The sequence below is a fragment of the Rhodopseudomonas pentothenatexigens genome (genome assembly GCF_900218015.1).
Lineage (GTDB): Bacteria > Pseudomonadota > Alphaproteobacteria > Rhizobiales > Xanthobacteraceae > Rhodopseudomonas > Rhodopseudomonas pentothenatexigens.
Genome location: NZ_UFQQ01000019.1, coordinates 1 through 54,326 on the forward strand (window position 1 = coordinate 1; position 54,326 = coordinate 54,326).

At 66.2% G+C, this 54,326-nt stretch carries 56 protein-coding genes (1 of these 56 running past the window's edge); 30 read left to right on the forward strand and 26 right to left on the reverse strand.

Features of this window, described 5'->3' with window-relative positions; translation table 11 throughout:
• Positions 1-229 precede the first annotated feature (229 nt).
• Complete coding sequence (gene mutL, locus DWA33_RS17365; RefSeq protein ID WP_114359608.1) at positions 230-2,017, forward strand: DNA mismatch repair endonuclease MutL; 1,788 nt, start codon at positions 230-232, stop codon at positions 2,015-2,017.
• 221 nt (positions 2,018-2,238) lie between these two features.
• Here mutL and DWA33_RS17370 read toward each other — a convergent pair whose 3' ends face one another.
• Entirely contained in the window at positions 2,239-3,351 is a 1,113-nt protein-coding gene (locus tag DWA33_RS17370; RefSeq protein WP_114359611.1) for a branched-chain amino acid aminotransferase, read from the reverse strand.
• 284 nt (positions 3,352-3,635) lie between these two features.
• Between DWA33_RS17370 and DWA33_RS17375 the strand changes: the two genes are divergently transcribed.
• The 3 genes from DWA33_RS17375 to DWA33_RS17385 all read left to right on the forward strand — a co-directional run bounded on the left by DWA33_RS17375 (position 3,636) and on the right by DWA33_RS17385 (position 6,579).
• Positions 3,636-4,190: a MarR family winged helix-turn-helix transcriptional regulator gene (locus tag DWA33_RS17375; RefSeq protein WP_114359613.1), complete on the forward strand. Its 555-nt coding sequence runs from the start codon at positions 3,636-3,638 to the stop codon at positions 4,188-4,190.
• Entirely contained in the window at positions 4,187-4,909 is a 723-nt protein-coding gene (locus DWA33_RS17380) for a response regulator (protein WP_114359614.1), read from the forward strand. The genes DWA33_RS17375 and DWA33_RS17380 overlap by 4 nt, the downstream gene beginning before the upstream one ends.
• A 281-nt stretch (positions 4,910-5,190) precedes the next feature.
• The gene (locus DWA33_RS17385) at positions 5,191-6,579 is read left to right on the forward strand and encodes an ATP-binding protein (RefSeq protein ID WP_114359616.1); all 1,389 of its coding nucleotides are present in this window, start codon (positions 5,191-5,193) and stop codon (positions 6,577-6,579) included.
• 260 nt (positions 6,580-6,839) lie between these two features.
• Here the strand turns inward: DWA33_RS17385 and proC are convergent, their stop codons facing one another.
• Positions 6,840-7,682, reverse strand: coding sequence for a pyrroline-5-carboxylate reductase (proC, locus tag DWA33_RS17390; RefSeq protein ID WP_114359618.1), 843 nt, complete (start codon positions 7,680-7,682; stop codon positions 6,840-6,842).
• Positions 7,683-7,886: 204 nt separating this feature from the next.
• On the reverse strand, positions 7,887-8,387 hold the full coding sequence (locus tag DWA33_RS17395) for a type III secretion system chaperone family protein (RefSeq protein WP_114359620.1): 501 nt from the start codon (positions 8,385-8,387) through the stop codon (positions 7,887-7,889).
• A 355-nt stretch (positions 8,388-8,742) separates the two neighbouring features.
• On the opposite strand from DWA33_RS17395, the gene DWA33_RS17400 reads away from it, so the two are divergent.
• A complete protein-coding gene (locus DWA33_RS17400; protein WP_114359622.1) occupies positions 8,743-9,276 on the forward strand; it encodes a 6,7-dimethyl-8-ribityllumazine synthase in 534 nt (177 codons plus the stop codon).
• A 134-nt stretch (positions 9,277-9,410) separates the two neighbouring features.
• On the opposite strand, the gene DWA33_RS17405 is transcribed toward DWA33_RS17400, so the two are convergent.
• The 5 genes from DWA33_RS17405 to lgt all read right to left on the reverse strand — a co-directional run bounded on the left by DWA33_RS17405 (position 9,411) and on the right by lgt (position 14,146).
• Positions 9,411-10,364 carry a ribose-phosphate pyrophosphokinase gene (locus DWA33_RS17405; RefSeq protein WP_114359624.1) on the reverse strand — a complete coding sequence of 318 codons (954 nt, stop codon included), beginning with the start codon at positions 10,362-10,364 and terminating at the stop codon, positions 9,411-9,413.
• A 168-nt stretch (positions 10,365-10,532) separates the two neighbouring features.
• The gene (locus DWA33_RS17410; protein WP_114359626.1) at positions 10,533-11,141 is read right to left on the reverse strand and encodes a hypothetical protein; all 609 of its coding nucleotides are present in this window, start codon (positions 11,139-11,141) and stop codon (positions 10,533-10,535) included.
• A gap of 235 nt (positions 11,142-11,376) precedes the next feature.
• Positions 11,377-12,150, reverse strand: coding sequence for a peptidoglycan editing factor PgeF (pgeF, locus tag DWA33_RS17415; RefSeq protein WP_114359627.1), 774 nt, complete (start codon positions 12,148-12,150; stop codon positions 11,377-11,379).
• A complete protein-coding gene (locus DWA33_RS17420) occupies positions 12,147-13,286 on the reverse strand; it encodes a class I SAM-dependent methyltransferase (protein ID WP_114359629.1) in 1,140 nt (379 codons plus the stop codon). Before DWA33_RS17420 ends, pgeF begins: the two co-directional genes overlap by 4 nt.
• Complete coding sequence (lgt, locus tag DWA33_RS17425) at positions 13,283-14,146, reverse strand: prolipoprotein diacylglyceryl transferase (protein ID WP_114359631.1); 864 nt, start codon at positions 14,144-14,146, stop codon at positions 13,283-13,285. The genes DWA33_RS17420 and lgt overlap by 4 nt, the downstream gene beginning before the upstream one ends.
• A 253-nt stretch (positions 14,147-14,399) precedes the next feature.
• Here lgt and DWA33_RS17430 point away from each other — a divergent pair, with 253 nt between their 5' ends.
• The 4 genes from DWA33_RS17430 (at position 14,400) to ychF (ending at position 17,554) form a co-directional block, all read left to right on the forward strand.
• Positions 14,400-14,678 (forward strand): accessory factor UbiK family protein, encoded by a 279-nt coding sequence (locus tag DWA33_RS17430; protein WP_011159891.1) that lies wholly within the window; start codon positions 14,400-14,402, stop codon positions 14,676-14,678.
• Between the two features lie 323 nt (positions 14,679-15,001).
• Positions 15,002-15,694: a 50S ribosomal protein L25/general stress protein Ctc gene (locus tag DWA33_RS17435; RefSeq protein WP_114359634.1), complete on the forward strand. Its 693-nt coding sequence runs from the start codon at positions 15,002-15,004 to the stop codon at positions 15,692-15,694.
• A 21-nt stretch (positions 15,695-15,715) separates the two neighbouring features.
• Positions 15,716-16,333: an aminoacyl-tRNA hydrolase gene (pth, locus tag DWA33_RS17440; protein ID WP_114359636.1), complete on the forward strand. Its 618-nt coding sequence runs from the start codon at positions 15,716-15,718 to the stop codon at positions 16,331-16,333.
• A gap of 123 nt (positions 16,334-16,456) precedes the next feature.
• Positions 16,457-17,554 carry a redox-regulated ATPase YchF gene (gene ychF, locus DWA33_RS17445; protein ID WP_114359639.1) on the forward strand — a complete coding sequence of 366 codons (1,098 nt, stop codon included), beginning with the start codon at positions 16,457-16,459 and terminating at the stop codon, positions 17,552-17,554.
• 210 nt (positions 17,555-17,764) lie between these two features.
• Here the strand turns inward: ychF and DWA33_RS17450 are convergent, their stop codons facing one another.
• Entirely contained in the window at positions 17,765-18,058 is a 294-nt protein-coding gene (locus DWA33_RS17450) for a DUF4282 domain-containing protein (RefSeq protein ID WP_114359641.1), read from the reverse strand.
• 85 nt (positions 18,059-18,143) lie between these two features.
• On the opposite strand from DWA33_RS17450, the gene DWA33_RS17455 reads away from it, so the two are divergent.
• From DWA33_RS17455 to DWA33_RS25260, 3 genes are all read left to right on the forward strand, one after another.
• A complete protein-coding gene (locus DWA33_RS17455) occupies positions 18,144-18,623 on the forward strand; it encodes a MaoC family dehydratase (protein ID WP_114359643.1) in 480 nt (159 codons plus the stop codon).
• An 8-nt stretch (positions 18,624-18,631) separates the two neighbouring features.
• Positions 18,632-19,114, forward strand: a complete 483-nt coding sequence (locus DWA33_RS17460; RefSeq protein WP_114359645.1) for a MaoC family dehydratase — start codon at positions 18,632-18,634, stop codon at positions 19,112-19,114.
• 148 nt (positions 19,115-19,262) lie between these two features.
• Positions 19,263-19,412: a hypothetical protein gene (locus tag DWA33_RS25260; RefSeq protein WP_167443231.1), complete on the forward strand. Its 150-nt coding sequence runs from the start codon at positions 19,263-19,265 to the stop codon at positions 19,410-19,412.
• Positions 19,413-19,601: 189 nt separating this feature from the next.
• On the opposite strand, the gene DWA33_RS17465 is transcribed toward DWA33_RS25260, so the two are convergent.
• A complete protein-coding gene (locus DWA33_RS17465; RefSeq protein WP_114359647.1) occupies positions 19,602-20,042 on the reverse strand; it encodes a hypothetical protein in 441 nt (146 codons plus the stop codon).
• Positions 20,043-20,248: 206 nt separating this feature from the next.
• Positions 20,249-20,680 carry a nuclear transport factor 2 family protein gene (locus DWA33_RS17470; RefSeq protein ID WP_114359649.1) on the reverse strand — a complete coding sequence of 144 codons (432 nt, stop codon included), beginning with the start codon at positions 20,678-20,680 and terminating at the stop codon, positions 20,249-20,251.
• Positions 20,681-21,073: 393 nt separating this feature from the next.
• On the opposite strand from DWA33_RS17470, the gene DWA33_RS17475 reads away from it, so the two are divergent.
• Positions 21,074-21,520 (forward strand): DUF1236 domain-containing protein, encoded by a 447-nt coding sequence (locus tag DWA33_RS17475; RefSeq protein WP_114359651.1) that lies wholly within the window; start codon positions 21,074-21,076, stop codon positions 21,518-21,520.
• Positions 21,521-21,706: 186 nt separating this feature from the next.
• Here the strand turns inward: DWA33_RS17475 and DWA33_RS17480 are convergent, their stop codons facing one another.
• Positions 21,707-22,153 carry a hypothetical protein gene (locus DWA33_RS17480; protein ID WP_114359652.1) on the reverse strand — a complete coding sequence of 149 codons (447 nt, stop codon included), beginning with the start codon at positions 22,151-22,153 and terminating at the stop codon, positions 21,707-21,709.
• 212 nt (positions 22,154-22,365) lie between these two features.
• Here DWA33_RS17480 and DWA33_RS17485 point away from each other — a divergent pair, with 212 nt between their 5' ends.
• Entirely contained in the window at positions 22,366-23,619 is a 1,254-nt protein-coding gene (locus DWA33_RS17485; protein WP_114359654.1) for an acetyl-CoA C-acetyltransferase, read from the forward strand.
• A gap of 350 nt (positions 23,620-23,969) precedes the next feature.
• Complete coding sequence (locus DWA33_RS17490) at positions 23,970-24,287, forward strand: (2Fe-2S) ferredoxin domain-containing protein (RefSeq protein WP_114359656.1); 318 nt, start codon at positions 23,970-23,972, stop codon at positions 24,285-24,287.
• 114 nt (positions 24,288-24,401) lie between these two features.
• Here DWA33_RS17490 and DWA33_RS17495 read toward each other — a convergent pair whose 3' ends face one another.
• Complete coding sequence (locus DWA33_RS17495) at positions 24,402-24,707, reverse strand: HigA family addiction module antitoxin (RefSeq protein ID WP_114359658.1); 306 nt, start codon at positions 24,705-24,707, stop codon at positions 24,402-24,404.
• A gap of 257 nt (positions 24,708-24,964) precedes the next feature.
• Here DWA33_RS17495 and DWA33_RS17505 point away from each other — a divergent pair, with 257 nt between their 5' ends.
• On the forward strand, positions 24,965-25,558 hold the full coding sequence (locus tag DWA33_RS17505) for a BglII/BstYI family type II restriction endonuclease (protein ID WP_114359755.1): 594 nt from the start codon (positions 24,965-24,967) through the stop codon (positions 25,556-25,558).
• Positions 25,542-26,192 carry an MT-A70 family methyltransferase gene (locus DWA33_RS17510; RefSeq protein WP_114359660.1) on the forward strand — a complete coding sequence of 217 codons (651 nt, stop codon included), beginning with the start codon at positions 25,542-25,544 and terminating at the stop codon, positions 26,190-26,192. The genes DWA33_RS17505 and DWA33_RS17510 overlap by 17 nt, the downstream gene beginning before the upstream one ends.
• Positions 26,193-26,196: 4 nt before the next feature.
• On the opposite strand, the gene DWA33_RS24935 is transcribed toward DWA33_RS17510, so the two are convergent.
• On the reverse strand, positions 26,197-27,408 hold the full coding sequence (locus tag DWA33_RS24935; protein ID WP_147270251.1) for a hypothetical protein: 1,212 nt from the start codon (positions 27,406-27,408) through the stop codon (positions 26,197-26,199).
• A 214-nt stretch (positions 27,409-27,622) separates the two neighbouring features.
• Positions 27,623-30,763, reverse strand: coding sequence for an excinuclease ABC subunit UvrB (gene uvrB / locus DWA33_RS17515; RefSeq protein ID WP_114359662.1), 3,141 nt, complete (start codon positions 30,761-30,763; stop codon positions 27,623-27,625).
• A 198-nt stretch (positions 30,764-30,961) separates the two neighbouring features.
• Here uvrB and DWA33_RS17520 point away from each other — a divergent pair, with 198 nt between their 5' ends.
• The 3 genes from DWA33_RS17520 (at position 30,962) to DWA33_RS17530 (ending at position 34,699) form a co-directional block, all read left to right on the forward strand.
• Positions 30,962-32,938, forward strand: coding sequence for an alkyl/aryl-sulfatase (locus tag DWA33_RS17520; protein ID WP_114359664.1), 1,977 nt, complete (start codon positions 30,962-30,964; stop codon positions 32,936-32,938).
• Between the two features lie 93 nt (positions 32,939-33,031).
• On the forward strand, positions 33,032-33,739 hold the full coding sequence (locus DWA33_RS17525; protein ID WP_114359666.1) for a glutathione binding-like protein: 708 nt from the start codon (positions 33,032-33,034) through the stop codon (positions 33,737-33,739).
• 264 nt (positions 33,740-34,003) lie between these two features.
• The gene (locus DWA33_RS17530) at positions 34,004-34,699 is read left to right on the forward strand and encodes a glutathione S-transferase family protein (RefSeq protein WP_114359757.1); all 696 of its coding nucleotides are present in this window, start codon (positions 34,004-34,006) and stop codon (positions 34,697-34,699) included.
• Here the strand turns inward: DWA33_RS17530 and DWA33_RS17535 are convergent.
• Entirely contained in the window at positions 34,687-35,478 is a 792-nt protein-coding gene (locus DWA33_RS17535; protein ID WP_114359668.1) for a crotonase/enoyl-CoA hydratase family protein, read from the reverse strand. The two genes, DWA33_RS17530 and DWA33_RS17535, sit on opposite strands and share 13 nt — an antisense overlap.
• Before the next feature lie 81 nt (positions 35,479-35,559).
• Here DWA33_RS17535 and DWA33_RS17540 point away from each other — a divergent pair, with 81 nt between their 5' ends.
• A complete protein-coding gene (locus tag DWA33_RS17540; protein WP_114359670.1) occupies positions 35,560-36,243 on the forward strand; it encodes a TetR/AcrR family transcriptional regulator in 684 nt (227 codons plus the stop codon).
• Here DWA33_RS17540 and DWA33_RS17545 read toward each other — a convergent pair.
• The 7 genes from DWA33_RS17545 to DWA33_RS17575 form a co-directional block, all read right to left on the reverse strand.
• Entirely contained in the window at positions 36,170-36,877 is a 708-nt protein-coding gene (locus DWA33_RS17545) for an HAD family hydrolase (protein ID WP_167443232.1), read from the reverse strand. The two genes, DWA33_RS17540 and DWA33_RS17545, sit on opposite strands and share 74 nt — an antisense overlap.
• Positions 36,874-37,083, reverse strand: a complete 210-nt coding sequence (locus DWA33_RS17550; protein WP_114359674.1) for a hypothetical protein — start codon at positions 37,081-37,083, stop codon at positions 36,874-36,876. The genes DWA33_RS17545 and DWA33_RS17550 overlap by 4 nt, the downstream gene beginning before the upstream one ends.
• A 288-nt stretch (positions 37,084-37,371) precedes the next feature.
• A complete protein-coding gene (locus DWA33_RS17555; RefSeq protein WP_114359675.1) occupies positions 37,372-38,313 on the reverse strand; it encodes an aldo/keto reductase in 942 nt (313 codons plus the stop codon).
• Positions 38,314-38,630: 317 nt separating this feature from the next.
• Positions 38,631-39,479: a lyso-ornithine lipid O-acyltransferase gene (olsA, locus tag DWA33_RS17560; protein ID WP_114359677.1), complete on the reverse strand. Its 849-nt coding sequence runs from the start codon at positions 39,477-39,479 to the stop codon at positions 38,631-38,633.
• A 211-nt stretch (positions 39,480-39,690) separates the two neighbouring features.
• On the reverse strand, positions 39,691-40,854 hold the full coding sequence (locus DWA33_RS17565; RefSeq protein ID WP_114359679.1) for a PQQ-dependent sugar dehydrogenase: 1,164 nt from the start codon (positions 40,852-40,854) through the stop codon (positions 39,691-39,693).
• A gap of 87 nt (positions 40,855-40,941) precedes the next feature.
• Positions 40,942-41,130, reverse strand: a complete 189-nt coding sequence (locus tag DWA33_RS17570) for an HtrA2 peptidase (protein ID WP_114359681.1) — start codon at positions 41,128-41,130, stop codon at positions 40,942-40,944.
• Positions 41,131-41,265: 135 nt separating this feature from the next.
• Positions 41,266-41,919, reverse strand: a complete 654-nt coding sequence (locus DWA33_RS17575) for a glutathione S-transferase family protein (protein ID WP_114359683.1) — start codon at positions 41,917-41,919, stop codon at positions 41,266-41,268.
• Between the two features lie 402 nt (positions 41,920-42,321).
• Here DWA33_RS17575 and DWA33_RS17580 point away from each other — a divergent pair, with 402 nt between their 5' ends.
• From DWA33_RS17580 to DWA33_RS17610, 7 genes are all read left to right on the forward strand, one after another.
• Positions 42,322-43,524, forward strand: coding sequence for a pyridoxal phosphate-dependent aminotransferase (locus DWA33_RS17580; protein ID WP_114359758.1), 1,203 nt, complete (start codon positions 42,322-42,324; stop codon positions 43,522-43,524).
• A 125-nt stretch (positions 43,525-43,649) separates the two neighbouring features.
• Complete coding sequence (locus tag DWA33_RS17585) at positions 43,650-44,168, forward strand: DUF992 domain-containing protein (RefSeq protein ID WP_114359686.1); 519 nt, start codon at positions 43,650-43,652, stop codon at positions 44,166-44,168.
• 213 nt (positions 44,169-44,381) lie between these two features.
• On the forward strand, positions 44,382-44,855 hold the full coding sequence (locus DWA33_RS17590; protein WP_114359760.1) for a DUF992 domain-containing protein: 474 nt from the start codon (positions 44,382-44,384) through the stop codon (positions 44,853-44,855).
• A gap of 211 nt (positions 44,856-45,066) precedes the next feature.
• A complete protein-coding gene (locus DWA33_RS17595) occupies positions 45,067-47,118 on the forward strand; it encodes an elongation factor G (protein WP_114359688.1) in 2,052 nt (683 codons plus the stop codon).
• 167 nt (positions 47,119-47,285) lie between these two features.
• Entirely contained in the window at positions 47,286-47,555 is a 270-nt protein-coding gene (locus DWA33_RS17600) for a helix-turn-helix domain-containing protein (RefSeq protein ID WP_011159861.1), read from the forward strand.
• Positions 47,556-47,597: 42 nt separating this feature from the next.
• Positions 47,598-49,346, forward strand: a complete 1,749-nt coding sequence (locus DWA33_RS17605; protein WP_114359690.1) for a SulP family inorganic anion transporter — start codon at positions 47,598-47,600, stop codon at positions 49,344-49,346.
• Between the two features lie 99 nt (positions 49,347-49,445).
• Positions 49,446-50,285, forward strand: coding sequence for a shikimate dehydrogenase (locus DWA33_RS17610; RefSeq protein ID WP_114359692.1), 840 nt, complete (start codon positions 49,446-49,448; stop codon positions 50,283-50,285).
• A 31-nt stretch (positions 50,286-50,316) separates the two neighbouring features.
• Here DWA33_RS17610 and DWA33_RS17615 read toward each other — a convergent pair whose 3' ends face one another.
• From DWA33_RS17615 to DWA33_RS17625, 3 genes are all read right to left on the reverse strand, one after another.
• A complete protein-coding gene (locus tag DWA33_RS17615; protein ID WP_114359694.1) occupies positions 50,317-50,946 on the reverse strand; it encodes a trimeric intracellular cation channel family protein in 630 nt (209 codons plus the stop codon).
• A gap of 27 nt (positions 50,947-50,973) precedes the next feature.
• Positions 50,974-51,789 (reverse strand): enoyl-CoA hydratase/isomerase family protein, encoded by an 816-nt coding sequence (locus tag DWA33_RS17620; RefSeq protein WP_114359696.1) that lies wholly within the window; start codon positions 51,787-51,789, stop codon positions 50,974-50,976.
• Between the two features lie 156 nt (positions 51,790-51,945).
• The gene (locus tag DWA33_RS17625) at positions 51,946-53,085 is read right to left on the reverse strand and encodes an alpha-hydroxy acid oxidase (protein ID WP_114359698.1); all 1,140 of its coding nucleotides are present in this window, start codon (positions 53,083-53,085) and stop codon (positions 51,946-51,948) included.
• 162 nt (positions 53,086-53,247) lie between these two features.
• Between DWA33_RS17625 and DWA33_RS25265 the strand changes: the two genes are divergently transcribed.
• Positions 53,248-53,409 carry a hypothetical protein gene (locus tag DWA33_RS25265; protein WP_167443233.1) on the forward strand — a complete coding sequence of 54 codons (162 nt, stop codon included), beginning with the start codon at positions 53,248-53,250 and terminating at the stop codon, positions 53,407-53,409.
• Between the two features lie 199 nt (positions 53,410-53,608).
• A protein-coding gene (gene glmM / locus DWA33_RS17635) for a phosphoglucosamine mutase (RefSeq protein ID WP_114359713.1) crosses the window boundary here: on the forward strand, positions 53,609-54,326 show its 5' portion. 635 nt of this gene lie beyond the right edge of the window; 718 of the gene's 1,353 nt are visible here — the first part of the coding sequence; the start codon lies at positions 53,609-53,611; the stop codon falls past the right edge of the window.

Consider the following 54,326-nt stretch of genomic DNA (forward strand, 5'->3'; position numbering starts at 1 on the left):
CCACAAAAGGCATCGGCGGTCCTCCCTCCGATGCAGTGTGAACTGTCGACAATCATCCCGGTCCAAACTGTCAGGAATCTAGCCGGTCTGTACCCGCCCGGGGCCCCCCACCCCGGCCTCCGCTTCGCTCGGCCGACCCTCCCCGCAAGGGGGAGGGGATCGGCAGCGCTAGCGTCGCAATTCCTCCTTCGCTCCCCTAAAGTCCGCGCTCTGCCAACCGAGTCGCCGCATGCCCGTTCGCCAACTCCCCGAAACCATCGTCAACCGTATCGCTGCCGGCGAGGTGGTGGAACGGCCGGCGAGCGTGGTGAAGGAGCTGGTCGAGAACGCGATCGATGCCGGGGCCAGCCGGATCGATATCTTCTCGGACGGCGGCGGGCGGCGGAAGATCGTGATCGCCGACGACGGCTCCGGGATGACCGCGGCCGATCTCGCGCTCGCGGTCGATCGCCACGCCACCTCGAAGCTCGACGACGAGGACCTGCTGGCGATCCGCACCCTCGGCTTTCGCGGCGAGGCGCTGCCGTCGATCGGCGCGGTGGCGAAGCTGTCGATCACCACGCGCCATGCCAGCGAGCCGCACGCCTGGGCGATGCGGGTCGAAGGCGGCGACAAGACTCCGATCGCGCCGGCGGCCTTGAGCCAAGGCACCCGCGTCGAAGTCGCCGATCTGTTCTTTGCCACGCCGGCGCGGCTGAAATTTCTCAAGACCGATCGCACCGAGGCCGAGGCGATCCGCGAAGTGGTGCGGCGCCTTGCGATGGCGCGGCCGGACGTCGCCTTCACGCTGGCCGGCGAAGAGCGCGCGCCGGTGACCTGGGCGGCGGCGCTGCCCGGTGCGCCGGGGCAATTGATCCGGCTCGGCGACATTCTCGGCGCAGACTTCCGCGCCAATGCCATCGAGGTCCGCGCCGAGCGCGAGGGCGTCGTGGTCGAAGGCTTCGCGGCGTCGCCGGCGCTGACCAAGGCCAATGCGCTCGGCCAGTATCTGTTCGTCAACGGCCGCCCGGTGCGCGACAAGCTGATCTTGGGAGCGGTGCGCGCCGCCTATTCGGATTACTTGCCGCGCGACCGCCACCCGGTGGTGGCGCTGTTCGTCACGCTGGATAGCCGCGAGGTCGACGCCAACGTGCATCCGGCCAAGACCGAGGTGCGCTTTCGTAATGCCGGCCTGGTCCGCGCGCTGATCGTGCACGCGCTGAAGGAAGGTTTGGCGCGCGAGGGCCGCCGCACCGCCGCCAACAGCGCCGGCAGTGTGATCTCGACATTCCGGCCCGCCGCGATGCCACCGGCGAATTGGGACTGGCGCTCTTCGCCGTCCTATCCGGTAGGCGGCAGTGCGGCGCCGTCGTTCGCCGAGCGCGCGCAGGCGGCGTTCGATGTCGGCGCGCCGAGCGCCGACATCCGTCCGGCCGAGATCACGCCGGATCTGCTCGACCGGCCGCTCGGCGCGGCGCGCACCCAGATCCACGAGACCTACATCGTGTCGCAGACCCGCGACGGGCTCATCGTGATCGATCAGCACGCCGCGCACGAGCGCATCGTCTATGAGCGGCTGAAGGCGTCGCTCGAAGCCAACGGCGTGCAGCGCCAGATCCTGCTGATCCCCGACATCGTCGAGATGGACGAGGCGACGGTCGAGCGCCTGGTCGCACGCGCCGATGAGTTGGCGAAGTTCGGCCTCGTCATCGAGAGCTTCGGCCCCGGCGCGGTGGCGGTGCGCGAGACGCCGTCGCTGCTCGGCAAGACCGATGCCGGCGGGCTGCTCCGCGACCTCGCCGAACACATGGCCGAATGGGACGAAGCGCTGCCGCTCGAGCGCCGCCTGATGCACGTCGCCGCCACCATGGCCTGCCACGGTTCGGTGCGGGCCGGCCGCGTGCTCAAGCCCGAAGAGATGAACGCGCTGCTGCGCGAAATGGAAGCCACCCCGAACTCCGGCCAATGCAACCACGGCCGCCCGACCTATGTCGAACTGACGCTGACCGACATCGAGAAGCTGTTCGGGCGGAGGTAGTTGGGCGTCGACACGTAGTGCGTAGCCGCGCCCCAAGCACGGCACGCTCCCTCTCCCCGCAAGAGCGGGGCGAGGGAGCGTGCCGTGCTCGTGTCGATGGTGTAGCCAACGTCATTCCGGGGCGCGCGTAGCGCGAACCCGGAATCTCGAGGTTGTTACCAAGAGGGATTCCGGGTTCGCTGACTTCGTCAGCGCCCCGGAATGACTCGTGGCGAGGTGCCTCAGAACACCTTCTTGATCCAGCCGTGCTTGTCCTCGGCGCGGCCGTATTGGATGTCGACGAGCTGCTTGCGCAGGCCCATCGCCACCTCGCCGGCCTGGCCGCCATTGATGGTGAAGTCGCCGTGGTTCGAGCACACCTTGCCGATCGGCGAGATCACCGCGGCGGTGCCGCAGGCGAACGCTTCCTTCAGCTTGCCGCTCGCCGCGTCGGCGCGCCACTGATCGATCGTGTACGGCTCCTCGCGGACCACGCGGCCGGCGTCGCGCGCCAGCGTGATGATCGAGTCGCGGGTGATGCCGGGCAGGATGGTGCCGAGCGGCGGCGTCGATAGCGAGCCGTCGTCGAACACGAAGAACACGTTCATGCCGCCGAGCTCTTCGACGTAGCGGCGCTCCAGCGCATCGAGGAACACCACCTGGTCGCAGCCGCGCTCGATCGCCTCGGCCTGGGCGCGCAAAGACGCCGCGTAGTTGCCGCCGCATTTGACGCCGCCGGTGCCGCCGACCGCCGCGCGGGTGTAGTTCTCCGACACCCAGATCGACACCGGGGCGGGGCCGCCCTTGAAGTACGAGCCGACCGGCGAGGCGATCACCGAGAAGATGTACTCCGACGACGGCTTGACGCCCAGGAACACTTCGCTGGCGATCATGAACGGCCGCAGATACAGGCTGCCTTCGCCGCCTGGGATCCAGTTTCGGTCGATCTTAACCAGCTGCTCGATCGCCTCGATGAACACCTGCTCGGGAAGCTGTGCCATCGCCATGCGGTCGGCGCTGTCGCGGAAACGGCGCGCATTGGCGTCGGGGCGGAACAGGTTCACGCCGCCGTCGTCGCGCTTGTAGGCCTTGAGGCCTTCGAAAATCTCCTGCGCGTAGTGCAGCACGGCGTGCGCCGGATCGAGCGGGAAGTTCGAACGCGCCTCGATCCGGGCGCCGTGCCAGCCGTGCGCCTGATCATAGCGGACGATCGCCATATGGTCGGTGAAGACCCGGCCGAAGCCGAGATTTTCCAGCTTCGCGTCGCGTTCCTTGTCGGGCGTCGGGTTCGCCGAGGGCTGGATGTCGAAGTTCAGCCAGAGCGAGCCGTCGATCTTGTCGAACGAAACTCCCATCGATCTTCTCCTGGACCGGCGCGCCTGCGGGTGGCCGTGGTTGTCGCGGATCCGGCTGCGAAAGCCGGCCGCAGAAGGTGGTTATCGGTCCCGGCAGTCGCCGGGAGATGTTTTTGGCGGAATTGCCGAACTCCGGTAATGTTTCGGCCGAGCCGTCCGACCTTCGCATGCACGCCGCCGGGCAGCTTCCTTTATCGGACTGCACGGGCAGGGGTCGCAAGCGGAATAGTCGAATATTTCGTCTTGGTCGGCGGTTTTGTAACATAAAGACCTGATATGTCAACATGGCTGACATAAATTTCAACGAGCTGATCCGGCAGAGCGGTGGGAGCCCGGGGGAAGCAGCGGCCGATGCCGACCCGCAGCCGCCGCGCTGGGACATCATCGAGCTGCTGTTCTTCGCCTATCGCGATTTCGTCGGCGACGCCGACCACGTGCTGGAGGCGTTCGGCTTCGGCCGCGCCCATCACCGCGTGGTGCATTTCGTCTGCCGCTATCCCGGGCTGACGGTGGCCGATCTGCTCGACGTGCTGCGGATCACCAAGCAGTCGCTCAGCCGGGTGCTGAAGCAGCTGCTCGACGAGGGCTATATCGTGCAGAGGGCCGGCGACAGCGACCGCCGCCAGCGCCTTCTTTTCGCCACCGCAAAGGGCGAGGCGCTGGTGGAGAAACTGGCCCGGCTGCAGACCGAACGGATCGACCGCGCGCTGCGCGATCTTCCGCCCGCCGGCGCCGAGGCGGTCGGCAAATTCCTCCGCGCGATGATCGATCGGGACGATCCGGACAAGGTGCTCCAGACCATCCTGCACGGCGGCGCCAGCGCAAAGGACGTGACGTGATCCAGCTCGCAGCACTGGCGAAGAAACCGGTCCGCCCCGCCGACGATGCGCCGCATCTGCTGCTGGTCGACGACGACCGCCGCATCCGCGATCTGCTGTCGCGGTTTCTCGCCTCCGAGGGCTACCGCGTCACCACCGCGCAAAGCGGCCGCGACGCCCGCGCCAAGCTGGCGGGGCTGGATTTCGACCTGCTGATCCTCGACGTGATGATGCCGGGCGAGACCGGCTTCGATCTCGCCCGCTCGATCCGCCAGACCTCCGACGTGCCGATCGTGATGCTGACCGCGCGGCACGAGGCCGAGAGCCGGATCGAGGGGCTGCAGATCGGCGCCGACGACTACCTCGCCAAGCCGTTCGAGCCGCGCGAATTGCTGCTGCGGATCGGCAATATCCTCAAGCGCACCGCGCCGGCCCCGGCTGCGAAGGCCGAGACGGTGGCGTTCGGGCCGTACGTATTTCACATCGACCGCGGCGAACTGCGCCAGGGCGACGAGATCGTCCACCTCACCGACCGCGAGCGCGACATGCTGCGGATGCTGGCGGCGGCACCGGGCGAGACGGTGCCGCGTGGCGATCTCAGCGGCGCCGGCAATGCCAATGAGCGCGCCGTCGACGTCCAGATCAACCGCCTGCGCCGCAAGATCGAGCGCGATCCCGCCAACCCGCTGTTCCTGCAAGCCGTCCGCGGCATCGGCTACCGCCTGGTGGCGGCGCCGTAGCTCCTGATTAGTTTCGTGATGAGCAGAGCTTTGCCCCAGGCACCGTGCAACCTCTCCCCGCCCTGCGCGGGGAGAGGTCGGCGCGCGTTCGCGCGCCGGGTGAGGGGCATGGCACGGCGTCTATTAGCAGCCTCGGCGCGCGCGGATGCGCCGCTGCCCCTCACCCCAACCCTCTCCCCGCAAGGGCGGGGCGAGGGGGCTCGCCGTGCTTTTGGCCAGGGCATTGCCTTCAGCATTGACGCTGAAGCCGGCGCTGCGCGTTCTATCCGGCGGGCCGTGTCATGAGCACGCTCGACACCGGGCTGACGCTGATCCGGTCCGCCTATGGGCGGGTGTCGGCGGCCAATGGTTATCTGGGGCAGCGCTTCAACGACTTCATGCCGAAGGGGCTGTACGCCCGCGCGCTCTTGATCATCATCGCGCCGATGGTGCTGCTGCAGTCGGTGATCGCCTTCGTGTTCATGGAGCGGCACTGGAACACGGTGACGCAGCGGCTGTCGGCGGCGGTGGTGCAGGACATCGCGACGCTGATCGACGTCTACAAGAGCTATCCGCAGGACAAGGACCGCGCCGTGCTGCGGCGGATCGCGCAGACCCGGCTAGGCCTGGTGGTGGATTTCCTCGGTCCCGGCGAGATGCCGCCGCCGGGGCCGAAACCGTTCTTCTCACTGCTCGACCAGTCGATCAGCAAGCAGATCAGCCGGCAGATCGCGCGGCCGTTCTGGATCGACACCGTCGGCCGCTCCAGCCTGGTCGAGATCCGCATCCAGCTCGATGACGCGGTGATGCGGGTGTTCGCGCTGCGCAGCGCCGCCTATGCGTCGAACTCCGAGATCTTCCTGTTATGGATGGTCGGAACCTCGACCGTGCTGCTGATCGTCGCGGTGCTGTTCCTGCGCAATCAGATCCGGCCGATCCTGCGGCTTGCCGATGCCGCGGAGAGCTTCGGCAAGGGCCGCGACGTGCCGAACTTCCGGCCGCGCGGCGCCCGCGAGGTGCGGCGCGCCGCCTATGCGTTCATCGAGATGAAAGCCCGCGTCGAGCGCTCGATCGAACAGCGCACCGCGATGCTGGCCGGCGTCAGCCACGATCTGCGCACCATCCTGACCCGGTTCAAGCTCGAGCTCGAACTGATCGGCGATGCGCCCGAAACCGAGGGCATGCGCAAGGACGTCGACGAGATGTCGGCGATGCTCGAGGCGTATCTGGCGTTCGCGCGCGGCGACAGCGGCGAGCAGGCGCAGCCGACCGACATGGTGGCGGCGCTGGAGGAACTGCGTTCCGACGCCGAGCGCCACGGCCACGTCGTCAGCGTCGCGTTTTCCGGGCAGCCGGTGGTGACCGTGAAGCCGGCCTCGTTCAAGCGCTGCCTCGCCAATCTGGTGTCGAACGCCGCCCGCCACGCCCACACCATCGCGATCACCGGGCAGCGCGATCACCGCTATCTGACGGTGACGATCGACGATGACGGGCCCGGCATCCCGATGGCGATGCGCGAAGAAGTGTTCAAGCCGTTCCTGCGGCTCGACGACGCCCGCAACCAGGACGAAGGCGGCACCGGCCTCGGCCTTGCGATTGCTCGCGACATCGCCCGCTCGCACGGCGGCGACATCACCCTCGGCGACAGCCCGATGGGCGGCCTGCGCGCGACGGTGCGGGTGCCAGTGTAGGCCGAAGCACTTCTACAAATTTCTGCGTCATCACCCGCGCATGCGGGTGATCCAGTATCGCAGAGCGTTACTACTTCACGCGCTCTGGGATACTGGGTCGCCCGGACAAGCCGGGCGATGACGTGTCTTATTCAATGAAGCGTCATCGCCGGGCTAGACCCGGCGATCCATCTTCTCGTGAATGGTCAGCATCTGTCTGGTGGCGCGTTTGCGCGCGATGGATGCGCGGGTCGAGCCCGCGCATGACGTCGGTATCCCGTCTACTTCGCCAATTCCTTCGACCGCTTCGTCGCCGCCGCCACCGCGCGGGTGAGCAGCGGGCGGAAACCGTCCTGCGCCATCAGCACCTCGAGCGCGGCGGCGGTGGTGCCGCCGGGGGAGGTGACGTTCTGGCGCAGCGTCGCGGCGTCGAGGTCGGAGCGGTGCAGCAACTCGCCCGAGCCGGCGACGGTGGCGCGGGCGAGCGTCATGGCAAGGCCCTCTGGGAGACCGGCCTCGACGCCGGCGCGCGCGAGTTCTTCGGCGAGCAGGAACACGTAGGCCGGGCCCGAGCCGGACACCGCCGTCACCGCGTCGATCAGCGCTTCGTCCTCGACCCATTCGACGCCGCCGGTGGCGCGCAGCAGCGCATCGGCGATGCCGCGCTGGGCGGGCGTGACGTTAGGGGCCGCCACCGCGACGGTGATACCTCGGCCGATCGCAGCCGGGGTGTTCGGCATCGCGCGAACGACGTGGCCGCCGAGCTGCTCGGACAGCGCCGCGATCGGCTTGCCGGCCATGATCGACACCACCAGCGTCGACGGCCCGACATAGCCGCGCAGCGCCGCGGCGGCCTCGGCGAACATCTGCGGCTTCACCGCGACCACCAGCGTCGAGACCGCGCCGACATCGGCGGCCGAGGCATTGAGGCGAACGCCGCGCGCGCTCAGCGCCGCGATTTCCTCGGTCGGATGCGGCTCGATCACCACGACGTCGCCGCCGTCCAGCCCTTGCGCCAGCCAGCCGGTCAGCAGCGCGCCGCCCATCTTGCCGGCGCCGGCGAGAACCACCGTGCCGCCGAGCTGTTGCAGGGGAGATTTCGAGGACGTGATCATCGCAAGCATCCATCGGCGCCGCGGTCGGCGGCGTCATCCGGTCAGCGTTCTAGGAGAAGGTGGCAACGCTCACAAGGGCTGAAACGCGCAGGCGGTCTCTCCACGTCATTGCGAGCCTAAGGCGAAGCAATCCAGAGGATCAGTGCACGGAGCCGCTGATTGCTTCGTTGGCTTCGCCTCCTCGCAATGACGGAGAAATCGAGCAGGGAGCCGTCAGGCCTCGCCCTGGGTGTCGAACATCGCGGCACTCATCGCTTCCGCCGCGGTCTTGCCGGCCCACACCGTGAACTGGATCGCCGGGTAGTAACGCTCGCAGGCGTGGATCGCGCTGATCAGCATGGTCTCGCACTGCGCTTCGGTGGCGGCGAGGCCGCCCGGCAGCACCAGCGCTTGGCGGTACATCACGGTGCCGGTGTGATTCCACACGTCGAAATGGCCAACCCAGAGCTGTTCGTTGATCGCTGCGATCAGCCGCAGGGTTTCGGTTCGGCGCGCCGCCGGGACCTTCATGTCGAACGCGCAGGCCAGATGCAGCGCTTCGATCTCGTGCATCCAGGTGAACGACAGCGTGTAGTCGGTCCACTGGCCCTTGGCGACGATGGTGATCTCGTCTTCGCCGGAGCGCTCGAAAGCGAGGTCGTTCGACGCTGCGATGTCTTCGACCACCGCCAGCGGATTATTTCGGGACTCGATGATGCCTTCGAGCAAGGGCATGCCGTCTCGACCTTACGTTGGAATATGCTGATACGCATGAGGCAGGCCGGTACGCGCCTGTACCTGTGCTCGCGTCGGAGGGCTTAGTCCGGACGAACCGAGGTTGCAGGACTGAAATGATGTGATTTGCCGAATCCGTGCAATCCCGCGCTCGCCAATTCCACAACCAAAGAGTAACCCGTCCACAGTCGGATGGATCGCGCGAGAACAAAACGGAATCGGATTCGCGCAGGCCGAGTCTGCGGCGCGGAATTCGCTCCACACGAGTCTTTCGCCGCATCGGCAACCTTTGATTCGTGCCGGTGCGCTGGTAGCCTGGGCCGACCCTTCAGATCACAGCCGAGCGAGCCTGCCGATGACCGAGACCGTGACCGATCCCGCCGAGACTGCACCGCCGCCGGCCGAGCGGTCGTATCCGCGCTTCGCCAAGCCGCAGCGCGTCGCCTTCGTGCAGTCGTCGTGGCACCACGACGTGGTCGCCGGCTGCTGGGAGTCGTTCCTGCGCGAGATCGTCGAGCGCGGCATCGTCGCCTCGCAGGTCGATCTGTTCGAGGTGCCGGGCTCGTTCGAAATTCCGCTGCACGTGCAGATGCTGGCCAAGACCCGGCGCTACACCGCGATCGTCGCCGCCGGCCTCGTCGTCGACGACGGCCTCACCGGCTTCGTCGCCCAGACGGTGATCCAGGCCTTGATGGACGTGCAGCTCAAGACCGAGGTGCCGGTGTTCTCCGCGGTGGCGACGCCGCACAGCTTCGAGCGCGGCGAGGCCGACACCGATCGGTTCCGGCAGCACTTCGCCCTCAAGGGCGCCGAAGTCGCCCACGCCTGCGCCGACACCCTGCTCAGCCTCGAACGCCTCCGCGGCCAGGTCGCGGCGGGGATTGTGTAGTCGACAGACCTCTCCGCCGCGTACACAGCCTCTAGTTCGTCATTCCGGGTTCGCCGCTGAGCGGCGCCCCGGAATGACACAGGGAGAGGCTGACGATTGCGCGCGCCCCAGAATGAGGGGCGCTTGGGGAGTGCTCAGTCGAACAGGCTCGATACCGACTCTTCCGCCGCGGTGCGGCCGATCGCTTCGGCGATCAGGGAGGCGATGGTGATGGTGCGGATGTTCGGCGCCTTGCAGACGCCCTCGGTGGCCTGGATCGAGTCGGTGATCACCAGCTCTTTGAGCTTGGAATTGGTGATGCGGGCGCAGGCGCCGCCGGACAGCACGCCGTGGGTGATGTAGGCGTAGACTTCGGTCGCGCCGTTGGCGAGCAGCGCTTCGGCGGCGTTCACCAGCGTGCCGCCGGAATCGACGATGTCGTCGAGCAGGATGCAGGTGTAGCCGGCGACGTCGCCGATCACGTTCATCACTTCCGATTCGCCGGCGCGCTCGCGGCGCTTGTCGATGATCGCCAGCGGCGCGTTGATGCGCTTGGCGAGGCCGCGGGCGCGGACCACGCCGCCGACGTCGGGCGACACCACCATCACCTTCGACAGGTCGAAGCGTTCCTTGATGTCCCGCACCATCACCGGCGAGGCGTACAGGTTGTCGGTCGGGATGTCGAAGAAGCCTTGGATCTGGCCGGCGTGCAGATCCAGAGTCATCACCCGGTCGGCGCCGGCATGGGTGATCAGATTGGCCACCAGCTTGGCCGAGATCGGCGTGCGCGGACCCGCCTTGCGATCCTGCCGCGCGTAGCCGAAATACGGGATCACCGCGGTGATCCGGCGCGCCGAGGCGCGGCGCAGCGCGTCGGTGATGATCAGGAGTTCCATCAGGTGGTCGTTGGCCGGATACGACGTCGACTGGATGATGAAGACGTCCGAGCCGCGAACGTTCTCCTGGATTTCGACGAAGACTTCGTTGTCGGCGAAGCGGCGGACGCTGGCTTTGGTCAGCGGCATGTTCAGCCACTGCGCGATATCGCGGGCCAGCGCCGGATTGGAATTGCCGGCGACCAGTTTGACCGATCCGTTCTTACCCGACATCGACGCGTCCCCCCTCGGCGCGGTGGATACTACGTTCAGCATATCGGTTGACTCGCGAAATCGGACACTTTTGCGAGCGAGGTGATATCAGCCGCCCGCCAGCGATGGCAACCCATCGTGACGGTTTTCCGACGCGGATTCGACCTATGTCGCGTGCAATGGCGGCGATCAGCGTGCCGCGAAACTCAGGGCTGCAGTACGTGCATCGCCGCTCGCTGCCGGGGTCGGCTCTGCGGCTGCGATCGCCGGCCCGCTCGTCGCCGGCGCCGAAGGTGTGGACGGCTGGGCTGGTAACCCGCCGTTTACCAAGCCGCTCAGCCCGGTGAATCCGGCCTGGGCGATCCGGCGCAGCACGACGTCGTCGGCTTGCCCCCATGCGTCGCGGCCGTTGCCGGCCGGTTCCTCGCCGGACAACCGCAGCGCGCGCTGCTGGTTGCGGTCATAAACGTCCCAGACCCAGGCGATGTTGGTGCGGTTGCCGCGGACCTGCGCCGACAGATAGCTGCGGACGCGGAACGCCGCGCCGGCTTCGCGCGACACCACCGGGATGTTGCGCAGCTTAGATTCGCTGTCGAGCACCGCGACCATGCGGTCGAACACCTGCGGCGGCGGGCCGTCGATCGATTCGAACGCGACGCCGCTGCCGCCGGCCGAGGCCATCGGCCCGGCTCCCGGGCCGCCTTCGGTGACGCAGCCGGCGAGGCCGGTCAGCAGTGCGAGCAAAAGGGCGGTGCGCATCGTGCGCGAGGCGATCAGGCGGGGCAGGCGAGCCGACATGCAGGGTCCCGTCGAAGGCGCGGCGCAGCGGCCGCCGAACGACGAAAAGCGATATCGTTAAAATCCATTAAGGTCCAGCGAGGGACAGATCGCAGGTTAACCTTCGGCCGCCACGCGGGTCTAATTTCTCTAAAGTTTTCAATAGATTGTCGCGATGGTCGCGGCCTGGCACGTAAACGAACGTGGTTAATCCCCGTTCATCTTTGCGCTCCGACCGGCGCAGGATCGCTGGATTTCAGGCGTCCGGGTCCAGCACGATGGCGTGGACGTGGCGGCCGTAGTCGGGCTCGCCGCGATGGGTGGTGCGCCGATAGGAGAAGAACCGTTCGTCCGGATAGGTGTCGAGGCCGAGATCGTCGATCAGCCCGACGCCGGCGGTTTCCAGCCGCATCCGGATGAAGCCGCCGAGGTCGAACATCGCATGAGCCGGCCGCTCGGCCTCGACGAAGAAGGTCGCGTAAGCCGGATCGGCCGCGGTGAAGCGGGCGACGAATTCGTCGCCGACCTCGTATGACGGCTGCCGGATCAGCGGGCCGATCGCGGCGACCACGCCGCTGCGATCGGCGCCGAGCCGCTCCATCGCGGCGAGGGTGGATTCCAGCACACCGGTCAGCGCGCCCTTCCAGCCGGCATGGGCCGCGCCGATCACCCCTGCGGCCGGATCGGCGAACAGGATCGGACCGCAATCGGCCGCGCTGGCGCCGATCGCGAGGCCCGGCGTGCGGGTGACGATGGCGTCGGCCTTCGGCCGGTTCGCTGGCGACCATGGCGTCTCGGCGACCACAACGTCCGGCGAATGCACCTGATGGACGGTGAGGAAACGCTCCGGTGCGACGCCGAGCGCTTCCGCCATCCGCCGCCGGTTCTCGGCGACCTTGGCCGGGTCGTCGTTCGAGCCGACACCTGCGTTCAGCCCGGCATAGATGCCCTCGGACACGCCGCCCTCGCGGGTGAAAAACGCATGGCGCAGACCAGGCGCTGCGCCGAGCAGCGACGAGGTGATGATCATCCGTTGGTCCCCTGCCGGCGCTCGGCGGCGCGGTCGGTATCGTCGCTGAGCGCGACCAGGGTCTCGATCTTCGGATCGGACACGCCGATCACCTTGAACATCGAACCCATCGCGCCGCGGCCTTCGCCGGTCAGGCGCTGCAGCGCGCCGGCGATGTCTTCGGATACCTGCGCCGTGGCCTTGGCCATCAGCGACAGCGCCCGGGTCTCGATGCCGAGCCGCTTCAGGAACGCGCCCTGCGTCACCGGGCCGTGGGCGCGGGCGCCGACGCTCTCGGCGGCGCGGCCGAGCGCGTCGAAATCGACATGCGCGGTGAGGTCGGCGCGGCCGGGGTGCTGCAGCGGATCGGCGTAGCTGTGGCTGGCGATCGCCTGGAAGGTGTCGCCGACGTCGCTGCGCAGATGGCCGTAGTCGATGATCAGGGCTGCGCCGCCCTGGTCGCGCACCCGGCTGGCGATCTCGAAAATTTCGGCGTCCGGCCGCCATTCGAACACCGCGCCGGGCGGCGCCAGCCGCACCAGCGGCGGCAGCAGCGCCTCGAAGCCGGGGATCGGATCGGCGGCGACGCCGAACATCAGTTCGCCCGAGGCGCCGATCTCGATCACCCGCTCGTGCCAGCCGGTTTCGCGCTTGATCGCCTGATGGATCGGCAGCACGTCGAAATACTCGTTGGCGAGAATCACCGCCGGGCCTTCGGGGACGTCGTCGAAGCTGTCGTGCCAGTGAATGTTGCGGATGCCGGCCAGCGTGGTCTGCTGCTTCTGGCGCAGCACCGGGTTGATCTCGACCAGATGCACGCTGAGCGACTGGTACAGGATCGGCAGCACCCGCAGGGCGCGCAGTGCGTCGGCCATCATGGTGCCGCGGCCGGGCCCGATCTCGATCAGGCGCAGCGCCTGCGGCTCGCCGGCGGCTTTCCAGACCGAGGCCGACCACAGTCCGAGCAGCTCGCCGAACATCTGGCTGATTTCGGGCGAGGTGGTGAAATCGCCTTCGCGGCCGAGCGGATCGCGGGTGACGTAATAGCCGTGCTCGGGATGGCCGAGGCACAATTCCATGTAGCGCCACACCGGCATCGGGCCGGCGGCCTTGATCAGCCGCTTGATCTCGGTGGCGAGCGCGGTCTGGTCGATCATGAGGCAGTCTCGCTCGGATGCGTGGCGGCCGCAGCCGCGGTCACCCGCCCGCGGCGCCAGGTCGCGACCATCACGCCGATGCCGACGATCACCATCGGCACCGACAGCAGCATGCCCATCGTCAACCCGCCCCACAGGAAGCCGAGCTGCGGGTCGGGCTCGCGGAACAATTCCCCGGTGATCCGGGCGAGGCCGTAGAAGGTGAGGAATGCGCCGATGATCAGGCCCGGCCGTTTCAATGCGCCGGCGCGGATCATCAGCGCCAGGATCACGAACAGCGCGATGCCCTCCAGCCCAGCCTCATAGAGCTGGCTCGGGTGCCGCGGCAGCGGCCCGGCATTGGGAAACACCATCGCCCACGGCACCGAGGCGTCCGCCGGCCGGCCCCACAATTCGCCGTTGATGAAATTGGCGATGCGGCCGAGGAACAGCCCGATCGGGCCGACCGCGCAGGTGATGTCGCCGAGCGACAGGATCGGCACCTTGCGCTTCCAGCCGAACAGCACCACCGCCAGCACGCAGCCGATGAAGCCGCCGTGGAACGACATCCCGCCCTTCCACAATTCGAAAATCTCCGCCGGATGCCGGATGAAGAACTCGAGATTGTAGAACAGCACGTAGCCGGTGCGGCCGCCGAGAATGATACCGATGGTGATCCACAGGATGAAGTCGTCGAACGCTTCCAGCGAGATCGGCGACGGACCGCCCCACAGCCGCTGCCGCTTCAGGAGCATCCGGGCGTACAGCCAGCCGATCACGATGCCGGCGATATAGGCCAGCGCGTACCAGCGGATCGCGAACGGACCGATCGCGACGGCCACCGGGTCGAACACGGGAAAGGCGACGGCGAAGAATGGCATTGTTCGTTCGGCTTAGCTCCAAAGCCGGCAACGGTACAGCGTCAATTGCCGGCACCGGCACTGCCCCGTCCAGCCAACCGATGCTTAAATCGGCCTTGCGACGGGGGTGCGAACGTCGCAAGGAGAGGCAAATCGGACCGGGCCGGCACCGGCCGCGCCAGCCGGCCTTGAAGGAAGCCCGATCCATCGCCATTGTCACCGCAATGCCCGCTTGGCTTGCAACCGCGCACGACGCGCGACGGAGATCTCGACCATGACCCAGACCAACAACCGGCTTTTCGACGAGATCGGCCGCCTGATGAACGACGCCGCCGGCGCGGCGCAGGGCGTCAAGCGCGAGATCGACGGGGTGGTGCGCAGCCAGGCCGAGAAGATCCTGCGCGATCTCGATCTGGTGAAGCGCGAGGAGTTCGAGGCGTTCAAGGAGATGGTCCGCCTCACCCGCGAGGAGAACGAGGCGCTGAAGGCCCGGATCGCCGCGCTGGAAGCCCGCCAGGGCGGCGGCTCGGAGCCTCCGACCGCGCTGGCGTGAGGACGCAAACGGGCGCCAATTTACCCTGCTTGAGTCCCTCATGGTGAGGAGGCCGCGAAGCGGCCGTCTCGAACCATGAAGGCCGATGAGGCTCAGCCTACACCCGGGCGCATCCTTCGAGACGCCCGCCGCCGCCTTGCTGGCGGCGCGGGCTCCTCAGGATGAGGCCGTGCTCGGGAAGACTTGATTTCCTTGTCATTTGCGGCCTTTGCGGCTAGAACCCGGCCACGTCCGCGGCCCCCGCACCCCTGGAGGCTTGCCGCGACGTCTGCAATGGGCCGCTTTGCGGCCTTTAACTTTTTACAGATCAAGGACTTAAACAGATGACGAGCGTCTTGGAACTGAAGGCGACCGCGCGTCCGAAGAGCGGCAAGGGGGCCGCCCGGGCTGAGCGTCGCGCCGGCCGTGTGCCCGGAGTGATCTACGGAGACAACCAGCCCCCGCTGCCGATCTCGGTCGAAGAGAAAGAGCTTCGCCTGCGGATTCTGGCCGGCCGGTTCCTGACCACGATCTTCGACGTCGTTCTCGACGGTCAGAAGCATCGCGTCATCCCGCGGGACTATCACCTCGATCCGGTCAAGGACTTCCCGGTCCATGTCGACTTCCTGCGGCTCGGCGCCGGCGCCACCATCCGCGTCAGCGTGCCGCTGCACCTGAAGGGTCTCGAAGTCGCCCCGGGCGTGAAGCGTGGCGGCACCTTCAACATCGTCACCCACACCGTCGACCTGGAAGCGCCGGCCGAGAACATCCCGCAGTTCATCGAAGCCGACGTCTCGACCCTCGATATCGGCGTGTCGCTGCATCTGTCGGACATCGCGCTGCCGACCGGCGTCAAGTCGGTGTCGCGTGAGGACGTCACGCTGGTCACCATCGTGCCGCCGTCGGGCTACAACGATGACAAGGCGGCGGCGGGTGCCGCGCCTGCGGCTGCTGCTGCGCCGGCTGCTGCGGCGAAGGCTCCGGCTGCTGCCGCCAAGGCTCCGGCCGCGGCGGCTCCGGCGGCCAAGAAGAAGTAATCCGGCGCGGGGTTCCGCGTCATGCGGCTGTTCGTTGGGCTCGGCAATCCTGGTGCAAAGTACCAGGGCAACCGGCACAACATCGGCTTCATGGTCATCGACGAGATCGCACGGCGTCATGGCTTCTCGCCATGGCGCCGTCGCTTTCAGGGCGAGACCGCCGATGGCGTGCTCGACGGTATGCGCATCACGCTGCTGAAGCCGACCACCTACATGAACGACTCCGGCCGCGCCGTGCAGGAAGCGGCGAACTTCTACAAGATCGGGCAGAACGAGATCGCGGTGTTTCACGACGAGATCGAACTGCCGCCGGCGAAAGTTCGCGTGAAGGTCGGCGGCGGCATCGCCGGGCACAACGGCCTGCGCTCGATCTCGGCGCATATCGGCAACGATTATCTTCGCGTCCGGCTCGGCGTCGGCCATCCGGGCGCGAAGGAGCTGGTGCACAATCACGTGCTCGGCGATTTTGCCAAGAGCGAGCGGCCGTGGGTCGAAGCTCTGTGCGAGATCGCCGCAGACAATGCCGGGCTGATCGCCAAGGGCAAGGATTCGACCTTCGCCAACAAGGTGCACCTGGCGATGCAGGCCAAGGGTTTCTACGACAACGACAAGGGCGAGCCGAAGGGCAGCAACAAGTAACAGCGTCATCGCCGGGCTTGACCCGGCGATCCATCTTCTCGCGAAGGAGATGGATACGCGGGTCAGCCCGCGTATGACGCGGTACCTTAGTTGCGGCGTCGGCCTCGAACAGCAGGACATATCATGGGCTTCAAATGCGGGATCGTCGGGCTGCCGAACGTCGGCAAGTCGACGTTGTTCAATGCGCTGACCGAGACCGCGGCGGCGCAGGCGGCGAACTATCCGTTCTGCACCATCGAGCCGAATGTCGGCGAGGTCGCGGTGCCGGATCCGCGGCTCGACAAGCTGGCCGAGGTCGGCAAGTCGGCGCAAATCATCCCGACCCGGCTGACCTTCGTCGACATCGCCGGCCTGGTGAAGGGCGCCTCCAAGGGTGAAGGCCTCGGCAACCAGTTCCTCGCCACCATCCGCGAGGTCGACGCGATCGCGCATGTGGTGCGCTGCTTCGAAGACAGCGACATCACTCATGTCGAGGGCAAGGTCGCGCCGCTCGCTGACATCGAGACGATCGAGACCGAGCTGATGCTCGCCGATCTCGAGAGCCTGGAAAAGCGCGTCGACAATCTCTCCAAAAAGGCCAAGGGCGGCGACAAGGATTCCAAGGAGCAGCTCGAGCTGGTCACCCGCGCGCTGACGCTGCTGCGCGACGGCAAGCCGGCACGCTTCCTGGAGCGCAAGCCCGAGGAGGAGCGCGCCTTCCGGATGCTCGGCCTGCTCACCTCCAAGCCGGTTCTGTACGTCTGCAACGTCGAGGAAGGCTCGGCCGCCGAGGGCAACAGCTTCTCCGAGCAGGTGATGGCGCGCGCCAAGGAAGAAGGCGCGGTCGCCGTGGTGATCTCGGCCAAGATCGAATCCGAGATCGCGACGCTGTCGAAGGAAGAGCGCACCGATTTCCTCGACACGCTCGGCCTGCACGAGGCCGGGCTCGACCGGCTGATCCGCGCCGGCTACGAACTGTTGCACCTGATCACCTATTTCACGGTCGGCCCCAAGGAAGCCCGCGCCTGGACCATCACCAAGGGCACCAAGGCGCCGCAGGCCGCGGCGGTGATCCACACCGATTTCGAGAAGGGCTTCATCCGCGCCGAGACCATCGCGTATGACGACTACGTCAGGCTCGGCGGCGAAGCCGGCGCCCGCGACGGCGGCAAGCTCCGGCTGGAAGGCAAGGAATACGTCGTCGCCGACGGCGACGTGATGCATTTCAGATTTAATACCTGAGGCTTGGATAAAAGCCTTTGAGTTCGTCATTCCGGGGCGCTCACGAAGTGAGCGAGCCCGGAATCTATACGTCGTAGCGGTGCGGTGACGCACGGCGGCAGTTGACGATCCTCATGCAGGGCAATCAGGCAAGGAGTTATGGATTCCGGGTTCGCGCTGCGCGCGCCCCGGAATGACGAACGAGAGGGCGAGAGCGGCGCGAAGCAGGTGTCACCTGAATCCCTGCTGATCGCGGATCGCGCCGAGGTGTTCGTTGATGCGGAACACGATCAGCACGAATTCGGCGACGATGCGCGAGAACACGATCCCGACCAGGATCGAGGCGAGGCTGGACAGCACCAGGATGAAGCCGCCGAACGGGCTCACCGCCATCGTCGCCAGCCCGGAAAACACACCGGAAATCCCGAACAGCACCGTCACGGCGATCACCAGCCAATAGAACGTCTTGATGATGGTCGGCGTGATGAAACGGTCCCATTGAAACAGGTCCCGAAAATTGAACATCGGTGGTCTCCCCCAACAAACCGAATGATGGGCTTGTGATCGACCGCAATAACGGCCACAATCGGGCCTCCCACCAGCAAATGCCATGACAACCCTGTTCTTTGAAAATTTCGCGCCCGGCCATTTCGGCCGCTATGGACCTCGCCGTGTGACGCGCGAGGAGATCATCGCTTTTGCTTCGGAATACGATCCGCAGCCGATGCATCTCGACGACCACGCCGCCAACGCCTCGATGCTGAAAGGCATGTCGGCCTCCGGCTGGCATCTGTCGTCGCTGATGATGCGCATGATGTACGACGGCTTCATCAAGGACGCCGCCTCACTCGGCTCGCCGGGCGTCGACGAGATGCGCTGGATGTCGCCGCTGCGCCCGGGCGACGATCTGATGCTGGACGTCGAAGTGATCGAAGCGCGGGTGTCGAAGAGCCGGCCCGAAACCGGGATCGTCACCTTCAAGTGCTACGTCCGCAACGGCCACGGCCAGATGCTGAGCGAGATGGTGTCCCCGATCATCTTCAAGCGCCGCGACGCGGCCGCCGCGCCGGACGCCGGCAGCAACGGGTAGCGATCACCATGCGTTTTCTCGAAGACATGACGATCGGCGAGCGCCACGAGATCGGCTCGTTCGCCTTCACGGCCGACTCGATCAAGACGTTCGCGGCGCAGTTCGATCCGCAGCCGTTCCATCTCGACGAGGAGGCCGGCAAGAACTCGCTGTTCGGTGGCCTCGCCGCCTCCGGCTGGCACGTCGCCGCGGTGTGCATGAAGCTGATGGTAGCGAACGCCCAGCGCGAAGCCGCCGAGGCCGCGAAGCGCGGCGATCTGGTGGCGACCGGCGGTCCGTCCCCGGGTTTCCGCGAGTTGCGCTGGCTCAAGCCGGTGCTGGCCGGCGACACCGTCACTTACTACAAGCAGATCGAGAATCTGCGGCCGTCCGATTCGCGCCCGCAATGGGGAATCATGCAGGCCCGTAACACCGGGATCAATCAGCGCGGCGAGGTGGTGTTCTCGTTCCTGGCGACGGCTTTCGTGCCGAGGCGGCCGAACGCCGCGTGAAGTGAGGCGAGGCGGCAACAGCCGTTCGCATTTTAACCAAATGCGTGGCTTTTCCGCGAGACGGCGCCGGAACGGCCGGGATATTAGGAAGTTGTGAACCTTGCGGGCGTCACGGTCGACGAACGCAGGGCTGAGGGAATTGAGGACAATGGCTGACCAAGCTGGACTGAAATGGGTGGGGGTTATCTTCGCCACCGTGACGCTGGCGGTGATGATCACCACCGGGATGGTTGTGAAGGGTTATGCGGTGGGCTCCTACAGCCTCGAATCCGCGACGACGACTCTCTCCGACCGCTGAGCGGTTACCGGCCGGCACCAAGCCGGCCTCGACATCTTCGATCCGACCGAATTTCGAGATCGACGACAAAAAAGCAGCCACCTCGCGATGGCTGCTTTTGTCGTTTTGAAGTGCGGATTTATTGAACCGGGTTTTCACCAGCTCGGCTGGGCCGCCGCCGCTTCCGGCCGCGACCGCCGGTTGGCCGAATCAGCCGTGACGCAGCGTCTCGGCGGTGCGCTTCCACTGCGCGACATTGTCGGCGATCATCCGGGTCGACTTCATCGCCGCCTGGCTGAGCTGGGCATAGCTCGAGATCTCGCGCTGCACCCGCTGGCCTTCGGCGTGCAGCAGGTCGCGCAGCGCCTCCAACTCACCGATCAGGCTCTCGATCTCGCCGAGCGAAGTGCCGGCGACGCGCTGGATCAGCGAATTGACGTTGTTGACCGCGGCTTCCGCGCTGCCCTCGAGGCCGAGCGTCGAGGCCGGAACGGCCGAGGCGTCGGTGGTCGAGGTCGTCGCTGAGGGCCGGCGCAGATAGGCGATGTCGTTGCGGACGAAGTCGCGGATGCCCGCTTCCACCTCGGAGACGGCAGCGAGGTTCTCGTCGGTTTCGGGCGTCTCGATCTTTTCGGAAGGAATGGCGTTCATTCGGTTGGTCCCCTGTTTGAGCGTCACGCCGCGCGAGGATCCCCCGCACGTCACCTGTGGCTGCATAACTCCAGCGCAATTTGACCGCATCGCGGCCGTTCTGCGGCGCCGCCTCGGTGTTTCGGCGACAATCCTCAACGTCGTATTAACGCCGTCGCCGCCGAGCGGCGGCGCTGCGGATCGGGCCGATCTCGGCGGGGTGCCGCTCAGGCGATCTTCGGCAGATGGATCGGGCGGCCGAGCGCCTGTTCGACCAGGTCGAAAGTGTCGAGCACCATCCGCAGATTGGTGAGCCTGCCGTTCTGAAACTGCGTGAACAGCGCCATCCGCACGCTGATCGGACGGTTGGTATCGTTCGCGGTCAGGGTGTAGCGCACCATCGATGCGGCGGAGTCGAGCCCGAGCATCACCGACTCGCGGTGATAGCGATAGATCCGCACGCAATCGGCGATCTGCCGGCAGACTTCGAGCACCGCCGGCTTGCCGTGGCGGGCTCCGAAGAACGGAAACATGTCGACCGGGCCGTAAATCGCCCAATCGATGTTGTCGTCGATGATGGCGGCGAGGTCATCCTGCTGGCGGTCGGTGAGGGCGCGATGCAATGCACGCGAGAACCGCCAGAGACTGTGCTCTGTCATTGGCAATCTCGTTCAGTTGATGTGGATGCAAGCAGCGGCACCTGGGCATCATCAGTGACGACGCCGTGCCCTTCGCGATTTGCTGCGCGGATTAGCCCAATTAGTTACAACGAAAGTCAAATGCAATCGATTTTTTGTGCATTGCACAAAATCTGTTGACGGTTCCCGAAATGCCTCAAATGCGGGCATCGGTCAGCGTTCCTTAGCGGGCTCGGGCGAGCTGCCTCGAGGGCTGGACTCACACCGTCGTGACGACATGGCCGACCTTTAACGAAACGTTAGCACGCGGGGCCGCGTTGCCCTTGCATCCGAGCGCGGCGGCGGCTGGAGGTCGGCGTCGGTCGTTCGGTTCGGGGGGGCGACATCGAACCCGAACGAAAGGAAGGATCATCCATGAAACAGCACCTGTCGATCGTGTTGGCGACCGCGCTGGCGTTCACTGGCGCATCCGGTGCGTTCGCGGGCACCATGTCCCAGAACAATGCCTCGACCGGAACCGACCGGAGCGATGCCTCGAACGCGATGAAGCGTGGCGACCGGATGGAGCACGCCACCACCGGCTCGGCCGCGCCGCACGGCAGGCTGACGCTGTCGGATTCGCAGAAGCAGAAGCTGTGGAGCGATCTCAGCGGCAGCGCGCAGCGCCAGACCCCGCCGGCGAACTTCATCGGCAAGGTCGGCGAAGTGGTGCCGAACGACGTCCGCACCCGGCCGTTGCCGTCACAGGCCGCGAGCGAGGTTCCGGTGATCCGCAACTATCACTTCGCGATGCTGGACGACCGGATCGTGCTGGTGAACCCGCAGACCAACAAGGTCGCGGGCATCATCCGCCAGCAATAAGCCGCCGGCAATCAGCGGCCCCGGGCGCTCCGCGGCGCGGAGCGCTTCGATCGGCGGCCGGTCGTGCCGGACCGGATCGACGGTCTGGTAGCAATGACCGGTCGCGCCGTGCGGATGCGGCGGTTCTCTCCAGCGCCGCCGCATCCTGCCGGCCGGTCGGGCCGGCTTCGGGAGCCGGCCGATCGATCAGGCCTTCGCCTTCCGGGCCGGTTTCGGCTTTGCGGCCGCCGGCTTCGCCGGTGTCTTGGCCGCCGCTGCCTTGTCGTGTTTCGCCGCCTTGCGGCGCGACCCGGGATTGGCGGCGCCGGTCTTCGCGGCGTCGTCCGCCGGCTCGTCCTTCTGCTTCTGTTTCGGCTTGGCGGCTGCGGCCGCTTCCTCGGCTGCCTTGCGCATCGCCCTGGCATAAGAGTCGGCGGCGTTGTCGGCGGCCATCTGCAGCCGCTTCGCCGCGGCCAGTCCCAGTTCGTAGGCGACCGTCGCCAGCGCCTTGGCCTGCGCCTTGCCGGTCGCGTCCTTGGCCTTGGCGGCGCGCGCCTGCAGGGCGGCCCGGCGCTTCTTCACCGCGGCGGTCAGCGCCTTGGTCTGCTGTTTCGCGAGCTGCCGGATGATCGCGTCGAGATCGGCCTCGGCCATGTTGGTAGTCCCCCAGAAGTGTCGATTTGCGCGCGACTATGCAGAGCCGCACCACGCTTGGCAATTCGTCAGTTCCGCCGCGCGGCATAAGCCGACGTGCGCCGGCGATTGCATGGTGCTGCATCGCCGCTGCGGCTTGACTTCGCTGGCGTCTCGGACAATCTCGCCGCCAAGCCCCAACAAACCGCAAACAAGATCGGGAGAAGAACAAGATGGCAGACGCCTATATCATCGACGCAGTCCGCACCCCCCGCGGCATCGGCAAGGTCGGAAAGGGCGCTCTGGCCGACATGCATCCCCAGCACCTCGCCGCCACCGTGCTGAAGGCGATCGCCGAACGTAACAAGCTCAACACCGCCGATGTCGATGACATCATCTGGTCGACCTCGACCCAGCGCGGCAAGCAGGGCGGCGACCTCGGCCGCATGGCGGCGCTCGACGCCGGCTACGACATCAAGGCGTCCGGCACCACGCTCGACCGCTTCTGCGGCGGCGGCATCACCGCGGTGAACTTCGCCGCGGCGCAGATCATGAGCGGCATGGAAGACGTGGTGATCGCCGGCGGCACCGAGATGATGTCGCTGACCGCCTCGATGGCCGCCGAGGACATGGCGGCCGGCAAGCCGCCGCTCGGCATGGGCTCGGGCAACGCCCGCCTCGCCAAGGTGCATCCGCAGTCGCACCAGGGCATCTGCGGCGACGCCATCGCCAGCATGGAAGGCATCAGCCGCGAAACGCTCGACGCGCTCGGCCTCGAAAGCCAGCGCCGCGCCGCGATCGCCATCAAGGAAGGCCGCTTCGACAAGAGCATCGTTCCGGTGGTCGACGACGACGGCAAGGTGGTGCTGGGCAAGGACGAATATCCGCGCCCCGAAACCACCGCCGAAGGCCTCGCCGCGCTGAAGCCGGCCTTCACCGCGATGGCCGACTATCCGCTCGACGACAAGGGCACCACCTATCGCAAGCTGATCAACCAGAAGTACCCGGACCTCGAGATCAAGCACGTCCATCACGCCGGCAACTCGTCGGGCGTGGTCGACGGCGCCGCGGCGCTGCTGCTGACCTCGAAGGAATACGCCGACAAGCACGGCCTGAAGCCGCGCGCCAAGATCGTGGCGATGGCCAATATCGGCGACGATCCGACGCTGATGCTGAATGCGCCGGTGCCGGCCGCCAAGAAGGTGCTGCAGAAGGCCGGTCTCACCAAGGACGATATCGACCTCTGGGAGATCAACGAAGCCTTCGCCGTGGTCGCCGAGAAGTTCATGCGCGACCTCGACCTCGACCGCTCCAAGGTCAACGTCAACGGCGGCGCGATCGCGCTGGGCCACCCGATCGGCGCCACCGGCGCGATCCTGGTCGGCACCGTGCTCGACGAACTCGAGCGTCGCAACCTCAAGCGCGGCCTCGTCACCATGTGCGCCGCCGGCGGCATGGCGCCTGCGATCATCATCGAGCGGGTGTAAGGCGAGGGACGCGTAGGATGGGTTGAGCGTCAGCGAAACCCATCAATCCCGCGCAGCACTGCTGAAGTCATCGAAAAGGGCGGCGCGAGATGCGTCGCCCTTTTTCTGTGTCGCCCCACCGCGGTCCCTCATGGTGAGGAGGCGCGCAGCGCCGTCTCGAACCATGAGGCCGTGAGGCCGCCGCCATCCTTCGAGACGCCCGGCCGCGCCGGGCTCCTCAAGATGAGGTCCGTGCTTGGAGCAAGAATTCGTAGGATGGGTTGAGCTCAGCGAAACCCATCACTCACGCTCATGGAGTTCGATGGGTTTCGCTGCGCTCAACCCATCCTACGTGGCCCGATCGTCCCTATATGACGATCATGCCCACCAAATCCTCCCTCCCCATCGCCCGCCCCAAACGCCCGTCACCGGTGCTGATCTGCGGCAAATGCCTGTCGAAAATCGACGGCGGCAAGAAGCTGAAGCGGGCGTTGAAAGCCGAACTGAAGCACGCCGCCGCCGCGCAGGGCGGCAAGCGCCCCAAGCTCGTCACCACCGGCTGTCTCGGCATCTGCCCCAAGCGCGCGGTGGTCACGGCGAGCGCGGCGACGCTGGGACGCGGGGAGTATGTGTTGATCGAGGATCGGGCCGAGGCAGCGGCGGCGGTCAAGGTGCTGATCGAAGAGTAAGAGTGCCGGGGCAGCCGAGGCTTCCCGCTCGCGTCGGCGCAGGTGGCTGGTGGGCAGTCGGCTACGTGTGGCCGCTGCCACTACCCTGGGCGCATGGCGAAAAAACCGTAGCGTCTACTCCGCGGCGAGCACGCGGACGCGCGGCTCGATGGCGGGCCAGTCTGCGGCGCGGGCACGGCGCAGGCCGTAGGACGCCTGCAGGTTCATCCAGAGTTCGGGCGTCGTGCCGAAGTACTTCGCCAGCCGCAGGGCGACTGCGGCGGTGATCGCAGAGCGGCCGTGCACGATGTCGTTGACCCGGGCCGGATTGATGTCGATATCGCGCGCCAGCCGGTTCTGACTGATCCCGTTCGGGCGCATGAATTCCTCGATCAGAATCTCGCCGGGAGGGATCGGGGGGAGCTGCTTTGATTTGGCCATACTGAGCGCCTCAACTGATAGTCTACAGTTTCAACCATCTCGGCGCCGTCGTCGCGCCAATCAAAGTAGATCTGCCATTGATCGTTGATGCGGATCGAATGTTGGTCACGGCGTTTCCAAAGCCCTCCCATCTTCCGGGCGCCCGCTGCCAAGCCTAGCTCGATTTTCCGAGGATTCCTGTGAATTTTGCTTGAGAACAAATAGAGTACATTGTACAAATCGCTTCTAGGCGGCGCCAGACCATGAACAATGGTCACATGCCGAATCATTCGTTTGTCCCTGACGATATTGCTGCGCGTTACGAGGTGTTCGAATGGCGCAACGGGATCGCGATACTTTCGGCGGCACACCCCGAAAAATGGGCCGACATCCTCGCCGTGCTGCGGGGGTTCTCATTCTCGACCTCCGATGTGATGAAGCCCGGCGGTGCGAAGGGGCTCATAGCCAGCAAGCTGGACTCGCATTTCACCAAGCTGGGATGGGCCGAGAAGAAATTCGAAACAAAGATTGTAGTGGACGAAGCAGAACATGCTGCCCCCACACACAAGGTCGACTGTTACAAGGATCGTGTCGCGCTCGAAGTGGAGTGGAACAACAAGGATCCATTTTACGATCGGGATCTCAACAACTTCCGTCTGCTGTTCGATCTGCGCGCGATCGACGTCGGCGTCATCATCACGCGTTGCTCAGAACTTCAGACCATCTTCAACGAGTTGGGTAGAGGGCCGAGCTTTGGCAACTCAACGACCCACATGGCGAAACTACTACCGAGGCTTGAAGGCGGAAGCGGCGGCGGATGCCCCGTTGTTGTCTTTGGAATTAGAGCAACCTGCTATGTCAAAGACCAATAACGCCGCCTCCGACGATCTGTTGAGGTTCGCAGGAAAGCGAAAGTTCGCCACGATTTTGGCTGACCCACCATGGCAGTTCACCAACAAGACTGGCAAGGTTGCGCCGGAGCATCGCCGTCTGTCGCGCTACGGCACCATGAAGCTTGACGAGATTTGTTCGCTGCCGGTACAAGACATCGCTGCGCCGACCTCACACCTTTATCTGTGGGTGCCGAATGCGATGCTGCCGGACGGCCTCGCGGTGATGCAAGCCTGGGGGTTCACCTACAAGTCGAACATCGTCTGGCACAAAGTCCGCAAGGATGGAGGCTCCGACGGTCGGGGTGTCGGTTTCTATTTTCGTAATGTGACCGAGCTGATCCTGTTCGGCGTACGCGGCAAGAATGCGCGCACGCTCGCGCCAGGACGGCGTCAGGTCAATTTGCTTGCAACGCGCAAGCGAGAGCACTCGCGAAAGCCGGATGAGCAGTATGAAATTATCGAGTCGTGCTCACCTGGGCCGTTCATCGAATTGTTCTCCCGCGGAATTCGGCAGGGGTGGTCGAATTGGGGGAATCAGGCCGATGATAGCTATCGTCCGACATGGAGGACATACTCTTATCATTCAAGAACTGAGTTGGATGCTGCTGAGTGAGCGACTAAACGCTGCTTAGTACACGCGTAAGCGTTGCGGGGATCTCTGTTGTCGTAACAACTTTTTCGGATTTTGCATCCATCCATGCCAGGATAATTCCGACTGATGATGCATGTTCCACGAGCCACTCTTTTCCCTCTGGTGGTGCTGCCTCCATTAGGAGAAGCATCCATTCTCCAGGATCAAGAAGGTCTCGATAGAGGAAGCGGTATTCAAGCAACTGGCTTATTCCGCGCCGCGCTTGTGTGTGAAAGTTGCGGTCCGTGCAGCTCTTGATTTCCACTAACACGGAGTGGCCTTCGACCTCGAAGTGGAGGTCGATGTTCTGATTGTACTTTGGAGCGCATCCGATTTTCCTCACAAGGTCCGCAAGTGCCTTTTCAAGGTCGTAGTGAGACTTATTTGCTCGCTCGCGGGCAATCATGTTCAGATTGAATGTGGCCCCCTTTGCGCTGCTCGCCCCACTAGGTGGCCGTCGGTCCCAATCCCGTGATTGGCTAACCGTAGCAGGGCAAGTCTCGATAGATTCATCTTCGAGTAAATCAGTGTCTAGCAGATTTGTTGGAGGAACTACAATTTTGACTGTGTCGTCGGAATTTAACAGACCCAACCAGCCTCTGTCTCTTAAGAAGTTGATTGGATTGGCTAGCAGTTCGTCTCTGGCGACAAGATCTGGCTCGTGCTGCGCAGCAACGATTGCGGCTTGTTCAAGCCAACCATCCTCCCTTTCCAAGCGTACAGTATTCGAAGAGGCGTCGAAGATTCCTGTCTCGCTTAAGAAAAATTCGAAGTTTGATCGAGCTTTCTTTGATGCTTTCTTGCTTAGCCATAGATTGAAAAAATCGGCGTTTCTCTTGTTCGTCAATTCGGTCGGTCGCCAATTTCCCGAAGAGTCGGCTATCACTTCGCATATGAAGCGTCTTATGCGCTCGTCTCTGTAAGCCCAAACAAAATACATCACCTTTCTCAACAAGGCGCTATTCAGACTGTAACTCTTCGTCAGAGAAAGAAAATAATCGTAAGAAATACGTCCATTGTTGATGATTAAGAAGCGCTTGCTAATCAATCCCGGTGCGTCACGATGAGAGTTCGGAGAATGGCGCGCAAAATCAAGAAGTGCCTGGTATGGCATTCCAGGGGCTGCAGCGAGGATTGCGGCATCTAATTTTTCAAGTGGAGGCTCTTTAGTAAGGGAGCCGAAATTCGTCTGTGTCATTTAATCGCCCCGTTCAATTTGCGGAGCGTCAACCTATGGTCGCAAAGTTAGCAACTTCTTTAGATTGGCAACGTGCAGCAAGGAAGCAGCGCGACGCAAGCCCGCCTCAATCTCTGGCGTTGCCGAGGTCTCATCCTGACCCCGCCGCTCAGCTGCCGTCCTGTAGATAGCTTGCTCAGCGGTTTGATGGAATAGACGTAACCGTCTAGGTCTCCTACCTCTTCTTCCACCCGCCCCTCTTTCCCGGCGCGCCGCCGGTCGAGCGCGGGGAGGGGCCGAATTCGGGGCCGGCTTCGCGGCTGGAGGTCGGCTGATAGATCTTGCTCTCCGTGCCCGGGCCCATCTCGTCGAGCGTCGGTTTGCGCGGCTTGTCGCGTTGGACTTTCTTGAATTCGTGCCAGCCGGCGATGCCCATTTCGTCGAGGTCGGGTTTGTGGACCTTGGAGGCTGTGCCTGGGGCACCCCCACCCCGGCTGCCTGCGGCAGCCGACCCTCCCCGCAAGGGGGAGGGTGACGAGACGGCGCGGCCTCGCGAAACACTGTCGCCCGACGCGCCGCGCGCGCCCTTGCCGCGTCCACCCTTGCTCGTCTCGGCCGGCAGGTTCGCGGCTGCGCCGTAGCGCTTGGCGCCGGCGTAGGCGCCGGCTTTCTCGGTGACGCCGCGCTGCTTCACGGTGGGATCGTCGATCACCGCGAGCTCGGTGGCGCGGAGGCGTTTGACTTCGTCGCGCAGGCGGGCGGCTTCCTCGAAGTTCAGGTCGGCGGCGGCTTCGCGCATCCGGGTTTCGAGGTCGGCCAGCACCGCCTCGAAATTGTGGCCGATCACCGCGGCGTCGTCGGTGAAGCCGGCGCCCTTGCCGTCGCCGATCTCGACCAGCACGTGGTCGCGCTCGTACACGCTGTTGAGGATGTCGCCGATCGACTTCTTGACGCTCTCCGGCGTGATGCCGTGCGCGGTGTTGTATTCGATCTGCTTCTCGCGGCGGCGATTGGTCTCGTCGATCGAGCGCTGCATCGAGCCGGTCATTTGATCGGCATAGAGGATCACCTTGCCGTCGACGTTGCGGGCGGCGCGGCCGATGGTCTGAATGAGGGACGTTTCGCTGCGCAAAAAGCCTTCCTTGTCGGCATCGAGGATCGCCACCAGCGCGCATTCGGGAATGTCGAGGCCTTCGCGCAGCAGGTTGATGCCGACCAGCGCGTCGAATGCGCCGAGCCGCAGGTCGCGGATGATCTCGATGCGCTCGATGGTGTCGATGTCCGAATGCATGTAGCGCACGCGGATGCCCTGCTCGTGCAGGAACTCGGTGAGGTCCTCGGCCATCCGCTTGGTCAGAACGGTGATCAGCGTGCGATAGCCGCGCGCCGCGGTGGCGCGGACTTCGCCGACCAGATCGTCGACCTGGGTGCGGGCCGGGCGGATGTCGACCGGCGGATCGATCAGTCCGGTCGGGCGAATGACCTGCTCGACGAACACGCCGCCCGACTCGTTCAGCTCCCACGCCGCCGGGGTCGCCGACACCGCGACGGTCTGCGGCCGCATCATGTCCCATTCCTCGAACCGCAGCGGTCGGTTGTCCATGCAGGACGGCAGCCGGAAGCCGTATTCGGCCAGCGTCGCCTTGCGGCGGAAGTCGCCTTTGAACATCGCGCCGATCTGCGGGATCGAGACGTGGCTCTCGTCGGCGAACACCAGCGCGTTGTCGGGCACGTATTCGAACAGCGTCGGCGGCGGCTCACCCGGCCGGCGGCCGGTCAGATATCGCGAGTAGTTCTCGATGCCGGCGCAACTGCCGGTCGCTTCCATCATCTCGATGTCGAAGGTGGTGCGCTGCTCCAGCCGCTGCGCTTCCAGCAACCGGCCCTGCGCGTGCAGCTGATCGAGCCGCCATTTCAGCTCGGTCTTGATCGAGGAGATCGCCTGGATCAGCGTCGGCCGCGGCGTCACGTAGTGCGAATTGGCGTAGATCTTGACGAATTCCAGCTCGTCCTGCTTGTGGCCGGTGAGCGGGTCGAATTCCTCGATGCCCTCGATCTCGTCGCCGAACATCTTCACCCGCCAGGCGCGATCCTCGTAGTGCGCCGGGAAGATGTCGATGACGTCGCCGCGCACCCGGAAGGTGCCGCGGGTGAAGTCGGCCTGGGTGCGCTTGTATTGCAGCGCCACCAGATCGGCGATCAGCTGGCGCTGATCGATCCGCTCGCCGCGCTTCAGCGCGAAGGTCATCGCCGTATAGGTCTCGACCGAGCCGATACCGTAGATGCACGACACCGAAGCGACGATGATGACGTCGTCGCGTTCGAGCAGCGCGCGGGTGGCGGCGTGGCGCATCCGGTCGATCTGCTCGTTGATCGAGGAGTCCTTCTCGATATAGGTGTCGGTGCGCGGAACGTAGGCCTCGGGCTGGTAGTAGTCGTAATACGAGACGAAATATTCGACGGCGTTGTCGGGGAAGAAGTTCTTGAACTCGCCGTAGAGCTGCGCCGCCAGCGTCTTGTTCGGCGCCAGGATGATCGCCGGGCGCTGCGTCGCCTCGATCACCTTGGCCATGGTGTAGGTCTTGCCCGAGCCGGTGACGCCGAGCAGCACCTGGGTGCGATCGTTGCGGTCGATGCCTTCGACCAGCTCCTTGATCGCCTGCGGCTGGTCGCCGCGCGGCTGGTAGTCGGATTTCAGCACGAAGCGCACGCCGCCTTCGGATTTCTCCGGGCGCGGCGGCCGGTGCGGCACCCACAGCTTGACGCCGCCGTCCTCGCCTTTGAACTCCGGGCGGCCGTCGCGGATCAGGCTCTCCAGCGCGTCGGCGGTGGCCTTGACGCCGAGCGCCTCCATCTTGCTGCGCGGCGGACGGGCCAAGGCTTCGGCGTCGTCCTCCTCGGTCGGCAGGCCGAGCTGCCGCGCCAGCTCCGGATCGAGCGTCGGAATGGTCGCGGCGGTGCCGTAATTGGCCTGCTGGGCTTCGGCAAAGCCTTGACCCAATCCTTGCCCGTGGCCCCCCACCCCCGACCCCGGATCAAGTCCGGGGCGGGCTCCCTCCCCGCGAGGGGGAGGGGAGCCCCGAGGTGGCTGCGGATAAGGCTGCAGCGCCGTCGGCCGCGGCGTCGCGCCGTCTCCCGCTCTGGCGGTCGAGGCCCGGCCGCGATGCACCGCGGCCTCGCCGCCGCTGCGGCGGTCGTGCGAATTGTCCGGCGGCGGCTGCAAGCCGGTGCCGGAGCCGAGGCCGGCATCGCCGCGGTTCAGCGCCGGGTTCAGCAGCTCGGCCAGCGCCGGGCCGATCGGCTTCACCTCGGGCCGATGCGCCTTGGATTTCGGCGCGCGGGTCGATTTTTTCGGAGTGTCGGGAGATTTCGCCATCGGCGGGAATATGGGCAGAGTCGACGATCGATGAAAGGGCGCTTTGCGCGGAGCCGCTGCCGCAGAACCGGGGCGCGACAGAATTTTGCTGCGATGCGGCTGTGGTGCGGAATGCCGTTGCGAATGCACTGCGCGGTCTTTCCTTCGCCGCCGGGAACCGTAAGCTGCGGTTCCGTTCCCGCCTCGAGAGCTCCCGCCATGCACCGTCCCACTGCCTTGGCTCTCCTCGTTGCTGCGCTCGCGCTGCCCGCCGCTGCGATCGCCCAACCGAACGACGCCGAGCCGGCGACCCGGGCCGCCAACGAGGCGGTGGCGAAGGCGCTGCCGCTGGCCGACCGCGCGGATTTCGAGGATGCGCAGCGCGGCCTGATCGCGCCGCTGCCGAACGGCGTCGTCGCCGGTGCCGCGGGCGCGCCGCCGGTGTGGAATCTGAAGCCCTTCGATTTCCTGAAAGGCGGAGCATCGCCGCCGACGGTGAATCCGAGTCTGTGGCGGCAGGCGCAGCTCAATCTCGCCAACGGCCTGTTCCAGGTCGCCGACCGGGTCTATCAGGTGCGCGGGCTCGATATGGCCAACCTCACCATCGTCGAGGGCGACACCGGGCTGATCGTCACCGACACCACGATGACGGTGCCGACCGCCAAGGCGGCGCTCGATCTGTATTATCAGCACCGGCCGAACAAGCCGGTGGTGGCGCTGATCTACACCCACAGCCACATCGACCATTTCGGCGGCGCGCGCGGCCTGATCAGCGAGGCCGACGCCGCGAGCGGCAAGGTCAAGGTGATCGCGCCGGCCGGCTTCATGGAGCATGCGGTCGCCGAGAACGTCATCGCCGGCAACGCGATGAGCCGCCGCGCCCAGTTCCAGTTCGGCGCGCCGCTGCCGGTCGGCGAGCGCGGCCAGGTCGACGCCGGGCTCGGCAAGGCGCTGGCGCTCGGGCCGTTGTCGCTGATCCCGCCGAACGACACCATCCAGCAATCCTACGAGACCCGCACGATCGACGGCGTCGAGATCGAATTCCATCTCGTGCCCGGCTCCGAGGCGCCGTCGGAGATGATCTCGTATTATCCGCAGTTCAGGCTGCTCAACATGGCGGAGGACACCACCCACACCCTGCACAATCTCTACACGCTGCGCGGCGCGGCGGTGCGCGACGGCCGGCTGTGGTCGAAATATATCGGCGAGGCGATCGACCGCTACGGCGACCGCACCGACATCGTCATCGCGCAGCACCATTGGCCGGTGTGGGGCCGCGACCGTGTGGTCGGCTATCTGAAGAAGCAGCGCGACGTCTACAAATTCATCCACGACCAGAGCGTACGGCTGCTCAATCACGGCCTGACGCCGACCGAGATCGCCGAGCGGCTGACGCTGCCGCCGTCGCTGGCCGGCGAATTCGCCGCGCGCGGCTATTACGGCTCGGTCAGTCACAACGCCAAGGCGGTGTATCAGTTCTATCTCGGCTGGTACGACGCCAACCCGGCCGAGCTCAATCCGCTGCCGCGCGCCGAACAGGCGAAGAAGGAGATCGACTATATGGGCGGCGCCGCCGCCGTGCTGGCCCGCGCCCGCGACGACTACAAGGCCGGCCAGTATCGCTGGGTCGCGAGCGTCGCCAGCAAGCTGGTGTTCGCCGATCCGGCGAACAAGGAGGCGCGGGCGCTCGGCGCCGACGCGCTGGAACAGCTCGGCTATCAGGCCGAGGCCGCGACCTGGCGCAACGCCTATCTGCTCGGCGCGCAGGAGCTGCGCAGCGGTCTCGCCGCGACGGCGCTCAGCACCGCCAACCCCGATCTGTTGAAGGCGGTGTCGGTCGATCTCGCCTTCGATTTCCTCGCCGTCCGGCTCAATCCCGCCAAGGCCGAGGGCAAGCGCATCGTGGTGAACTGGACCTTCAGCGACACCAAGGAGACCTACACGATGACGCTGGAGAATTCGGCGCTGTCGCACGTCGCCGGCAAGCTCTCCAGCGACGCCAATGTCAGCGTCACGCTCAGCCGCCCGACCTTCGATGCGATCTCGCTGAAGCAGCGCAGCTTCCTCGGCGCGATCGCCACCGGCGACCTGTGGGTCAGCGGCAACCCGCTGAAGCTGCGCGAGCTGTTCGGCATGTTCGACGAGTTCTCGCCGAATTTCGAAGTGATCGAGCCGGTCAAGGCCAGCGTGGATTGAGGCGGGTCGGCGGGTTGACTTCGCCGGGCAAGTGGTGAAAGTTCATGCATATGCATCCAATTGGGATGCCACCCTCAGCCGCGAGAAACGCTCATGATCGACCTGTACTACTGGACCACGCCGAACGGTCACAAGATCACGATGTTCCTCGAAGAAGCGGGGCTCGACTACAACATCGTGCCGGTGAACATCGGCGCCGGCGATCAGTTCAAGCCTGACTTCCTGGCGATCGCGCCGAACAACCGGATGCCGGCGATCGTCGATCATGCGCCCGCCGGCGGAGACAAGCCGCTGTCGGTGTTCGAATCCGGCGCGATCCTGCTGTATCTCGCCGACAAGACCGGCAAGTTCCTGCCGAAGGATCTGTACGGGCGCAACGACACGCTGCAATGGCTGTTCTGGCAGATGGGCGGCCTCGGACCCATGGCCGGGCAGAACCACCATTTCAACGTCTACGCGCCGGAGAAGATTCCCTACGCCATCAACCGCTACGTCAACGAGACCAACCGGCTGTACGGCGTGCTCAACAAGCGGCTGGCGGATCGCGAATTCCTCGCCGGCACCTATTCGATCGCCGACATGGCGAGCTATCCGTGGATCGTGCCGTACAAGAACCAGGGCCAGAACATCGACGACTTCCCGCATCTGAGGCGCTGGCTGGAGGCCATCGCGGCGCGGCCTGCCGCCGAGCGCGCCTACGCCAAGGCCAAGGAGGTCAACCCGAGCTTCGGCCAGCCGACGATCCGCACCGAGGAAGAAAAGAAGATGCTGTTCGGCCAGACCGCCGCGGTGGTGAAGTAGTTCGATCCGTCGGTCATTCCGGGGCGCGAGCGCAGCTCGCGAACCCGGAATCTCGATGTTCAGATCACCTCGGGATTCCGGCTCACGCGCTGGCGCGCGTGCCCCGGAATGACGAGCGTGATACTGACCAACTCCGTCATGCGCGGGCTTGACCCGCGCATCCATCTCCCGAACGATGGATCGCCGGATCAAGTCCGGCGATGACGTCGGTTGTCGGGTAAGCGCCGGATCACAGCGGCGCATCAACGAGGGGTGATGGGCGACATGACTCTCCAACTGTTCGAACTGGTCGGGGCCGATGCCGGGCGGCCGTTCTCGCCGTTCGTGTGGCGGACGCGGATGGCGCTGGCGCACAAGGGACTGCAGGCCGAAACGATCCCGTGGCGCTTCACCGACAAGGCCGCGATCGCCTGCCACGGTTCCGAGAAGGTGCCGGTGCTGCTCGACGGCGACAAGGCGGTGTGCGACTCCTGGGCGATCGCCAACTATCTCGAAGACGCCTATCCGGACCGGCCGTCGCTGTTCGGCGGCGACGGCGGCCGGGCGATGGCGCGGATGCTGAACTGGTGGGGCGACCTCGCCATCGTCGGCGGCATCTTCCCGATGGTGGTCGCCGACATCGTGCAGCGGCTGGATCCTGCCGATGCGGCGTATTTCCGGCAGTCGCGCGAGGCGCGGCTGAAGACGTCGCTGGAAGAAGCCGCCGCGACCCGCGACCGCGCGGTCGAAGGCTTCCGCAGGTCGCTCGATCCGCTGCGGCTGACGCTGAAGACGCAACCCTTTCTCGGCGGCGCCGCGCCGAACTACGCCGACTACATCGTGTTCGGCGGCTTCCAATGGGCGCGCATCGTCAGCGATTTCCAACTGCTGCAGAACGACGACCCGGTCTATGCCTGGCGCGAGCGGCTGCTCGACGCGTTCGGCGGTCTGGCGCGCGCCACGCCGGGCTATCCGGTCTGAGCCGGGCCGCGCCGCCGGTTGCGCCAGTCGGCGAGGCCGCGCGCCAGCTCCTCGCCGCCGGCGAGCGCGGCGAATTGCGCGCGCTCGACCAGCAGGCCCTCGTCGATCGACAGATTGAGCCCGCGCGTTGCGGCGGTGATCACCGCTGCGACTGCGCCCGGCGGATGCCGGATGATCTGCCGCGCCAGCGCGTCGGCCGCAGAGAGCAGGTCGCCGTGCGGCACCACGCGGTTGACCAGGCCGATCGCGAGCGCATGGTCGGGCGAAAACGGCTCGCCGGTGAGTAACAGCTCCAGGCCGCGCTTGCGGCCGGCGAGGCGCGGCAGCCGCTGGGTGCCGCCGAAGGTCGGCGGCATCGCCAGCTTGATCTCCGGCTTGGCGAACCGGGCGCGCTCGCTCGCCACCGCCAGATGCACCGCCTCGGTGATCTCGCAGCCGCCGCCATAGGCGAGGCCGTTCACCGCCGCGATCACCGGCTTATTGAAACTCTCGAGCCGCGCCGTCATGGTCTGGCCGCGGCGGACGAAGTCGCGCACCGCATGCTCGGCGCCGCGCGCGACGCTGCCGGAGAATTCGGCGATGTCGGCGCCGGCGGAAAACGCCCGGTCGCCGGCGCCGGTCAGGATCACGGCGCGGACGCCGTCGTCGACCTCGATCGCGTCGAGCCGCTGCATCAAGCGGTCGATCAACGCGTAGTTCAGTGCGTTCAGCTTGTCGGGGCGGTTCAGCGCTAAGAGCGCGACGCCGTCGCGCAGCTCGATCGGGATCAGCTCGGTCATGTCCGGGTCTCCATCGGGTCGTCCGATCGCTACCGCGGCAGGTGCGTTGTGTATATTCACTGGTCGGTATACATGAGGGGAATGGCGAGCCGAACTTCAGCAGCGTCTCCGAACACCCGCGACGGCACGATCACGCGCGACCGCATCGTCGCCGCCGCCGCCAAGCTGTTCTATGCCGAGGGCATCCGCGCGGTCGGGGTCGACGCGGTGGCCGAGAAAGCCGGCGTCACCAAGCGGACGCTGTATTATCACTTCCGCAGCAAGGACGATCTGGTCGCCGCCTATCTGCAAGGGCGCGACCAGCCGAATCTCGCGCTGTTCCGGCAGTGGTTCGAGGAGACGCCGGGCGCGCTGTCGGCCAAGGTCGAGGGCATCTTCAGGAATCTTGCCCGCGCCGCGCGGCATCCGAAATGGAAGGGCTGCGGCTTCCTGCGCACCTCGGCGGAGCTCGCCAATTTGCCGGGCCATCCGGCGATCAAGATCGGCGCCGCGCACAAGAAGAAGTTCGAGCGCTGGCTGCGCGATACGTTCGCCGAGGCCGGGATCGGCGAGGCCGACGAGCTGGCGCGGCAGATGCTGCTGCTGCTCGACGGCTCGTTCGCGGTGGTGCTGCTGCATCGCGATGCGAGCTACATGGAGACCGCAGGCGCGGCGGCGGCCAGGCTGGTGGCGGCGGCGCTGCCGCGCCGGGTCAGCGCGGCGCGGCCAACGCGTTCGATGCCGCGAACCGGCCGCGGGTCTCGAGCAAACTCCGCACCGCGTTGAGATCCGGCAGCACCGCGGCGCATCTGCCGCGGGTGGCGGCGTCGGGCTGCAGCAGGTCGGGCACCATCAGGGTGATGGCGCCTGCGGTGGCCGCGGCGGTGACGCCGACGCTGGAATCCTCGACCGCGACGCAATTCGCCGGCGCCGCACCGAGCCGGCCGGCGGCGAGCAGATACAGATCCGGCGCCGGCTTGCCATGGGCGACGTCGTCGCGGGTCAGGATGGTGTCGAACCGGCCGCGGATGCCGGCGAGCGTCAGATGCAGGTCGGCGGTCTTGCGCGACGACGAAGTCACCACCGCCACCGGGCAGCGCGCGTCGTCGAGCGCATCGAGCAGTTCGCAGGTGCCGGGCTTCACCGGCAGCCCCTGGGCGAACCGGGCGTCGCGCTTCTGGACGAAGGCGCGGTTGATCTCGGAGAGCGGCAGCGTCTCGCCGTAGCGCGCGACCAGCAGCGCCTGGCATTCCGGCCCCGGCAGCCCGATCATCGACTCGCAGGTCTTTGTCGCATCCGGCAGGCCGAAGCCGTTCAGCACCTCGGTTAAGCTTTCCAGATACACCCGCTCGGTGTCGACCAGCGTGCCGTCCATGTCGAGCAGCACCGCTGCGATCAGCCAGTCCTGCGCAGCGTTCACGATTTGCGGCTCGCCTTCGCGGCCTCGCGCAGACATTCCGGGCACAGGCAATCGACCGCGTCCGACGGTAGCGGCAGATGCGCCGGCTCCGCCGAGCACCAGCAGCCGCTGTCCATCGTGCACGAGAACTCCGCGCCGCATCCGGCGCAGATCAGCCGCCGCGGCGGCGGCGCAGGCGTGGCGGAACTGGTCGGGCGGAGCGGCATGTTCGTGGGTCGATGAACGCAGGTGAAACCAGTTGGTAGCGTACTCCGCCTGAGCCGCGATGCAATACGCGGAAGGTCGCGGAGGTGAGGGGGACCGCCCGACTCAATAAAAGGGGAGCCACCTCTCCCCCTGTCATTCCGGGGCGCTCGCGCTCAGCGAGCGAACCCGGAATCTGGCGCGGGGCAGGGCTTGGCGGGCGCCGCGCACACCAACGTCGGGATTCCGGGCTTGCGGGCGCGCCCCGGAATGACCGTCGAGGTTGGACGACGGGCGCTGTCTGCCGCCAACTACCCCTTCGTGATCGTATCGACCTCCGCCATCTCCTCGGCGGTCAGCTTCCAGCTCGCCGCCTTGACGTTCTGCTCGATCTGCTCCGGCGTGGTGGCGCCGGCGATCACGCTGGAGACCTGCGGGCGGCAGGCGAGCCAGGAGAATGCCAGTTCGAGCAGCGAGTGGCCGCGGGCTTCGGCGAACGCCTTGAGCTGATCGACGACGTTGAGATTGACCTCGGTGAAGTAGCGGTCACGGATCGCCGGCATCTTGGCGAAGCGGGTGTGCGCCGGCGCTTCCGTGCCGCGCTGGTACTTGCCGGTCAGAAGCCCGCTCGCCAGCGGGAAGAACGGCAGCAGCCCGAGCTTGTATTCCTGCGCCGCCGGCAACAGGTCCTTCTCGATGTCGCGGACGACGAGGCTGTATTCGTCCTGGCACGAGACGAAGTGATGGGTGCCGAGCGCACGGGCGACGTATTCGGCCTCGGCGATCCGCCATGCCGGGAAGTTCGAATTGCCGATGTAACGCACCTTGCCGGCGCGGATCAGGTCGTCGAGCGCACGCAGCGTCTCGTCGATCGGCGTCAGCGGGTCGTAGTCGTGCTGCTGGTACAGATCGATCCAGTCGGTCTTCAGCCGCTTCAGGCTGGCCTCGACCGCCTCGACGATGTAGCGCCGCGACGCGCCCTGCTTGGTGCCGTCGGTCGCCATCGGCTTGCAGAACTTGGTCGCCAGCACGATGTCCTTGCGGCGGTCGCCGAGCACATTGCCCAGCACAGTCTCGGAGCCGCCCATGCCGGCATAGATGTCGGCGGTATCGAACAGCGTGACGCCGAGGTCGATCGCCTTGTGGATCACCTTCTTCGAGGTCTCGGGATCGGTGCGCTGGCCGAAATTGTTGCAGCCGAGGCCGACGACCGAGACCCGCAGGCCGCTGCCGCCGAGATTGCGAATGTCCATGAACAGTCCCTGAGCGATGCGTGGAGCCGCCCATTGTGGCGCCCGCCGCGCAGCGCCGCAACCCGCGTCGCCGATCACAGCCGCGTCATGCCGTGCGTCGTGACGGCGTTGCTGAGCGAAAGCCGCTCTCGTGCCATCTGGCCCGTTACTCATGCCCCTACCCCGCGTGTCATTCCGGGGCGCGCGCGTCAGCGCGTGAACCCGGAATCTCGCAGGTTTGGGGCACGGCCGGAGCCTGCATCGCGGGATTCCGGGTTCGCTCGCTTGCGCGATCGCCCCGGAATGACGGTTTGTGGCAGCGCGTAAGTATGCGTGCGCTACGCCGGCTCCGCCTGAACGTCCGGCGGCGGCACCGGGCGAGTGGCCGGCCGCTGCGCCACCGCGCCGCGCATGCCGGCGCGGCGGGCGGCTTCGCACATCCGGCGCACCGACTGCTCGGCGTCGCGGGTGATCTGCTTGCGGTCGGCGGTGGTCGAGGTCGCGACCGCATCGCCCCAGCTGACGGTGACGTCGATCGCGCCGGCCGACAGCAGCGCGATGAAGTGCGGGATCAGGTCGGCGTCGCCGTACCACGCAACGCGGTCGCGCAGTTCGCGGCCGATCGGCAGGCCGCTGAGGCCGGTATAGGTGACCGCCATCGGCTGCACCGCGACTTCGGCGCCGCTCTGTTCGCCGATTGCGTGATGCACCGCGCCGACCAGCGCGGAGCGGAACGGCAGCACCCGGCTGCCGTCGGACGAGGTGCCTTCGGCGAACAGGACCATGGCGTCGCCGTCCTGCAGCCGCGCGCCGATTTCGCGCGTGACCTCGCCGGTGCGATGCCGCGCCTGGCGATCGATGAACACGGTACGCTGCCAGCGCGCCAGCGCGCCGAACACCGGCCAGGTCGCGACTTCGCTCTTGGCGATGAACGACACCGGCGCCACCGCGGAGATCACGCAGATGTCGAGCCAGGAGACGTGATTGGACAGGATCAATACCGGGCCGTCGCAGCGGCGGCCGACCTGATGAATCCGCACGCCGATCAGCGCGCAGACGATGCGATGATACAGTTGCGGAATGGTGCGCTGCGCGCGCCAGCCGAACCGCTTCGCCAGCAGATGCGCCGGCAGCAGTGCAAACGTCAGCGGCACCACGGCGGCAATGACGAGGATGAATCGCAGCATGGCAATAACTTTGCGCCGCTCAAAAAGGTGCGGCCCCGGTCAGACGCGGCGACTGACGGGGACCGCTGGGGACGTTGATCGGCGACGGGGGGCCTCGATCAGACGCGAGCGGACCGTAGCGGTAGTTTGTTACACGGCAGTGACGCGTCAACTACATCTTAACCTGTGAGGCGATCGTACGGCGCTCGCCCGCCGACCCGCCCAACAGCGCTTAGTTCGGCGCCGGCGTCACCCGCAAAATCCGCCCGGCGTCGCTGTCGGTGAGCAGCCACAGCGCGCCATCGGGGCCCTGGCGGACATCGCGGATCCGCTCGCTCAGCGCTCGCAGCAGCCGCTCTTCTCCGGTGATCCTGTCGCCTTGCAGCGACAGCCGCACCAGCATCTGGCCGGACAGCGCGCCGACGAACAGGCTGCCGTTCCAATCCGGGAATAGCTTGCCGGTGTAGAACGCCATGCCGCTTGGCGAGATCGACGGCACCCAGTACTTGATCGGCTGCTGCATTCCGGGCTTGGCGGTCGCTTCGTGAATCTTGGCGCCGCTGTAGTCGATTCCGTAGCCGATCACCGGCCAGCCGTAATTCTCGCCTTTGCGGATGATGTTGACCTCGTCGCCGCCGCGCGGGCCGTGCTCGACTTCCCACAGACTGCCGTCGGCGGGATTGAGCGCGAGCCCCTGCGGATTGCGATGGCCCAGGCTCCAGATCTCGGGCCTGGCGCCGTCGCGGCCGGCGAACGGATTGCCGGCCGGCACGCTGCCGTCGGGTGCGATGCGCACGATCTTGCCGATGTGGTCGGACAGACTCTGCGCCTGATTGCGATGGCTGTAGTGGTCGCCGAGGGTGACGAACAGATCACCGCTCGCGTCCTGCGCGATCCGGCAGCCGTAGTGATTGCCCGACGACAGCGGTCCCTGCTGGCGGAAGATCACCTTCACGGCATCGAGCCGCGGCGCGTCGCCGTCGACGAAAGTGCCGCGGGCTACTGCGGTCCGGCCGCCGCTGCCGGCGCGTTCGGCGTAGCACAGATAGATCGTCCGGTTGGTGGCGACGTCCTTGTCGGCGACGACGTCGAGCAGTCCGCCCTGGCCCGAGGCCCATACCTCGGGCACGCCTTGGAGCGGCTTCGACACTTCGCCTTGCGCTGTCACCAGCCGCAGCCGTCCGGGACGCTCGGTCACCAGCATCCGGCCGTCGGGGAGAAACGTCAGCCCCCACGGATGCTCGAGATTCTGGGCCACCGTTTGCACCGCCAGCGGGCCCGCGGAGGATTCGAAGGTGGTGACGGCACCGCGGCTGGCGGTCACGATGACGAGGGACGCGACCAGCGCGGTCGCGGCGGTCAGCGTCCCGGAAACCCAGACGATCGGTGCCTTCATCGCAGTGCCTCCTCGCAGGATGGCCGGTGCCGTGCGGGCGGCGGCAGGCCAACGCGCCGCGATCGGAAAGGATCGTTGCCGAGCCGGTCAGAGCGCGAAAGGCGTCGTCATGCCGCACGCCGCGAATTGCGGCGACAGCAGCGTCAGGGCCAGGATGGCGCCGAGCGACGCCACCGCAATGACCAGCGATGCGGTGACTGCGCGGAGCAGACGCGGGGAAGTGACGGGCGCGGCGGGCCGGAAGAAGCCGGCCGCCGGGCCGGACGACGGATTCATGAGTCGACATCCTCGAACCAGACCCCGGCGAATCACCGAGGCACGAAGGATTGTCTTGTCATCACGGGCGTTTATGCGGCGGCCCGGCGCGGCAAATCTGGCCAAATCACGGCGGAATTCGAGCGGGGCGGCCGCTCAGGCCTCGGCGGCGAAATTCGCCGCATCGACGGTTGCCGTCTCCGGGGTCCAATCCATGGTGATGAAGCCGGGAGTCTGCTCCACCCGGCGGAGCCAGGCGTTGACCGCCGGAAACATCGACAGGTCGAAGTCGCACTGGTCGGCGACATGGGTGTAGCCGTACAGCGCGATGTCGGCGATGGTGAGCTGGCCGGCGGCGAAGTAATCGTTGGTCTTGAGGTGATTTTCCATCACCTGCAGCGCCGCATAGCCGCGCTCCAGCCAGTCCTCCAGCGCGTGGGTCTGCAGGTCGCGGCCGCCCTTGACCAGGCACAGCCAGAAATACGCCGAGCCGATGTTCGGCTCGAGCGCGTGCTGCTCGAAGAACATCCATTGCAGGGCTTCGGCACGGTCCATCCGCGTGTCCGGCGCCAGCGCGGTGCCGACGGCGAGATACCACAGGATCGCGTTGGATTCTGCGAGATAGCGGCCCGGCGCGGTCTCCAGCAGCGGCACCTGGCCGCTCGGATTCTTGGCGAGGAAGTCGGGCGTACGGCTTTCACCGCGCAGGATGTCGACCTCGATCGCGCGGTACGGGGCATCGAGAAACGCCAGCGCAAGGCGAACCTTGTAGCTGTTTCCCGATCGCTGCATCGAATAGAGCTTGTACATCCTGAAGGCCGCTTCGCTCTCCCTGCCGCCGGCATCTGCCGCGCCTAACGCGGCTAAACAATGATGCCCCCCGGCAGGTGTCGCAAGCCCCAAGCGCTGGAAAGCATCGAAATCCCATGCCGCATTGCGAAGGGGGCGGTTGCGGCTGGGAAAACCCGCGGCGGCGACCGATTTTCTGCTTTCGCTATGCGAAATCGGCGAAGGGGGCGGTCTGTCGCGCATGACTGGCAACAGCGATTGGCCCGGCCGCCGCCGCCGCCGGCTGTGCGGCGATCGGGCAATGCCACCATTCCCGCAAGCTTCTTGCGATGCAACGGGCCCGCGCTTAGTGTGGGAGCATTCCCGTCAGATATGGAAGAGTCGCGCCAAATGCCGGCTCATGACGGCTGCAAGGAGAAGACGATGCCGTTCCTCGCCACCGCGCTCGATCGTGTGAAGCCGTCCGCGACCATCGCGGTCACGGACAAAGCGCGGGAGCTGAAAGCGGCCGGGCGCAACGTCATCGGGCTGGGATCCGGCGAGCCGGATTTCGATACTCCCGCCAACATCAAGCTGGCGGCGATCCATGCGGTCGAGGCCGGCAAGACCAAGTACACCGCGGTCGACGGCATTCCGGAGCTGAAGCAGGCGATCATCGACAAGTTTCAGCGCGAGAACGGCCTGACCTACAAGCCGAACCAGATCATCGTCGGCACCGGCGGCAAGCAGGTGCTGTACAACGCGCTGATGGCCACCATCAATCCGGGCGACGAGGTGATCATCCCGGCGCCGTATTGGGTCAGCTATCCGGAAATGGTGGCGCTCGCCGGTGGTGAATCCGTGCCGGTGGTTTGCACCGCCGAATTCGGCTTCAAGCTGCAGCCGGCGGCCTTGGAAGCGGCGATCACGCCGAAGACCAAGTGGATCATCCTCAACTCGCCGTCGAACCCGACCGGCGCGGCCTATACCCGCGCCGAGCTGAAGGCGCTCACCGATGTCCTGGTCAAGCATCCGCACGTCTGGGTGATGACCGACGACATGTACGAGCACCTCGTCTATGACAATTTCGAGTTCACCACCCCGGCGCAGATCGAGCCCAAGCTGTTCGATCGCACCCTGACGGTGAACGGCGTGTCGAAGGCCTATTGCATGACCGGCTGGCGCATCGGTTATGCCGGTGGTCCGGCCGAGCTGATCAAGGCGATGTCGACGATCCAGTCGCAGTCGACCTCGAATCCGTGCTCGATCGCGCAGTGGGCGGCCGTCGAGGCGCTCAACGGCCCGCAGGATTTCATCGACGCCCACAACAAGGTGTTCAAGGAGCGCCGCGACCTGGTGGTGTCGATGCTGAATCAGGCGGCGGGGATCGACTGCCCGCGCCCCGAGGGTGCGTTCTACGTCTATCCGTCCTGCGCCGGCACCATCGGCAAGACCGCGCCGTCGGGCAAAAAGATCGAGACCGACCAGGACTTCGTCACCGAACTCCTCGAGGCCGAAGGCGTCGCGGTGGTGCAGGGATCGGCGTTCGGCCTCGGCCCGGCATTCCGCATCTCCTACGCCACCAAGACCTCGGATCTCGAAGACGCGTGCAAGCGGATCCAGCGGTTCTGCGGGAATTTGCGCTGAGCTTTCATCAACAATCCGCAACCCACACAGGATTCGTTCCAAAATTGCGGAAGCGCCTTGTTTTGGACAAGACGCTTCCTTTTTGTCGCCTCCGCAATCTCAATCCACATGTGGAGTGTGCTTCTATGTTTACCCTCAGACAGTTCGGCATCGCTGCGGTCGCTTTGGTCGCCTCGATCGTGAGCGCGAGCGCTCAAGAGCGGGTGCAGGTCGGCGTGATCGAATGCGCCGGCGGCCCGAACGTCGGTTACGTGGTCGGCTCGGCGACCCAGCTCGAATGCGTGTTCCGGACCGACGGCCGCCGTCCTGAGCCCTACATCGCCACCGTGCAGCGCATCGGCCTCGATCTCGGCTTCACTCAGAACACCGGCCTGGCCTGGGCGGTTTACGCCCCGACCCGCCGTATCGGTCGTGGTGACCTCGCCGGCAGCTTCGGCGGCGTCGGCGCCAACGCGTCGTTCGGCTTCGGCGTCGGCGGCAACCTGCTGGTCGGTGGCTCGGGCAATGCCTTCGCGCTGCAGCCGCTCAGCCTGCAGGGCCAGACCGGTCTGAACGCCACCGCCGGTATCGTCGACGTGCAGCTCCGCCCGGCCCCGATCGTCAAGAAGAAGCACTATCGCAAGCACCGCCGGCATCATCGCTGATCGCCGCGATTTACCAAGCGTTAGTCGCGTCAGCAGAAGGGCCCGCACCGTCGGGCCCTTTTTGCGTTTCTCGCGCCGATCCGCGCGGCGGCGCGCAAGGTGCTGTCATTGAAGATTTGCCGATGCTGTGACTAGATGGCGGCGATTGTTCGCCCGTCTCGCCCGAATCGGGTCGTCTTCCGCATCACCTTCCCCACGTCGGAGATTTTCGCCATGCGCCGCCTCTCGCTTCTCGTCGGATTAGCCGCCGCCTCGCTGACCGTCACCGCCGCCGATGCGCAGCAGGGGCGGGTGCGCGTCGGCATGCTGGAATGCCGCGGCGGCGCCAGCATGGGATTCATCGTCGGCTCGGTGACCAATCTCGGCTGCGTGCTGCGCACCGAGGGCCGGCCGGACACACCCTACGTCGCCACCATCCGCAAGATCGGCCTCGACATCGGCATCACCCCCGAAACCGCGCTCGGCTGGGCGGTGTTCGCGCCGGTCGAGCGTTTCGGCCCCGGCGACCTCGCCGGCAACTACGCGGGCGCGCAGGGCTCGGCCTCGGTCGGCGTCGGTCTCGGTGCCAACGTGCTGGTCGGCGGCTCGGCCAATTCGATCGCGCTGCAGCCGCTCAGCCTGCAGGGCCAGACCGGCGTCAACGTCGCGGTCGGCCTGCAGGAACTCGAGCTGCGCCCGGGCCGCTAACTAACCGCCCGCTGCGGCTGTTATTCCCACTGTCGATCACAGCGCTGCGATGCAACCGCGTCGCAGCGCTGATTTTTTGCTGTCCTTGATCCGGCTCAAGGCCGACATCGAACCGTCGTAATTTTTCGCGCTTGCCAAGCGTCGTGGGTTGCGGAAGCATCACACCTTGCCGACCCAATCACGGGCCGAGCTCCAAAGTCAGGAGGCGGCGATGGGACAAGACGTCAGAAGTCCCCGCGGTCCCCGGTGCATCGCACTGGTGGGCCCATTCCAAAGCGGAAAAACCACACTACTCGAAGCGATCTTGGCACGAACCGGCGCCATCCCGCGCGCCGGCTCGGTCGATGCCGGCACCTCGCACGGCGATTCCAGCCCCGAGGCGCGCCAGCACAAGATGGGCCTGAGCCTCACGGCCGTCACCACCCAATTCATGGGTGAGAGCTACACCTTCCTCGATTGTCCCGGCTCCGTCGAATTCGCGCACGACATGCGCGCGGCGCTTCCCGCCGTCGACGCCGCCGTGGTGGTGTGCGAAGCCGACGAGCGCAAGCTGCCGCAGTTGCAGCTCATTCTGCGCGAACTCGAAGATCTCGGCATTCCCAGATTCCTGTTCCTGAACAAGATCGACCGCGCCAGCAAGCGCATTCGTGAAGTGCTCGACAGTCTGCAGCCGGCATCGCGCATCCCGCTGGTGCTGCGCCAGATTCCGATCTGGAACGGCGACCTGATCGCCGGTTATGTCGACCTCGCGCTGGAGCGCGCCTTCGTCTATCGGGAGCACAAACCCTCCGAAGTGATCGAACTCGCAGGCGGCGATCTCGATCGCGAGAAGGAAGCGCGGTTCTCGATGCTCGAGAAGCTCGCCGATCACGACGACGCGCTGATGGAGCAACTACTCGAAGACATTCCGCCGCCGCGCGACGCGGTGTTCGACGATCTCGCCCGCGAACTGCGCGAAGGCGTGATCTGCCCGGTGCTGCTCGGTTCGGCGCTGCGCGAGAACGGCGTGATGCGTCTTCTCAAGGCGCTGCGCCACGAGGCCCCGGACGTGTCCGAAACCGCGGCCCGGCTCGGCGTTACGCCGGGCAAGGAGGCGATCGGCTACGTCTTCAAGACGCAGCATCTGCAGCACGGCGGCAAGCTGTCGCTGGCCCGGCTGTTCGCCGGCACGCTCGCCGACGGCGACACGGTGCAATCGTCTGCCGGCGAGTCGTCGCGCGTTTCCGGCATCCAGGCGGTCGGCGGCGGCCACGACAGCAAGCGCTCGTCGGCCTCGGCCGGCGATGTCGTCGCGCTCGGCAAGCTCGACGTGATCAAGACCGGCGATACGTTCGGCAACGGCAAGACCGCGCCGGCCGCACTGCTCGAAGTCACTGCCGCGCCCCCGGTACTGGCGATGGCGCTCGCCGCCGCCGATCGCAAGGACGACGTCAAGCTCGGCCAGGCGCTGCAGCGGCTGAACGAGGAAGATCCGTCGCTCACCATCGTCCACGATCCGCACAGCCACGAAATGGTGCTGTGGGGCCAGGGCGAGATGCATCTGCGCGTGGCGCTGGAGCGTCTGCACGACCGCTACGGCGTGACCGTGAAGTCGCACGCGCCGGGAATCGGCTATCGCGAGACCATCCGCAAGCCGGTGACTCAGCGCGGCCGCCACAAGAAGCAGTCCGGCGGTCACGGCCAGTTCGGCGACGTGGTGCTCGACATCAAGCCGCTGCCGCGCGGCGCGGGCTTTGCCTTTGCCGAGACCGTGGTCGGCGGCGCGGTGCCGCGCAACTACATGGGCGCGGTCGAGGAGGGCGTGGTCGACGGCCTGCGCGCCGGCCCGCTCGGCTTCCCGGTGGTCGATGTCCACGTCACCCTGACCGACGGCTCGTACCACAGCGTCGATTCCTCGGATCAGGCGTTCCGCACCGCGGCGCGGATCGGCATCACCGAGGCGCTGCCGCAATGCCAGCCGGTGCTGCTGGAGCCGATCCACACCGTCGAGATCGTCTGCCCGACCGAGGCCACCGCCAAGGTCAACGCCATCCTGTCCGGGCGGCGCGGCCAGATCCTCGGTTTCGACACCCGCGAGGGCTGGCCGGGGTGGGACACGGTACGCGCCACCATGCCGGAGAGCGAGATCGGCGACCTGATCGTCGAGCTGCGCTCGGCCACCGCCGGCGCCGGCAGCTTCACCCGCAGCTTCGACCACATGGCCGAGGTCACCGGACGGACCGCCGACCAGATCGTCGCGGCCCATCGTCAGGCGGCGGCCTGACCCAAGACAGCGCCGGCGGGGTGACCCGCCCGGCGCTCACTAAAATATGACTGCTCCAGAGCGGCTGGAGTGATGTCTCAGACATCACTCCAGCCGTTTTTTGTTTGTCTAATCTGGTTAAAAACATCATAATCAGGCCTTCAGACATCAGAGTTCATGCCTCATCCATGATGACCGCAGCCCAATTGCGCGCCGCGCGCGCACTGCTTGGCATCGACCAGCGCACGCTGGCCGAACTGTCCGGCGTGTCGCTGCCGACCATCCAGCGGATGGAGGCGAGCGAAGGCAACGTCCGCGGTGTGGTGGAATCCCTCACCAAGGTCATCGAGGCCCTCGATCGCTGCGGCGTGACCCTGATCGGAGACAATTCCCGCAGCGAAGGCGGCGGCCGCGGCGTCCGGTTCAAAGAACCGGCGCCGCCCCGCAACGAGGCCTGACGGTTTCGGTGCAGCAGCGCGGGGCGGACCAGGAGAAACGGCATGGACACCTCCCGGCGACTTGTATCTGCGGCCAAACCGAGCTTCCGCGAGCTGTTCACGCCCAAGCTGATCACCGTCCTGCGCGAGGGCTACGGCCTCGGCGATTTCCGCGCCGACCTGATCGCCGGCCTCACCGTGGCGATCGTGGCGCTGCCGCTGTCGACCGCGATTGCGATCGCCTCCGGCGTCACGCCGGATCGCGGCCTCTACGCTGCGGTGGTCGGCGGTTTCCTGGTGTCGCTGCTCGGCGGCTCGCGGTTCCAGATCGGCGGTCCCGCCGGCGCCTTCATTGTGCTGGTGATGCTCAGCGTGCAGCGTCACGGCATCGACGGCGTGCTGCTGGCGACCTTCCTGGCCGGCATCATGCTGGTGATCGCGGGATTTCTGCAGATCGGCACCTACGTCAAGTTCATTCCCTATCCGGTCACGGTCGGCTTCACCGCCGGCATCGCGGTGATCATCTTCGCCAGCCAGCTCAAGGATCTGCTCGGCATCGATCTGGCGCACGAGCCGGGGCCGTTCATTCCCAAGCTCGAGGCGCTGGCGCAGGCGCTGCCGACCATGAACGTCTACGCGCTCGGCATCGCCGTCACCGCGATCGTGCTGATCGTGGGCTTGAAGAAGCTGCGGCCGAACTGGCCCGGGCTGCTGATCGCGGTCGCCGTCACCGCCGCGCTGGTGTGGGGCTTGTCGCTGCCGGTCGCCACCATCGGTACCAAATTCGGCGGCATTCCGGAGAGCTTCCCGCTGCCGTCCTGGCCGGTGGTCTCGGTCGCCAAGGTGATCGAGGTGCTGCCGGACGCGATGGCGTTTGCGCTGCTCGGCGCCATCGAGTCGCTGCTCTCCGCCGTGGTCGCCGACGGCATGACCGGCCGGCGGCATCGCTCGAATTGCGAGCTGGTGGCGCAGGGCGTTGCCAATATGGGCTCGGCGCTGTTCGGCGGCATCTGCGTCACCGGCGCGATCGCCCGCACCGCCACCAACATCCGCACCGGCGCGCGCTCGCCGATCGCCGGCATGCTGCACTCGGTGTTCCTGCTGGTGTTCATGCTGGTGGCCGCGCCGCTGGCGAGCTACATCCCGCTCGCCACGCTGGCTGCGGTGCTGGCGATCGTCGCCTGGAACATGGCCGAGAAGCACGAATTCGCCACGCTGGTGCGCTCGTCTCGTGGCGACGCGGTGGTGGTGCTGGCGACCTTCCTGCTCACCGTGTTCCGCGATCTCACCGAGGGCATCGTGGTCGGCTTCGCGCTCGGCGCGGTGCTGTTCATTCACCGCATGTCCGAAGTTACCGGCGTCGAGGCGTATTCCGGGCTGGCGCAGGAAGATCGCGCCGACGAGAGCGGCAAGCGCCGCGGCATCGCCGCCGATCTGGCGCTGGTCACCGACCCGGACGTCGTCGTCTACCGCATCACCGGCGCGTTCTTCTTCGGCGCCGCCGCGACCGTGTCGTCGGTGCTCAACAACATCGCCGATCGCCACAAGGTATTCGTGGTCGATTTCGCGGCGGTTCCGTTCCTGGATTCCACCGCCGCCAACGCGATCTACCGCGTCGCGCTGTCGGCACAGCGCAAGCGTATCAAGCTGATCGTCACCGGCGCCTCGCCGACGGTTCGTCGCGCGCTGCTCACCCACGGCGTCAAGCCGCCGCTGGCGCATTATCGCGCCGACATCGCCAGCGCGATCGACGAGATCAAGGGCAAGACCGCTCCATCCGAGGACGCGTCGCCGCAGCCAGCCTCGGCATGAGGCATCGACTTCCGTCGCGCCGGTGTGTTTTGCGTTGACGCTGGCGCAGCAGCCTGATTTTCACAGGCTTCGGAGGTCTCGCGTCTGTTGGAGGGCGAAATGGCTGCGACCAAGCGCGCCGCGTGTCTGATCGGCTGGCCGGCTGCGCATTCGCGCTCGCCGCTGATCCATCATTACTGGCTGCGCCAGCTCGGCATCGAGGGCGGCTATTCGATCGAGGCGGTGCCGCCGGAAGGCTTCGCCGAATTCGTGCTGCATCTGAAGTCGCACGGCTATATCGGCGCCAACGTCACCATCCCGCACAAGGAGCGCGCCCTGCAGCTCACCGAGCCGGACGCGCGTGCCCGCGCGGTCGGCGCCGCCAATACGCTGTACTACGACGGCGAGGTGCTGCGCTCGACCAACACCGACGTCGAAGGCTTCATCGGTAATCTCGACGCTTCCGCGCCGGGCTGGGACCGCACCGCGCATGCGCTGGTGCTCGGCGCCGGCGGTTCGTCGCGCGCGGTGGTGTTCGGCCTGCTCGAGCGGGGCATCGGCCGGATCGCGCTAGCCAATCGCTCGATCGAGCGGGCACAGGCGCTGCGCGATCTGTTCGGCGACCGCGTGGTGCCGATCGCCTGGAGCGATATCCCGGCGGCGCTGCCGGGGGCCGGACTTCTGGTCAACACCACGTCGCTCGGCATGAAGGGACAGCCGCCGCTCCCGATCGACCTGTCGGCGCTGCCGGCGGACGCGGTGGTGGCCGATCTGGTCTATGTGCCGCTGGAAACCGATCTGCTCGCCGCCGCCAAGGCGCGCGGCCTGCGCACCGCCGACGGGCTCGGCATGCTGCTGCATCAGGCGGTGCGCGGCTTCGATCTGTGGTTCGGCGCGCGGCCCCACGTCACCGCGGAGCTGCGGGCGCTGGTCGAGGCGGACCTGCTCGGACACACATGAGGCGGACGCCTGCCACCGGCTTGCACGCGTGTCATTCGTCCTGGGCACCGGGCCGGGATCGATAACGCGGCAGTGACCAGCCGCGCTGCAGCGCCGCGGCACGGATCAGCAGCGCCAGCGTAAAGCCGGCGACGGTGCCGAGTTCGCGGCTCGCCCCCAAAGCCGTCGACGCCTCGTAGGTCGCAGCGCCGACCAGCGCGGCGGTGACGTAGATCTCGCGGCGGAGGATGACCGGAATTTCGCCGCCGAGCAGATCGCGGATGATGCCGCCGAAGGTCGCGGTGACGACGCCCATCGCCACCGCGACGATGCCGTTGGCGCCGGCCAGCGCGGCGCGCTCGGCCCCGCTGACAGCGAACAAAGCCATGCCGATCGCGTCGAGCCACAACAGCATCTTGTAGCGCGAATGCGGAATGTGCGCGGTGAAGAACACGATTCCGGAAACCAGCACGCAGGCCACCAGATAGGCCGGTTCGCGGATCCAGAACACCGGCTGGTCGAGCAGCACGTCGCGCAGCGTGCCGCCGCCGATGCCGGTCGCGGTGCCGAGCAGCGCGAAGCCGACGATGTCCATCTCCTTGCGCGACGCCACCAGCGCGCCGGTGACGGCGAACACCACCACGCCGAGCCAGTCGAGCAGCGTGGTGACGGTCTCGAACATCGTGCGTCTCCGACCAGTCGCCGGTCCTCAGCGGCCGACGAACTTCGCCTCGCGCTTCTCCATGAAGGCCGCGATGCCTTCCTTCATGTCCTGTGTCTTGAACAGCGGCAGCAGCTGCAAGTACACGTGATGGACGTGATCCGGGAAGGTTTCGTTGAGGCCCATCCGCATCATCCGCTTGGCCGCCTGCACCGCCAGCGGCGCATTGCCGGCGATCTCCTTGGCGACCACGCGGGCGCGGTCCATCAGCTCGGCGTCGGGCACCACTTCGTTGGCGAGGCCCCAGTCGAGACTCTCGCGCGCGCTCAGCGTGCGGCCGGTGAAGATCAGCTCGGCGGCTTTCGCCCAGCCGATCATCCGCGGCAGAAACCAGGTGCCGCCGCTCTCCGGCACCACGCCGCGCTTGACGAAGGCTGCGGCGAGCTTGGCGGATTCCGCCATGATGCGGATGTCGCAGCCGAGCGCGGTGTCCATGCCGTAGCCGGCCGCGCCGCCGTTGACGGCGCAGATCGTCGGCTTGTCCATCGCCTGCAGCACGGTCGGCGGGGTGTTGCGCAAGTCGAGCGTGGTCGGCGACGACGCCGCGCTGAGACCTTCGTCGCCGCGCTCTTTATTGAGGTCGAGCCCGGCGCAGAACGCCCGGCCGTTGCCGGTGAGGATGACGCAGCGGACGTCCGGGTCTTCATTCGCCTTGGTCAGCAGCGCCGCCAGCGTGTTGAGCATCGGCCCGGAGATGGTGTTGAGCCGCTCCGGCGCGTTCAGCGTGATGGTGGCGATATGATCCTCGACCGCATAGAGCACTTCGCTGGAAGCGGTCTGCGGCGCGCGTTGCGTATCAGTCATGGATTTCCTCCGGTTGTTGTTCTTGTCGTTCGTTGTTTGTCAGCTCTCTCCCCGTCATTGCGAGGAGGCGAAGCCGACGAAGCAATCCAGCTCAGTGCACGGAGCTCCTGGATTGCTTCGCTTCGCTCGCAATGACGCGCAGAGGAGTGGGCGGAATTACTCCGCCAGCACCTTCTCGTCGATCTCGTGGATCGAATTGACGCCGCACAGTCCCATCGTGGTCGACAGTTCCTTGCCGATGATATCGATCGCCTTGGCGACGCCCGGCCCGCCATAGGCGCCGAGGCCGTAGATATAGGCGCGGCCGATCATGCAGCTCCTGGCGCCGAGCGCCAGTGCCCGCATCACGTCCTGGCCGGAGCGGATGCCGCCGTCGAACATCACCTCGATGTGCGACCCGACGGTGTGGACGATCTCCGGCAGCACCTGGATCGACGACGGCGCGCCGTCGAGCTGGCGGCCGCCGTGGTTCGACACCACCAGCGCCTCGGCGCCGATCTTCACCGCCTCGCGGGCGTCCTCGACGTCGAGGATGCCCTTGATGATCAGCTTGCCCGGCCAGATCGAGCGGATCCAGTCGATATCGCGCCAGTTCAGCGAGGCGTCGAACTGCGACGCCACCCATGCCGACACCGATTCCAGATCCTTGGAGCCGGGCAGGTGGCCGGCGATGTTGCCGAAATTGCGCCGCGGCGTGCCGAGAATGCCCTTCACCCAGCCCGGCTTGGTGGCGATGTCGAGCACGTTCTTCAGCTTGAACAGCTGCGGCGGCACCGTCATGCCGTTCTTGATGTCCTGATGGCGCTGGCCGATCACCTGCAGGTCGACCGTCAGCACCAGCGCGCTGCATTTGGCGGCGATCGCGCGCTCGATCAGCGCTTTGACGAAGCCGCGGTCGCGCATCACGTAGAGCTGGAACCAGAACGGTTTGTCGACATTCGCCGCGACGTCCTCGATCGAGCAGATCGACATCGTCGACAGTGTGTAGGGAATGCCGGCGGCCTGCGCGGCGCGGCAGGCATGGATCTCGCCGTCGGCATGCTGCATCCCGGTCGAGCCGACCGGCGCCAGGATCAGCGGCATCGCGTAGGTGTCGCCGAGGATGGTGGTCGACAGATCGCGCTTGGAGATATCGACCAGGATGCGCTGCCGGAACTTGATCCGTTTCAGGTCTTCGACGTTCGCCCGCAGCGTTTCCTCGGCATAGGAACCGTGGTCGACGTAGTCGAAGAACATCTTCGGCACCCGCCGCTTGTGAACCTGGCGGAGGTCTTCGATGCAGGTGATCTCTTTCATGGAAATGCCGTGGGCCTGTTGTCGTTGGGGGGCGCGGTCCGTCCTGTAGCACGCGGACGCAATGTGCAAAATCGTCGCGTCAGAGATCGGTGAAGTCTGGGAACTCGCTGCGTTGCAGCGCGTTTTCCATCCCAATTCGCAAAGGTGGAGCAGGAGGACGTGATGACCGACGCCAAGACCGCCGACACCGAAACCAAGAACAAGAAAGAGCTGGAAGAGGAACTGAACGAAGGTCTGGAGGACTCGTTTCCGGGCTCCGATCCGGTCAGCGTGACCCAGCCGGCGCCATCGAAGCCGGATGGGGATAAGCGCCGGAAGGGTTAATCATCCGATCCTGCATATTGCCGGATAGCTTCGGTATTTCAGAAGGTTACGCCGCCGGTCCAGTTCGGCGGCGTAATCTTTGATTACATTTTTTGAAGTCCCCGCAACCATTTTGGGCCTATAAGGCCGTTTCGCCGCACGGCAAGCCCCGGACGAATCGTGGGTTTTGGCCGTGAACGGCAAGGCGGGGGATGATTGCATGAGCCGCAGATATTTCGGGACGGACGGAATCCGGGGGCGCGCCAACGGGCTGATTACGCCGGAATTGGCGTTGAAGGTCGGTCAAGCTGCCGGTCTGGCGTTCCAACGCGGTGAGCATCGCCATCGGGTGGTGATCGGCAAGGACACCCGCCTGTCGGGCTACATGATCGAGAACGCGCTGGTCGCGGGCTTCACCTCGGTCGGGATGGACGTGCTGCTGGTCGGCCCGATGCCGACGCCGGCGGTCGCGATGCTGACCAAGTCGATGCGCGCCGACCTCGGCGTGATGATTTCCGCGTCTCACAATCTGTTCGAGGACAACGGCATCAAGCTGTTCGGCCCGCTCGGCTACAAGCTCAGCGACGACGTCGAAAAGCAGATCGAGCTGATGCTCGACGACACGCTCGACAAGAAGCTGGCGCAGAGCGCCAGCCTCGGCCGCGCCCGCCGCATCGACGGCGTCCACGACCGCTACATCGAATTCGCCAAACGCACGCTGCCGCGCGAACTCAGCCTCGAAGGCCTGCGCGTGGTGATCGATTGCGCCAACGGCGCCGCCTACAAGGTGGTGCCGGAAGCGCTGTGGGAGCTCGGTGCCGACGTGGTCCCGATCGGGGTCGAGCCGGACGGCTTCAACATCAACAAGGAATGCGGCTCGACCGCGCCGCAGGCGCTGTGCGCCAAGGTCCGCGAGATGCGCGCCGATATCGGCATCG

What these genes read in the sequence shown, in the direction of transcription:
- DWA33_RS17370 (WP_114359611.1), bottom strand. Translation starts at nt 3,351, where the DNA reads ATGGGAGTTTCGTTCGACAAGATCGACGGCTCGCTCTGGCTGAACTTC.
- DWA33_RS17620 (WP_114359696.1), bottom strand. Translation starts at nt 51,789, where the DNA reads ATGACTGATACGCAACGCGCGCCGCAGACCGCTTCCAGCGAAGTGCTC.
- DWA33_RS17470 (WP_114359649.1), bottom strand. Translation starts at nt 20,680, where the DNA reads ATGACAGAGCACAGTCTCTGGCGGTTCTCGCGTGCATTGCATCGCGCC.
- pgeF (WP_114359627.1), bottom strand. Translation starts at nt 12,150, where the DNA reads ATGATCATCACCTCGTCGCTGCTCGGCGCAGCGCCTGGTCTGCGCCAT.
- DWA33_RS17385 (WP_114359616.1), top strand. Translation starts at nt 5,191, where the DNA reads ATGAGCACGCTCGACACCGGGCTGACGCTGATCCGGTCCGCCTATGGG.
- DWA33_RS17590 (WP_114359760.1), top strand. Translation starts at nt 44,382, where the DNA reads ATGCGCCGCCTCTCGCTTCTCGTCGGATTAGCCGCCGCCTCGCTGACC.
- DWA33_RS17430 (WP_011159891.1), top strand. Translation starts at nt 14,400, where the DNA reads ATGACCCAGACCAACAACCGGCTTTTCGACGAGATCGGCCGCCTGATG.
- DWA33_RS17570 (WP_114359681.1), bottom strand. Translation starts at nt 41,130, where the DNA reads ATGAATCCGTCGTCCGGCCCGGCGGCCGGCTTCTTCCGGCCCGCCGCG.
- proC (WP_114359618.1), bottom strand. Translation starts at nt 7,682, where the DNA reads ATGCTTGCGATGATCACGTCCTCGAAATCTCCCCTGCAACAGCTCGGC.
- DWA33_RS17455 (WP_114359643.1), top strand. Translation starts at nt 18,144, where the DNA reads ATGACAACCCTGTTCTTTGAAAATTTCGCGCCCGGCCATTTCGGCCGC.
- DWA33_RS17600 (WP_011159861.1), top strand. Translation starts at nt 47,286, where the DNA reads ATGATGACCGCAGCCCAATTGCGCGCCGCGCGCGCACTGCTTGGCATC.
- DWA33_RS17555 (WP_114359675.1), bottom strand. Translation starts at nt 38,313, where the DNA reads ATGGACATTCGCAATCTCGGCGGCAGCGGCCTGCGGGTCTCGGTCGTC.
- pth (WP_114359636.1), top strand. Translation starts at nt 15,716, where the DNA reads ATGCGGCTGTTCGTTGGGCTCGGCAATCCTGGTGCAAAGTACCAGGGC.
- DWA33_RS17615 (WP_114359694.1), bottom strand. Translation starts at nt 50,946, where the DNA reads ATGTTCGAGACCGTCACCACGCTGCTCGACTGGCTCGGCGTGGTGGTG.
- DWA33_RS17585 (WP_114359686.1), top strand. Translation starts at nt 43,650, where the DNA reads ATGTTTACCCTCAGACAGTTCGGCATCGCTGCGGTCGCTTTGGTCGCC.
- DWA33_RS17510 (WP_114359660.1), top strand. Translation starts at nt 25,542, where the DNA reads ATGTCAAAGACCAATAACGCCGCCTCCGACGATCTGTTGAGGTTCGCA.
- DWA33_RS17375 (WP_114359613.1), top strand. Translation starts at nt 3,636, where the DNA reads ATGGCTGACATAAATTTCAACGAGCTGATCCGGCAGAGCGGTGGGAGC.
- DWA33_RS17465 (WP_114359647.1), bottom strand. Translation starts at nt 20,042, where the DNA reads ATGAACGCCATTCCTTCCGAAAAGATCGAGACGCCCGAAACCGACGAG.
- DWA33_RS17490 (WP_114359656.1), top strand. Translation starts at nt 23,970, where the DNA reads ATGACGATCATGCCCACCAAATCCTCCCTCCCCATCGCCCGCCCCAAA.
- lgt (WP_114359631.1), bottom strand. Translation starts at nt 14,146, where the DNA reads ATGCCATTCTTCGCCGTCGCCTTTCCCGTGTTCGACCCGGTGGCCGTC.
- DWA33_RS17610 (WP_114359692.1), top strand. Translation starts at nt 49,446, where the DNA reads ATGGCTGCGACCAAGCGCGCCGCGTGTCTGATCGGCTGGCCGGCTGCG.
- DWA33_RS17565 (WP_114359679.1), bottom strand. Translation starts at nt 40,854, where the DNA reads ATGAAGGCACCGATCGTCTGGGTTTCCGGGACGCTGACCGCCGCGACC.
- DWA33_RS24935 (WP_147270251.1), bottom strand. Translation starts at nt 27,408, where the DNA reads ATGACACAGACGAATTTCGGCTCCCTTACTAAAGAGCCTCCACTTGAA.
- DWA33_RS17405 (WP_114359624.1), bottom strand. Translation starts at nt 10,364, where the DNA reads ATGTCGGGTAAGAACGGATCGGTCAAACTGGTCGCCGGCAATTCCAAT.
- DWA33_RS17540 (WP_114359670.1), top strand. Translation starts at nt 35,560, where the DNA reads ATGGCGAGCCGAACTTCAGCAGCGTCTCCGAACACCCGCGACGGCACG.
- DWA33_RS17400 (WP_114359622.1), top strand. Translation starts at nt 8,743, where the DNA reads ATGACCGAGACCGTGACCGATCCCGCCGAGACTGCACCGCCGCCGGCC.
- DWA33_RS17475 (WP_114359651.1), top strand. Translation starts at nt 21,074, where the DNA reads ATGAAACAGCACCTGTCGATCGTGTTGGCGACCGCGCTGGCGTTCACT.
- olsA (WP_114359677.1), bottom strand. Translation starts at nt 39,479, where the DNA reads ATGCTGCGATTCATCCTCGTCATTGCCGCCGTGGTGCCGCTGACGTTT.
- DWA33_RS17420 (WP_114359629.1), bottom strand. Translation starts at nt 13,286, where the DNA reads ATGATCGACCAGACCGCGCTCGCCACCGAGATCAAGCGGCTGATCAAG.
- mutL (WP_114359608.1), top strand. Translation starts at nt 230, where the DNA reads ATGCCCGTTCGCCAACTCCCCGAAACCATCGTCAACCGTATCGCTGCC.
- DWA33_RS17550 (WP_114359674.1), bottom strand. Translation starts at nt 37,083, where the DNA reads ATGCCGCTCCGCCCGACCAGTTCCGCCACGCCTGCGCCGCCGCCGCGG.
- DWA33_RS17435 (WP_114359634.1), top strand. Translation starts at nt 15,002, where the DNA reads ATGACGAGCGTCTTGGAACTGAAGGCGACCGCGCGTCCGAAGAGCGGC.
- DWA33_RS17450 (WP_114359641.1), bottom strand. Translation starts at nt 18,058, where the DNA reads ATGTTCAATTTTCGGGACCTGTTTCAATGGGACCGTTTCATCACGCCG.
- DWA33_RS17395 (WP_114359620.1), bottom strand. Translation starts at nt 8,387, where the DNA reads ATGCCCTTGCTCGAAGGCATCATCGAGTCCCGAAATAATCCGCTGGCG.
- DWA33_RS25265 (WP_167443233.1), top strand. Translation starts at nt 53,248, where the DNA reads ATGACCGACGCCAAGACCGCCGACACCGAAACCAAGAACAAGAAAGAG.
- DWA33_RS17625 (WP_114359698.1), bottom strand. Translation starts at nt 53,085, where the DNA reads ATGAAAGAGATCACCTGCATCGAAGACCTCCGCCAGGTTCACAAGCGG.
- uvrB (WP_114359662.1), bottom strand. Translation starts at nt 30,763, where the DNA reads ATGGCGAAATCTCCCGACACTCCGAAAAAATCGACCCGCGCGCCGAAA.
- DWA33_RS17530 (WP_114359757.1), top strand. Translation starts at nt 34,004, where the DNA reads ATGACTCTCCAACTGTTCGAACTGGTCGGGGCCGATGCCGGGCGGCCG.
- DWA33_RS17605 (WP_114359690.1), top strand. Translation starts at nt 47,598, where the DNA reads ATGGACACCTCCCGGCGACTTGTATCTGCGGCCAAACCGAGCTTCCGC.
- DWA33_RS25260 (WP_167443231.1), top strand. Translation starts at nt 19,263, where the DNA reads ATGGCTGACCAAGCTGGACTGAAATGGGTGGGGGTTATCTTCGCCACC.
- DWA33_RS17505 (WP_114359755.1), top strand. Translation starts at nt 24,965, where the DNA reads ATGCCGAATCATTCGTTTGTCCCTGACGATATTGCTGCGCGTTACGAG.
- DWA33_RS17535 (WP_114359668.1), bottom strand. Translation starts at nt 35,478, where the DNA reads ATGACCGAGCTGATCCCGATCGAGCTGCGCGACGGCGTCGCGCTCTTA.
- DWA33_RS17525 (WP_114359666.1), top strand. Translation starts at nt 33,032, where the DNA reads ATGATCGACCTGTACTACTGGACCACGCCGAACGGTCACAAGATCACG.
- DWA33_RS17595 (WP_114359688.1), top strand. Translation starts at nt 45,067, where the DNA reads ATGGGACAAGACGTCAGAAGTCCCCGCGGTCCCCGGTGCATCGCACTG.
- DWA33_RS17480 (WP_114359652.1), bottom strand. Translation starts at nt 22,153, where the DNA reads ATGGCCGAGGCCGATCTCGACGCGATCATCCGGCAGCTCGCGAAACAG.
- DWA33_RS17495 (WP_114359658.1), bottom strand. Translation starts at nt 24,707, where the DNA reads ATGGCCAAATCAAAGCAGCTCCCCCCGATCCCTCCCGGCGAGATTCTG.
- DWA33_RS17460 (WP_114359645.1), top strand. Translation starts at nt 18,632, where the DNA reads ATGCGTTTTCTCGAAGACATGACGATCGGCGAGCGCCACGAGATCGGC.
- DWA33_RS17485 (WP_114359654.1), top strand. Translation starts at nt 22,366, where the DNA reads ATGGCAGACGCCTATATCATCGACGCAGTCCGCACCCCCCGCGGCATC.
- DWA33_RS17410 (WP_114359626.1), bottom strand. Translation starts at nt 11,141, where the DNA reads ATGTCGGCTCGCCTGCCCCGCCTGATCGCCTCGCGCACGATGCGCACC.
- DWA33_RS17520 (WP_114359664.1), top strand. Translation starts at nt 30,962, where the DNA reads ATGCACCGTCCCACTGCCTTGGCTCTCCTCGTTGCTGCGCTCGCGCTG.
- ychF (WP_114359639.1), top strand. Translation starts at nt 16,457, where the DNA reads ATGGGCTTCAAATGCGGGATCGTCGGGCTGCCGAACGTCGGCAAGTCG.
- DWA33_RS17580 (WP_114359758.1), top strand. Translation starts at nt 42,322, where the DNA reads ATGCCGTTCCTCGCCACCGCGCTCGATCGTGTGAAGCCGTCCGCGACC.
- DWA33_RS17575 (WP_114359683.1), bottom strand. Translation starts at nt 41,919, where the DNA reads ATGTACAAGCTCTATTCGATGCAGCGATCGGGAAACAGCTACAAGGTT.